This window comes from Flavobacterium chilense, assembly GCF_001602525.1.
Classification (GTDB): Bacteria; Bacteroidota; Bacteroidia; order Flavobacteriales; family Flavobacteriaceae; genus Flavobacterium; species Flavobacterium chilense.
In genome coordinates, this window is the sequence record NZ_LSYT01000006.1 from 403,701 (window position 1) to 461,371 (window position 57,671).

Genomic DNA, 57,671 nt, shown 5'->3' on the forward strand with positions numbered 1-57,671 from the left:
GCAAATATCATTTACTTACGACCAATTGGTACCTTTACTTCTTTGCAAAAGCAACAGATCAAATTAATGAATGAATATTTGGAAATTTTCTTTCAGTTAGAAACAAAAACTTTAGAACCTATTTCTAATAATATAGTCCCAAATTCTGCCAGAAGGATGGTTGATGATCACGAACAGTTATTGGCTGGTTATCTTTTAGATGATGTTTTAAAAAAGGAAGAACCATTAAACAGAATTGCTTTAATGGGAATTTCAGAACTGGATTTATATCCTAAACCAGAATGGAATTTTGTTTTTGGCTTAGCTTCTTATCGTGATAAAGTGGGTGTGAGTTCTATTTACAGATTACAGGATGGTAAATTAACTTCAGAAAACTTTAATTTGTGCCTATCGAGATTACTCAAAACAAGTTCGCACGAAATAGGGCATATGTTTGGTTTGTATCATTGTATTACAGCAGATTGTGTAATGAATGGAACCAATAGTTTGTCTGAAACTGATTCAAGTTCTATACGATTGTGTTCTGTTTGTCAAAGAAAATTGAATTCTTGTATTCAATACGACAACCAAAAGAGATTGACTGATTTAGAAAAATACTTTAAAAGAAATAACTTAACTGACGGACTTGACCTGATGAAAAAGGACATCGCCGTTATTCAATAAAAATGCAGGCACAAATAATAAAAATCTTAGCCATAACAGGAAGTACAAGAAAAAACTCCAGTAATTTTAAACTCCTAAAGTTTATTTCAGAACATATAAAAAGCGAATTTGAGGTTGAAATTTTTGAAGATTTGGATCAAATTCCACATTTTAACCCGGATTTAGATAATGAAAATCCACCGGAAAAGGTATTAGATTTCAGAAATAAAATTATAGAGGCAGATGGGGTTCTGATTTGTACACCTGAATATGTTTTTAGTTTACCCGGAAGTTTAAAAAATGCTTTAGAATGGTGTGTTTCGACAACTATTTTTTCAAATAAAAAAACGGGTTTGATAACTGCTTCGGCTTCCGGAGAAATGGCACAAGATCAGCTTTCATTAATAATGAAAACGCTCGAGGCCAGTTTTGATGAAAGTACACAACTTTTAATACAGGGAGTTCGCGGAAAAATCAATGAAGAGGGTAAAATGATAAACAAAGAAACTGCCATTGCACTTCAAAACTTTATACACCATTTTGAAAATCAATTCTTAGTCTCTTAAAATTTACTTTTGAAAATAGAAAATGATCACAAGAAGAAACTTTATCATAAACAGCACTCTGGCCACAACAGCAGTTTTGGCTTTGCCATCATTAGCATTTACTATGGATAAAAAAGAAATAGGCTTACAATTATATACCTTAAGAGAAGAACTTTCAAAAGATGTAAAATCGACTTTAAAACAAGTTGCAGCAGCCGGATTTACTACTGTCGAAACATACGGTTTCTCGATAAAAGATCAATTTTGGGGATTGACTCCCATTGAATTTAAAAAAATACTCGATGCTAACAAACTAAAAGCTATTAGCGGACATTATAATCTGGGAAGCTTTTTGTATGATGGAAATACAACAGAATTAATTGCAGCAATTGAAGCGGCAAAGATTCTAAAAAGTGAATTTTTGACCATTCCCTGGATAGACGAACCTTTTAGAAAAAGCATTCAGGATTATAAAAACATTGCTGTACGATTAAATGAAGCGGCAAAAATGTGTCAAAAAACAGGCTTAAAATTAGCCTATCACAATCATGATTTTGAATTTCAAAAACATGATGGAGTAACAGGTTATGAAATTCTGTTGAAGGAAACAGATAAAGATTTGGTTTATTTTGAATTAGATCTTTATTGGGTTGTTCGCTCAGGAAATGATCCTCTCAAATTATTTACAGCAAATCAGGACCGTTTTAAATTATGGCATGTAAAAGATATGGATAAAATAAATCCGGCTTTAAATACAGAAATTGGTTCAGGTTCTATTGATTTTAAAAACATTTTTGCCGCAGCAAAAAAAGCCGGTATGAAACATTTTTTTGTAGAGCAGGAAAATAATTATAAGCCCGATTTTTTTGAATCAGTCAAAACAAGTCATGACTTTATTTCTAAAAATCTCATCTGAAAATAAAGCCATTTAAAAATAGTATTTTTGTCAAAATCAATTTTAAAAGTTATGCAGAATATCGGAACAAGCAAAGAATTTATAAAAGGAGATGATATAGAGTGGGAAGTAGTAGGAGAAGGTATCAAACGCAAAATTCTGGCTTTTGATGATCGGGTGATGTTAGTAAACGTTTATTTTGAAAAAGGCGGAATTGGTGTTTTACATGAACACTATCACACACAGGTAACTTATGTGGCAAGCGGTAAATTTGATGTTACTATTAACGGAGTAACTGAAACCTTAAAAGAAGGCGATAGTTTTTATATTCCGCCACATGCAATTCATGGTGTTGTTTGCCTGGAAAGTGGTATGCTTACAGACGTTTTTGGCCCTGCAAGAGAAGATTTTCTTAAAAAATAAAAATTTCCAATAGCAATAATATCATTTTCAGAAATACCGGTCTAACCTAAAAAATTAAAAACTTTATAACTTTTTTAAAGTTTTGATTCAGATTAGATCGGTATTTTTGCAAAATGAATTTATCCAAAACGAATGTCTTATTTATGGCAGCTTGCACTGGACTTATAGTTGCAAATCTGTATTACTGCCAGCCTTTAATTGTTTTAATTGCCAACGAATTTAAAATTCCTGAAGCCAATGCAGGAACGATAACATATCTTACTCAGGCAGGATACGCGATCGGACTCTTTTTTATGGTTCCGTTAGGAGATAAAATAGAGCGAAAAAGGCAAATTTTAATGACCACTTTTGCATCAGTAATTGCATTAATCATTGCAGCTACAGCAAAAAGTTTCCTTATTTTACAAATAGCTTCTCTGCTTATTGGTATTACTTCGATTGTACCACAACTTATTTTACCACTCGCAGCTTCATTAAGTGCACCGGAACAACGCGGAAAAGTAGTAGGAACCATCATGAGCGGTTTGCTTGTTGGTATTTTGCTTTCGAGAACTTTAAGCGGATTTATTGGTCAGGTTTTAGGCTGGAGATCGATGTTTTATATCGCTGCCGGAATCTGTCTGTTAATCTTTTTTGTAATTCAGAATAAATTCCCGGTAAATAAACCTCAGTTTCAGGGAACTTACGGTCAGCTAATTCAGTCACTTTTTACACTTATAAAAACACAGCCGGTTTTACGTGAAGCAACCATGATCAATGTATTCAGTTTTGCACAATTTGGTGCTTTTTGGACTACTATGGTTTTATTGCTTTCAGGAGAACCATTTCATTTTAACAGTGCTACAATTGGTTTATTCGGAATTGTAGGTGCTTCAGGAGCTTTGGCAGCACCTTTAGTGGGTAAAATGGGAGACAAAGGAAATTCCAGAATAGCGGTAGGTTATGGTTGTTTATTAATCTTAATCAGCTTTTTGGTCTTTTATTTTTCAATCGAAAGTGTGATTGGAATTGCGATTGGAATCGTGTTTATCGACATAGGAATTCAGGGCGTTCATATCTCAAACCAAACAAGAGTTTATTCTTTATTGCCAGAAGCCAGAAACCGATTAAATACAGTATTTATGTCGTTTAGCTTTTTAGGAACAGCAGCCGGATCAGCATACGGATTATTGCTGTGGAAACTGGGCGGATGGCACGCTGTTACAATAGGTTGTATGGTATTATCATTACTATCATTAGCGGTTTACGGCCTTACTTATAAATCAAAGTCTAAAAAATAGAAAGCACAAATTGATATAAAATTAATTTGTAAATTTGCAATCAAATTAAAAATAACAACAATGGAAAACGGAATATACGCTAAATTTAACACTAGTAAAGGTTCGATTTTAGTAAAACTTACACATGATTTAACTCCGGGAACTGTAGGGAATTTTGTAGCTCTTGCAGAAGGAAATATGGAAAATAAAGTAAAACCTCAGGGAAATAAATTTTATGATGGATTAACATTCCATAGAGTTATTCCTGATTTTATGATCCAGGGAGGATGTCCTAAAGGAACCGGAACCGGAGATCCGGGTTATAAATTTGATGATGAATTTCACCCAAGTTTAAAACACGATCGTCCTGGAATTTTGTCTATGGCAAATTCAGGTCCCGGAAGTAATGGTTCTCAATTTTTTATTACACACGTTCCAACTCCTTGGTTAGACGGAAAACACAGTGTTTTTGGTCAGGTTGTAGAAGGTCAGGATGTTGTTGATGCTGTAGCTCAGGGTGATAATCTTGATTCTGTAGAAATTATCAGAGTTGGAGAAGAAGCTCAAAAATGGAATGCTATCGAGGCTTTCATTGGTTTAAAAGGTGCCCGTCTAAAACGTGAAGCAGCTTTAAAAGCAGAATCTGAAGCAAAAATGGAGCAATTAGCTGCTGGCTTTGATAAAACAGAAAGCGGTTTACGTTACAAAATGATCCAAAAAGGTGAAGGTAAAAGAGCTGAAGCCGGAAAAACTGTTTCTGTGCACTACGAAGGATCTTTAGAAAACGGAAAAGTTTTTGATTCATCTTACCCACGTAAAAAACCAATCGAATTTAAATTAGGAATTGGTCAGGTTATCGAAGGTTGGGACGAAGGTATCGCTTTATTACAAGTAGGTGACAAAGCTCGTTTTGTTATTCCTTCTGATTTAGGTTACGGACCATCAGGTGCAGGAGGAGTAATTCCGCCAAACGCAACTTTGATTTTTGATGTTGAATTAATGGATGTTAAATAAGACTTTTAGACTCTATTTAATATGGTTTTAAATAATAATCCTGTATGCTGCGGCATATGGGATTTTTTTATATTTACCTAAAAATAAAGGTAAAAACAATGAAATCAAAAATCTTAATTCTAACTGCTGTAACAGTACTTTTAGTTTCATGCGGAACTAAAAAAACTGCGTCGGCTACTACTCCGGCCACTCCGGCAGTTACTGAGGCTGCAAAACCTGCGGCATTAACGCCTGAACTGGCAGAAGGCAAAAACTTGTACGAAAACAGTTGTGGAAGATGTCATAAATTATATGACCCGAAGAAATATTCTCAGGAAGAGTGGAAACCAATTCTAACAAGAATGCAGAAGAAAGCGAAGTTGGATGATACACAAATGGCTTCAATATCAAATTATATAACTTCTCAATTGTAAGAGATTATAATTGCAGATTCATAAAAACTATTCAGTACATCGTATTGGATAGTTTTTTTATTTAAAACAGAACATAAAAAAACACCGTCACAAGTGAGGTGTTTAAAAAATTAAGAATTGCTTTCAGTGGTATTACTAACTGCAACTATTTTTAAAGTCTTTATTCCAGCTGGTAATTCCCAATCCACTACGTCATTTTCTTTAAAGCCAATAATAGCGACACTTAAAGGTGCGAGAATTGAAATTTTACCTTGTTTTACATCAGCAAATGAAGGTAAAACGATTTGAATTTTCATTTGTTTATTTGCTTTTACATCTTCGATCGTGACATGCGAATTGATTCTGATAACAGAACTATCCAGTTCACTTTCTTTACTGATAACCGCACGGTCTAATTCCTGAGAAAGCTGATTAGCTTCTTTGGCATTTGTTGAATTTTTACTTTTTAAGATCAGTTCTCTCAAAAACTGATAATCTGTTTTACAGAAGGTGGGTGTTGGTTTCATAACTATGTTTTATATTGTTTATAATTTACTATAATGGTATTTCTTCTTCTTAACAGGATGTAATGCAGGATTTTATCTATTGATAAAATAGCTTAAAATGGAATAAAAACGAATTAGCAAAAACAGAAATTTATCTGACAGAATATAAACTTGTCAAATAAATAAAATAAAAAAACCTGATGTAAATCCTCCGCCTGAAAGAAGAAATTGAAGTAGACGGAGGCCTAATGAATAAAGGCCTTACTATGCGAAATAAATACAGCCGTAAGCGGTTTTCTCCTTAAAGAAAACAACAACATAAAAACTGTAATTATACTTATAGTGCTCACAATGAGAATTGTTAATTTGATTGGCAAAGATAGGTAAACTTTTTTAAATGGCTAAAAAGTTTATTTCCATTTGATATTACACCCAATACTAGGCTTCTGGATTTCATTTAAACTTCGGTTGTAAATCAGTGCATCAATAGCACTTCGAAGATCACTTCCGCTTAAAGGAATTCCGTTTCCGGGTCTGGAATCATCAAGCTGACCACGGTAAAACAATTTGTTTTGGTTGTCAAATAAGTAAAAATCAGGTGTACAAGCTGCATCGTATGCTTTTGCCACTTCCTGACTTTCGTCGAATAAATACGGAAAATCTACTTTGTTTTTAAAAGCAAATTCCGTCATGAGTTCAGGAGCATCCTGAGGATATTTTTCAATATCGTTACTGGAAATAGCTATAACACCAATTCCCTGAACACGATAATCATTGGCAATCATCACAATTTCGCGAATAACATGAAGTACAAACGGACAATGGTTGCAAATAAACATAACCAATGTTCCTTTTGATCCTTTTAAATCCTCAAAAGAATACTCATTATTAGAATTCGTATCTTTTAATTTAAAATTTGGAGCAACAGTTCCAAGAGCTAACATATTTGAAGGAGTTCGTGCCATTTTTATCAGGAATTAATCCCTCAAAAATAAATTAAAATTCTGTAAAAAAAAGAGCACAAGAATAAAAATGTCCAAAAGAAATTTTCAAAAACTCTTTTGGACACTTTAGGATAGATTTACGAATTCAGAAAATTCAGTAAATCAGTATTTAATTTATCTTTATCTGTATAGAATAATCCGTGTGGTGCACCTTCGTAAACAATATATGTATTTTCGCGAATTGCTTTTGCCGCTTTTTTTGAAGTTAGTTCAATAGGAACAATTTTATCATCATCACCATGAATTATTAAGGTTGGAACTTTTATAAAATCTAATTCTTCTCTAAAATCAGTATAAGAAAAAGATTCAGCACATTTTAAAGTTGCACGGGGAGAAGCAAATGAACATAAAGTTCGGTAGTATTCTAATAACGGTGTGCTTAATGGTTTATTGATAATGTTGATTCCAAAGAACGTTTTTCCAAAATTATCCACAAAGCCAATTCTGTCCTCTTTAATCGCATTTGCTGTTGCTTCGCTTTTTTCTTTTGGATGTCCGTCAGGATTGTCATTCGTTTGTAATAAAAACGGAACTACAGACGATATTAAAGCTGCTTTTGTAACACCTTTTCCGCCATAACGACTAAAATAGCGAACCACTTCACCGCCGCCCATAGAGAAACCTACAAGTGTTGCGTCTTCTAGTTGAAGCTGATCGATAATCTCCTTTAAATCATCTGTTAGAGTGTCGTAATCATATCCGTCATAAGGCTGGGAAGATTTACCAAATCCGCGGCGATCATAAGCAATCACGCGATAATTATTCTGAACCAGAAAATCAATCTGATATTCCCACATTTCGTTAGAAAGCGGCCAGCCATGAATCAGAATTACAGGTTTCCCTTTTCCGTAATCCTTCACATAAAGTTTTACGTTTTTCGAAGTCTTGATGTATTTATCGGTATTTTGTTCGTGCAGATTAAAATCAAAATCTCTTTCAGTATAGTCGGTATTTAGAATCGTATTTTCCATTTTGTATCTTTTTTAGTGTTAGCTTAAAAACCTGATATGTAAATTTAGAATCAGAACTAAAAAAAACGGTTATAGAATTAGTAGTAATAATTACAAAATTAATAGGTTTGTAAATAAACAATTTTACAAATGGATTTAACCTGGAATGAATTTGAAAGAACCGATATGCGTGTCGGAACCATTATAGAAGTAAATGATTTTCCCGAAGCAAGAAAACCAGCATATCAGCTTACCGTAGATTTTGGTGCTGAAATTGGTATTCGAAAATCATCTGCACAAATTACAAAACGTTATCAAAAAGAAGATTTGATAAACCGACAAATTGTAGCAGTAGTAAATTTTCCCAAAAAACAAATTGGAAAATTTATGAGCGAATGTTTGGTTCTTGGAGCAGTAGGTGAGGAAGGAGATGTTATTTTATTAGCTCCGGATTTTAAAATACCTAATGGATTACGTATAGGTTAGTGTTCAGGTTTTTAGTGTTCAGTAATGATGATTAAACTTTAGTAAACTGAACACTAAAAACCTGAACACTGACTACTTTTTAATATTATCGATTAACTTCTGTAATATCAATTGTCCTTCTTCCCAGTATTTTAAATCAGAATCAGAATTGATGTGACCTTGTTGCCCTACGTTTACGAAATCACTTCCCCATTTTTCGGCAAAATATTTTTTTCGTTCAAAAGTAGCATAAGGATCATTTTCGCTTGCCACAACTATTGACGGAAAAGGCAATTGGTAAAGAGGCATTGGCGAAAAGTTTCTAATACAATCCGGCGTATGCTGAGGTGAATCTACATCAGCAGGCGCTACCAGTAAAGCGCCAACAATATTTTGATTATTATTTGTTTGTGCCCAATGTAATACTAATGAAACGGCTAAACTGTGCGCGACTAAAACCGTAGGTACATTTAGTTTAGAAACTTCTTCGTTGAGACGCTGAATCCATTCTTCGCGAACAGGTTCATCCCAGTTATCCTGAACTAAACGAATTGAATTGCTGAATTTTTTATGCCAAAAGGTTTGCCAGTGTTTATCTCCGGAATTTCCAAGTCCCGGTAAAATTAATAGTTGAGTTTCCATTTCAGGGAATTTATATTGAGGTTATTTTTTGGTTTGTATTTCTTTTGTAATTCGGTTTACCTCATTTACAAGCAGCGGAAAACCTGGTTCTGTCATGCCATGTCCGTAACCGTCGAGTTCAAAAAGTTTAGTTTGCTTGTGTCCGGCAACTTTCATCATTCTGGCGAGATAAGCGTTTTCTTCATAACGGCCTAACATTTCCAATTCGCGATCTCCGGTAATGAGTAAAAGTGGCGGAGCATCAGCACGAACATAATAAAGAGGTGCAAAAGTATCTATTACAGGTTGTGTGTCCGGAATACCGTTTTCTTTTCTAATTTGAAAATGAGTAATGCATTGTCCGCTAAACGGAATAAGTCCGGCAATGTTATTAGCATCAATACCTTCTTTTTGCAGCCATTTTTTATCAAGTCCAATCATCGAAGTTAAGTAACCTCCTGCTGAATGTCCAGAAACAAAAATTAAAGAAGTATCTCCGCCATAATTTGAAATATTATGAAATGCCCATGCAACAGCGGCTGCGGCATCTTCTATAGCTTTTGCGGCTTTTGCTTTTGGAGCTAATCTGTAATTGACCCCAATAATAGCAAAACCTTTATTTTTTAAGGCATCAGGAATTTCTTTATTTCCGCCTGTTAATCCTCCTCCATGAAACCAGACAATTGTAGCAAAATTTTTTATATTCTTTGGATAATAAATATCCAGAACACAACGTTCATTAATATAAGAATCGGATTTGTTGATCACGGAATTATAATACTGAATGTTGGATTTTGTTTCATAATCTGTTTTTTGTGAAAATGATAAATTTGCAATAAAGATGAAACTAAGTAAAACAATTAGTTTTTTCATTTTAAAAAAGTTGAGTTACTGTTGTTGAGTTTTAAAGAATTATTGTCTGAAATTTAAATCGATTGTCGACCAAAATACTAGAGTTTAAATATATAAAAAAAGTCCAAAATGCAGGACAAATTGGACTCGTACTTTTTTAAAAAGTTATAATAGGACTAAATATCGTCAAAATCAATATCTGTAAAGCTGGATCTTTGTCCTTCAGGTTTATCAGAACCGTATTCTTTTTTAAAATCTTTTTGATGTCTTTCAGAGATTACTTCTTCGCCTTTGTGGTTCAAAACGTATGAAGTCATTTCTTCTAGTATTTCTGCAAAAGCACTAAAATCTTCCTTGTACAGGTAAATTTTGTGTTTTTTAAAATGAAAAGAACCATCTTCTTCAGTAAATTTTTTACTTTCGGTAATCGTGATATAATAATCGTCAGCTTTCGTAGCTCTTACATCAAAGAAATAAGTTCTTCTTCCTGCTCGTAATACTTTAGAAAAAATCTCTTCTTTTTCTAACATGTCATTTTCTCTCATAATACGTTCTATCATTTTTGGAATTAATAGTACTCAAAAATCATAAAAAATTATCTATTACGCAACATTTAAAGTAATTCTTTTTCTGAAAGTTGTTTTAAATATAACGATGCGTAATAACCTTCCTGATTTATTAATTGATTATGAGAGCCTTGTTGGATTATTTTGCCATCTTCTAAAATGATTATTTTGTCGGCATTTTTAGCCGAAGAAACTCGATGACTGACAATGATTGTAGTTTTATCTTTACAAATTTGAAACAAATTATGTAAGATTGTTTCTTCAGTTTCTGTATCTACTGCTGACAAGCAATCATCAAAAAGTAAAATCGCCGGATTTTTAATAATAGCACGCGCAATAGATACACGCTGTTTTTGTCCGCCTGAAAGTGTAATTCCCCTTTCTCCTAAAACAGTATCGTATTGTTTGTTAAAAGCGATGATGTTATCATGAACAACGGCATTTTTTGCAGCTTCGATAACCTGTTCGTCAGTGGCATTTTGATTACCAAATTTGATATTGTTTTTTATAGTATCAGAGAATAAAAAAGCGTCCTGAGGCACAATTCCGATATTGTTTCTTAAGTCATTTAAGTTCAAAGTGCTTATTTCGTTCTGATCGATTGTGATTCTTCCTTCGGTAACATCATATAAACGTGAAATAAGAGACAAAATAGTAGATTTTCCTGAACCTGTTTTTCCTAAAATAGCCAATGTTTCTCCCTTTTTAACGGTAAAACTAATGTTTTTTAAAGCCTCGATATTTGTATCTTCATAGGTATAGCTTACGTTTTCGAAAGCAATAGAACCTTGTATGTCTGATGAATTTTCGTTTTTGTTTTTGATTTCAGGTTCGATTTTCAAAAATTCGTTTAAACGTTTCTGAGAAGCTTCTGCTTCCTGAACCATTGATGAAACCCATCCCAGCGAAGCTACCGGCCAGGTTAGCATATTTACATATAAAATAAACTCAGCAATTGTTCCGATATTCGGAATCGTTCCGTTGATATACATAACGCCTCCAAAATAGATAACCACTAAATTACTGATTCCGATTAGGGCAATCATCAAAGGACCAAACAGCGATTGAACTTTGGCTAAATCTAAGCTCTTTTTTTTGCTTTCATCGGCAAGAGCCACCATATTATTTTGATGTTGATTTTCTAACGAATAGGCTTTTATAACTCGAATTCCTGAAAATATTTCCTGCGAAAAACTGGAAACTTTTGATAAATACTGCTGAAAAGTAGTGCTTCGTTTGTTGATTTCAGAACTCAGTTTAAAAATGCAATAAGAAAGAATTGGCAATGGTAAAATAGTGTACAAAGTTAATAACGGTGAAACATTATACATATATATAATAACGATAGCAAAACGAATAAATGTATTAATCGTGTACATAACGGCAGGACCAACATACATACGAACTTTTGAAACATCCTCGCTGATACGATTCATTAAATCTCCGGTGCGATTTTGTTTGTAGAAGTTTTGAGAAAGTTTTTCGTATTGTTTAAAAACTTCATTTTTTAAATCAAATTCTATATGACGCGACATTACAATCAATGTCTGGCGCATTAAAAAAGTTAAGAACCCGGCAACAATTGTAGTAGCAATGATTAGCAATACGTTATGAATTAAATCTTTCCGATACGAATCGATAATAGTCTGAGAAGTTTGCTGAACTTGAGGAAGTTTATCAAACTTTTCGATAGCGTTTAGCGACTTACTGATAAGTTTTGGGGTAAACAGAGAGAATATTTGTGCGATTATGGTGATTAAAATACCTAGCGAAAAACTATATTTATACTTGATGAAATATTTGTTTAAATAGCTTAATTCTTTCATTTTTTTAAGAAATTCAGTATTGAAATGATTTGATTTTATGAATTATTCTTAAGTAAAAGTATAATAATATGAAATTTAATCAAAACAATTGTATTGTAAAATTGTTATTATAAAGATAAAAAATTAGCACATGTGTATTTTTTGTTTAAGTTTGAGAAGTCTTTTTGACGAATTCATAATTTTAACTCATAAAAATACTATAGCTATGGATGCAACTTTCGCAACTGGAAAGGAACTTCAAAAAATGGATCCTGTTTTTGGTCAACTATCTTTTGACGATCACGAACAAATTGTATTTTGCAATGACAAAGATACAGGTTTAAAAGCAATTATTGGTATTCATAATTCGGTTATGGGACCAGCTTTAGGAGGAACCAGAATGTGGAATTATAATACTGAATGGGAAGCATTAAATGATGTTTTGCGTCTTTCAAGAGGTATGACTTATAAATCTGCGATCACAGGATTAAATATTGGTGGAGGTAAAGCCGTAATTATTGGTGATGCTAAAACGCAAAAAACACCTGAATTGATGCGTAAGTTTGGAGAGTTTGTACACTCTTTAGGCGGAAGATATATCACAGCTGAAGATGTTGGAATGGAAACAAAAGACATGGACACTGTGAGAGATGTAACGCCTTATGTTACAGGAATCTCTGAAGAGAGAGGTGGTTCAGGAAATCCTTCTCCAATAACAGCTTACGGTGTTTATCTTGGAATGAAAGCTGCTGCAAAAAGCCAGTTTGGTACTGATGCTTTAGACGGTAAAAAAGTTTTGGTTCAGGGTATTGGTCACGTTGGTGAAGCTTTGGTTGAATATTTAACTAAAGAAGGTGCAATCGTAACCATCACTGATATTAACGAAGAAAAATTATATCAGGTAGCTACAAAATATAACGCAACAGTTTATACTGGCGAAGATTTGTATACTGCAGATGTTGATATTTATGCGCCATGTGCAATGGGAGCTATTATCAATGATGAGACTGTAAATAAAATTAAAGCTAAAGTAATTGCAGGTGCTGCAAACAACCAGTTAGCAGATGAAAATGTTCACGGAGCAAGATTACAGGAAAGAGGCATTTTATATGCACCGGATTTCCTTATCAACGCTGGTGGAATCATCAATGTTTATGCTGAATTAGAGCATTATGGTAAACCTGAAATCATGGCAAAAACTGAAAATATCTATAATACTACTTTAGAAATTATCGATTATGCTGTGAAAAACGGAATGACTACACATAAAGCTGCTCTTACAATTGCTCAAAATCGTATTGATTTGAGAAAAATTGAAAACAGTAAAAAATAATAAAAACAAAGTTTATTGTTGAGAGTCTCAGTCTCAGTCACCGTTTTAGGCATAACCTGAAACCGTGACTGAAAACTGGGACTTTTTTTAGATCTGAAAACAAATCATTTTCTTCGAAGTTTTTGCAATTAATGAAAACTACGACTGTATACTGTGACTTTTTATAGATTTAATTTTAATATCAGGATTGAAATTCCTAATTTTGCAGACTAATTTTTAAATGTTCTTACAAGGTGGTAAATAGAAGACACATACGCGTTAAAGTAATGCAATCCATTTATGCAATGCATCAAAGCGGTTCTGATAATCTGGAAAAAGAAGAGAAGTTTCTTTTTTATAGTATTGATAATATTCAGGACTTATATCTTATAATGCTTTCTTCATTAATTGAAATTTGCAAAAAAGAATCTGTTTTTTTACATCTATCAAGCAAAAAACATCTTGCAACTGCTGCAGAACGTAATCCAAACGAAAAATTTGTAAAAAACAAAATTTTTCAACTTCTTGCCGAGAGTAATTCACTTAGCATCGCTTTAGAAAATCGTAAAATCAACAACTGGAACCTGAATGATGATTATATCATTTTACTTTTAAATGATATTAAATCAAGCGAATTGTATGCAAAATACATGAGCAATTCAACCAATACTTTTGAGGAAGACAGACAATTTGTAATTGATTTGTTTGCTGATGTTATTGTTCCAAATGAAAAGTTGTATGAGTATCTGGAAGATGATAAATTAACCTGGGTTGATGATATTCCGGTTGTAAATACTCATATTATCAAACAATTAAAAGCAATTAAAACAGAAGATCCTGATGATTTCAGAGTGCCAAAATTGTATAAAGATGTAGAAGATAAAGATTTCGCAAAAGACTTGTTCAGAAGAACAGTACTAAACGAATCTGTTTTTGCAAAAGAATACGATGATAAAACACCAAATTGGGACAGCGAAAGGATTGCTGAAATTGATACCATTATTCTGAAAATGGCAATTTGCGAATTTTTGAAATTCCCATCAATTCCGGTAAAAGTAACACTAAATGAATATTTAGAAATTGCAAAAGAGTATTCTACACCAAAAAGCAGTATTTTTATCAACGGAATTTTAGATAATCTTGTAAAAGAGCTTACTGCCAACAAAAAGATGGTAAAAGTAGGAAGAGGATTAATGTAATTATAAATATCGCTCTGCGTGAAGGCAGAGAGCTAAAAACATAATATTAATAACAAAAATAAAAACTGAATACTATGCAAGATTTAATGAAATTTGCTCCTTATTTACTAATGTTTGTAGTGCTGTATTTCTTTATGATCAGACCACAACAAAAAAGAGCAAAAAACGAAAAAGAATTTGAAAGCGGCCTAAAAGTAGGTGACAAAATAATTACTAAAAGTGGTTTTCACGGTAAAATTGTAGAGCTTGCTGAAACAAGCGCTGTTATCGAAACGATGTCTGGAAAATTAAAAATTGAGCGTTCTGCAATTTCTATGGAAATGAGCGCTGCTTTGGCTAAAAAAGCATAATTTTTTAAATAGCAATATTAGAAAATCCCAAATTCCTAATGGAATTTAGGATTTTTTTTTTTTTTTGGTTATAACCTAATTCACTACAATCTTGTCATTCCGAGGAACGAGGAATCTTCGCAAGTAGCTCCGCAACGTAAATCTCCAATCTTTGTAGAGTTTCTGGTGGAGATTCCTCGTTCCTCGGAATGACAAACTTTACGGGTAAAATTTTGCTAGAACCGCAAAAAAAAACCTTTGTCAAAGTTTAAAACTTTGACAAAGGTCTCTAAGTGTATAAATTTTCTAAATTGAAATTTCTAAAATTTACCTGTATTTGTCATTCAATCCCACATTTGCTAAAATCATCGGAATTACTTTCTCTATTCTCGAAAGTTTAGTTTTTTCCTGTTTGGCAGTTTCAATATATTCCAGAAACTCATACTGCTTATAAGGGCTGAATTTTTGAAATGCTTCTGCCAAAGCCTGATTTTGATTTATTTCTTTTTGAAAAAGCTCAGAAACAATTGCTTCTTTTTTAGAAGGTTTAATTACTTTTCCTTGTTTTTCGTTTTCGATAGCTTCTGCAATGTAGGCTAAAACCTCTTTTTCATCTACTTCATCTTTTGACGTAAAGCGCCATTGGCGTAAAGATTTTGTTTTGTCTTCCTGAGCATTGATGAGTCTCTTTTTCTCATCTTTAAGAAAAACACCATTGAAAAACCAAATTGTAAAATAATCTTTAAAGCCTCCAATTCCGATAACATTTTTTTTATTGAAAACATAAACAGGACCACCCCATTTTATGGTTTCAACTAATTCGGTTTTGTCAATAATTGATTTTAGAAAGAGTAATTCTTCTTGCCAGTTATTGACTTTGTCCCAAGTATATTTTTTGTCAGAAGCCGGTTCCAATTTATCTTTTTCTTTTAGGTTTTTCAGGTACATCAAAAATACCAGGAATAGCAGTTAACTCAGCAATTTTTACAATTACATCAGTTGCTTTTTGAATACTTTCAGCAGGAACATATTCATATTTTCCGTGAAAGTTATGACCACCAGCAAATATATTCGGACAAGGTAATCCCATAAATGATAATTGCGATCCGTCAGTTCCGCCGCGAATTGGCTTTATGATAGGTTTGATATTTAATTCTTTCATTGCTTTCTCGGCAATATCAACAATATGTTTAACCGGAAGAACTTTTTCCTTCATATTGTAATATTGGTCTTTTACTTCTGCAATTACAATATCTTCACCAAATTGTTTTGCGAATTTTTTATTGATTTTTTTCGCAATTTTTACAATCAGGTCTTTACGTTTTTCGAATTTCTTTTTGTTATGATCGCGAATAATCAATTCTAAAACGGTTTCCTCGATACTTCCGTTTAAATGGTGTACATGAAAAAAGCCTTCGTAACCTTTAGTTTCCTGTGGAGTTTCGTCTTTTGGAAGTTCGTTGATAAAATCATTGGCTATTAACAAAGAATTGATCATTTTTCCCTTGGCATAACCAGGATGAACACTTTTTCCTTTAAAAGTAATTTTAGCTCCGGCAGCATTAAAATTTTCATATTCTAATTCACCAATCTGACTTCCGTCCATAGTATAAGCCCAGGCTGCACCAAATTTCTCTACATCAAAGTGATGAGCACCACGGCCAATTTCTTCATCAGGAGTAAAACCAATTCTGATTTTTCCGTGTTTAATTTCAGGATGCTGAATTAAATATTCCATAGCCGAAACAATTTCTGTAATCCCGGCCTTATCATCAGCTCCCAACAAAGTAGTTCCGTCAGTTGTGATTATGGTTTGTCCTTTATATTGTAATAAATCTTTAAAATAATTTGGAGATAAAACAATATTTTTCTCAGCGTTTAATACAATGTCTTTTCCGTCGTAATTTTCTACAATCTGAGGCTTAACATTTGCGCCGCTAAAATCAGGCGAAGTATCAAAGTGTGAAACAAAACCAATTGTAGGTACTTCGTGATCTACATTACTTGGCAGCGTTGCCATGATATATGCTTTGTCATCTATGGTAACATCTGATAAACCAATTGTTTTTAGTTCTTCCACTAATTTGTTGGCCAGATTCCATTGTTTTTCTGTACTTGGAGTTGTTTTCGAATTTGGATCTGATTCCGTATCAATTGTTACATAACTGATAAAACGATCTATGATATGTTGCATTTCTTTTAATTTTTAGCAAATATAAGTATTTTTTTTAGCAGATCTATTTTGTGGTTTTCTTATAAAAACAAATAAAAAAGACTCTGAAAACAGAGCCTTTATATTGATAATGATTTTTTAGTTTAAATACTTTTCACACATCTAAAACCAAGATGATTGGCAGCAGATCGTACTTCGCCTTTTCCGCGTGTTCCCACCATATATCGCGTACAATATTGATCTGTGCATAAAAAAGAACCGCCACGATGTACACGTTTTATTTGTGTTGGATCGTTAGGATCATTGTAAGCAGTTGGTCCTTGAGGGTTTCTGGCTGTTGTTCCGCTTTCGCTTAATGTTTTGTAATAGTCTACACTGTACCAGTCGCTTGTCCATTCCCATACATTTCCGGCCATATCGTATAATCCGTATCCATTTGGAGCATATTGAGCAGTAGGAGCGATGCCTTTAAAGCCGTCTTCTCCTGTGTCGCCATCTTTAATAGGAAAGTGTCCCTGATAGATATTTGCCTGAAATTTTCCATTAGGTTTTAGGGTATTTCCCCAGGCATATAAATTTCCTGTTTTGCCACCACGTGCCGCAAACTCCCATTCTGCTTCAGTAGGAAGTCTTTTTCCTGCCCATTTAGCATACGCAGCAGCATCTTCGTAAGTAATGTGTACTACAGGGTATTTTTCTTTGCCTTTTATAGAACTTTCAGGTCCAAGAGGATGCTTCCAGTCTGTTCCGCCAACGTAGGACCACCATTGTAAAAAATTATTCAGGTTTACTGCTGATGAAGTAGGAGTGAAAATTACAGAACCGGTGATTAAATCTTCTTCGGATGCAGTTGGAAATTCTTCTTTTGTTGGTTTTTGTTCTGCAACGGTAATATAACCGGTTGCTTTTACAAATTTCTCATATTCTTCATTGGTTACCTCGGTTTGATCCATATAATAACCATCAACATACACTCTGTGTACAGGAGCTGCATCTTTTGTAACTCCTTTTATACTGCATAAACTTTCATCCTCAACATTGCTTCCCATGGAAAATTCACCACCCGGAATCCAAACCATTCCTTTTGGTGTTTTGCCTGCAGGTTTATTTTTGTTTTCAATAGTAGGCTTAAAAACAGATTCTGCAGCGGTATCAGGAGTTTCTTTACAATCCATAGCTGCCATTGTATGTTTGGGTACAAGTAGTTTATTATAGCTGTAAGCAATAGTAATAATGAAGATTGTCAGGATGGCTAGAATCCAATATGTTTTGTTTTTCATTATGGTTAATTTTAGTCTGAATAGTGGTTGTTAATAGAATGGGGTAAAGTTAAAAAAATAACCTTATCAAACTCTATTTATTTGATAAGGTTAGTGTAGTTTATTTGTCTTCCTCAACAAGAACAACTTCGTATTTGTCTTTTCCGTCTACCTGAACAGGCTGATAGTAAGTTTCGCCGAATTTTACATATTTTACATCGCCAATAGTTACTTCTTCGCCGCCTTCAGGTAATTTATCGACTAAAGTTCCGGCTGTTGGTGCGACTACTTTATAATTACTTCCGTCTTTTTCATAATAAGTACCTCCGTAATAGTAATTGTTTACTGTTCCTGTATTTACCGTTTCAGCTCCGCTGGGGATATTGTTTATTGTTGCTCCAACCGGGGCAGGAACTGCTGTATAACCTCCGCTAGAAGACGTGTACCACACTCCCTGATCATAATGATATTTTTCATTTTCGACGCTAACTATAATTGCTGTGACGGCCAAAGTAGCTACGAAAAATCCCCACGGATGCCAAACAGGACCCCAATAATACGGTCTGTAAGGGCGAGGATAGTAAGGATGATAGCAATTGTATCTGTAACCGCCATATCTGTATGGAGGCCGGGCATAAACAATGGCTGTGTTTCGTCTTACTACAGTATTACGATTGTTGCGGACATTTATATTATTGTTGACATTGATGTTTACATTATTTCGGTTTCTGTTCACTGTATTGCCACTTATGTTAGTGTTTCGGTTACCGGAATTGTTTCTGTTTATAGTGTTAGAATTTCTGTTATTTGTACGATCACCAATATTTGAATTTGAACCGGCAGAAGGTCGGGTGGCTCTGTTAGGATTATTAACTCCTGCACCATTAGATCCGGGTCTTGTTGTGTTTGCCGGTCTCTTTATTCCTGCGCCATTCGATCCGGGTCTGGTTTGATTTGCTGGTCTTGCTTGTGCTGGTCGTGACTGGGCAGGTCTTGCTGTAGTGCCGCCTCTGTGTCCGCCATTTCCTCCACCATGACGTTGTGCAATACTATCAATTGAAATCAAAAAAAATGATCCCATTAAGCACATAAGTGCTGTTTTTCTAAGAGTTTTTTTTATGTTTTTCATTTTCAGTGTTTTAAGTCCATTAAAATTATGAAAAAAAATAAGAATATTTGTAAAAATCAAAAATCATTTTAATGCGTAACCTTCTCTTTTTCTTTAAATTAGGTTTAATGTGAAAATGAATTAAAAAGAAAATGTTTTTGCAGGAATATTTTGAAATGGTAGGAAGGATATTATGATTTAAATAGGAGTAACGCGTAAAATAAAAACAGTTTTGTATAAACTATAGTCACTTTCAAGTTTTATAATTAAATTTGCACTCGAAAAAACACACACAACACTCTTATGTATAAATTGATAATTCGTCCGATACTTTTTTGGTTTGATCCTGAAGAAGTGCATTACTTTACTTTTTCATTTGTAAAATTCATTTCAAAAATCCCAGGTGTTTCGGCAATTATAAGATCAGTTTATGAAGTAAAAGATACTCGCCTGGAGCGTGAAGTTTTCGGAATAAAATTTAAAAACCCGGTTGGACTTGCTGCAGGATTTGATAAAGATGCCAAATTGTACAAAGAGCTTTCTGATTTTGGTTTTGGTTTTATCGAAATCGGAACTGTAACTCCGGTTGGTCAGGAAGGAAACCCTAAAAAACGTTTGTTTCGTTTAAAGGAAGATCAGGCGATTATTAACCGTATGGGATTTAATAACGGAGGTGTTCTTGAAGCCGTAGAACGTTTGAAAAAGAATTCAGGAGTTTTGATTGGCGGAAATATTGGTAAAAATAAAGTTACGCCAAACGAAAATGCAGTAGACGATTATATTATTTGTTTTGATGCCTTGTTTGATCATGTAGATTATTTTGTGGTAAATGTGAGTTCTCCTAATACTCCTAATTTAAGAGCTTTACAGGATAAAGAGCCTTTAACAGCTTTGTTGCAGACACTACAAAACAGAAATATTGAAAAACAAAAAACAAGTACCCAAAAAGTAAAGCCAATTCTTTTAAAAATTGCTCCCGACCTTACAGATGAGCAATTATTAGATATTATTGATATTGTAAAAACGACACAAATTGCAGGTGTAATTGCTACTAATACTACTATTTCGAGAGAAGGTTTACAATCTGCCAATCAAACAGAAATGGGAGGTTTGTCCGGAAAACCATTAACCAAACGCTCTACAGAAGTAATTCGTTTTCTTTCGGAAAAAAGTAACAAAGCATTCCCTATTATTGGTGTAGGCGGAATACACTCTGCAGATGATGCGATCGAAAAACTAAATGCCGGAGCAAGTTTGGTACAATTGTATACTGGTTTTATTTATGAAGGTCCGGCTTTGATTAAAGCAATTAATAAAAAGGTTTTAAAGCAGTTGTAAGATCAACGCCTGAACGATTAATCCTGTAATAATTGCAGTTCCAAAACTTAATAAAGTACCAATCATCACATACTCGGTAAGCTTTCGGTCTTTGGCTTCCTTTAGATCTCCAAATCTAAAGATAGATTTTGCTGCCAATAAAAATCCAATTGCTTCAAAATGTCCTGTTAAGATAAAACAGAATACAAATAAGCGCTCTAATATACCAATATAATTTCCTGCTTTGCTTAGTGAATTATCCTGATTGCTATTTTGGCTTTCGGGATGCCAGATCGAAATGACAGTTTTGATAAAAATGGAGGTGGGTTTAGTCAATAATAAAAAACCTGTCAATAAAACCCAAAGCTGATTATCGAACCATGAAAAGTTGATCGCTTCGTCCTGATAAAGCAACACAACCAGAATTAAAACCAGAAGATGTGCTATTTGGTCGACAATAAACCAGGTACGTTTTGTTTTTTGTTTTTGGAAATGTAATTTAATTACATCAATGATACCATGTGTTACGGCAATTAAAGCAGCGTAAGGAATAAACCGAACCTCACCAACTAAAATCCCGGTAAGAATTCCATGCAAAAGAATATGAAGGTATAAATAAACACTTTTGTGCTTTTTGGTTTCTTTGTGAGCCACCCACGAATTTGGCTGCCATATAAAATCGCCTAGTAAATGTGCTAAAAGTAGTTTTATAAATAAAATCATAACGTTCTAAGTTGTTTTATTTGTGTTCTGAAATACCGATCTAAATTTAGTACCAAATCAAATTGGGCCCGTTTTTGTCTTCGGCTCACGGCAGCCTGATTGATGCCTAATTTTTGTCCCAATTCGTCTTGCGATAAAGCGGGGTTTTCTATTGCAAGCGCTACAAATTCAGCAGATTGTGCAAGCCAGTTGTCCATAAAAGTCAAAGCCAGCTGCAGCATCAAATTCATTTTTTCGTCTATATTTGTATCTCCCGTTCGCATTGCCAGTGTTAGTTTCTGTTTCTTTAAGGTCTCAAAAACTTCCCCTGAGTGCATAAATGCAGAACCATTGCTTTCTGATATTTTTTCAGCATTATGAGTTTTATCTCCAAAACCAATACTCATTCGGGCATCTAATTTTATAGCTTTTAAATGTGCCTTTATTAAAATAGCCGACAACAAAGCTTCTTCAGGATCTTTAATCTCGACCTGAAATTCATCACCTCTGTAGATCTCCCATTGTTCAGGAGTTTCTCCAAACGGAGAAAGTATTTTTTTTAAATCCTCCACCCAATGTTTTGATTTTTGCTGTCTGGAATCGATAATATCCCCTGTAATTACACTCGTCATGATATCAAATATAATTAAAAATAATAAAATTTATATTACAAATATAAGTAATAGTTTTTATTATTACGTTTTTTGGTAATACTTATGTTTATTACCTAATTTGGTAATGTTGTATGTTATTACCCTTTTTAGTAATACGACAGTTAAAAGAAAATTATAACTTTTATTTCTTTAAAAAAGGAACTAACTTAGCCATTACAAAAGAGTAAGCTTTGAATAAAGAAATCAAAATTATCGAATGTCCACGTGATGCTATGCAAGGCATCAAAACTTTTATTCCTACTAAAAACAAAGTTTCCTATATACAGGCTTTGCTTAGAGTAGGTTTTGATACGATTGATTTTGGAAGTTTTGTGTCTCCAAAAGCAATTCCGCAAATGCAGGATACAGCTGAGGTTTTGGCACAACTCGATTTATCGCAAACAACCAGTAAATTGTTAGCGATTATTGCTAATACACAAGGTGCGGCTAAGGCAGCAGAACACGAGCCAATTCAATATTTGGGATTTCCTTTTTCTATATCAGAGAACTTCCAGATGCGTAACACGCATAAAACAATTGCAGAATCATTGGTAACACTGGAAGAAATTCTGGAAATTGCTGAGAAAAAAAATAAAGAAGTAGTAACCTATCTTTCAATGGGATTCGGAAATCCATATGGAGATCCGTGGAATGTTGAAATTGTAGGGGAGTGGACAGAAAAATTAGCCGGAATGGGCGTAAAGATTTTATCGCTTTCAGATACAGTTGGTAGCTCAACACCGGAAGTGATCACGTATCTTTTTTCAAATTTAATCCCAAAATACCCTCAAATAGAATTTGGGGCACATTTACATACCACGCCAGACAGTTGGTTTGAGAAAATAGATGCAGCATCAAAAGCAGGTTGTACCCGTTTTGATGGTGCTATACAGGGATTTGGCGGATGCCCAATGGCAACAGACAAACTAACGGGAAATATGCCAACAGAAAAACTTATTTCTTATTTTACAGCCCATAAAAAAGTAACCGGTTTAAACTCTCTAAGTTTTGAAAGTGCTTATAATGAAGCATCAAAATTGTTTGGAAAATATCATTAGGAATAGTTTATCTTTACGTATCAAAGCATATAATAAGTGTTGACAAACAACGTTGTTTATTATTAAGACTAATAACTAAAGTCATGCTAGTAAAATTTATACAAAGAATTTCTAAGGTAGTGCTTTTGTCTACTTTATTTCTTTCCTGTTCAAGTGACCTTGATTTTAATCAGGTAAAAGATCTTAAATTAGAACCTGTTTTCGTAGCTAATCTGGCTTACTTTGATGTTCCGGCAACGCAATTGGCTAATAGTGGCGGAGGACAAGTTATATTCGATGAACAGGAATTTGATGCCTTCAAAGATAAATTTTTTAGAGACAACCTGAAAAAAGCCGAATTTGATTTTGAGATTAACAACACTATAATCAGGGCTTTTACTGTCGACATGGTGCTTTTGGATGCTTCGGGTAAGATTCTCGAAACCGATTCGTATCCAATTCCAGCCTATTCAGGAACTACAAATATTATCAAATATCCAACAGAAGTATTCGAAAACCAAAGATTAGATCTTCTGAAAAAAACAGTTAAAATTGCTTTTTTTGTCAGAATGGCGCCCGGTCCGGCATTAGATCAAAATAGTACTGGCAGTTTAAAATTTCGATCAGGTGGAACCGTATATATGGTAATCGAATGAGAAAAATATACGTAATTATAGCGTTGATAATTCAGTTCTCTTGTTTGGCTCAAAACAAAGAAGTCCTATATAATTTTACAGCAATCCCACAATCGTCAATGGTAAATCCAGGAGCCGATGTATCATATAAATTCTATTTTGGAGTTCCGGTTTTATCCGGAATTTCAGCCAATTTAGGTTCCAGCAGTTTTTCAGCCTATGATTTGTTTGCCAATAACGGAGTTGATTTTAATGATAAGCTTCGAAATGTTATTAATAATTCTTCAAACAAAGATAAAGCGCAGGCTAATCAGCAACTGGAAATATTTTCAGGAGGTTTTAGAGTAGGAGGAAAAGATAGTCAATCCTATATTTCGTTTGGAGCCTATCAGGAATTTGATTTTTTAATGTACGTTCCCAAAGATCCTGCGATACTAGCATTAGACGGAAATCGGGATTATATCGGAAAATCATTTAATCTTGCAGATCTGAGTCTTAGAGCCGAAGTGCTTTCAGTATTTCATGTTGGGTTTCATAAAAAACTAAATGAAAAACTGGTTCTTGGAGGTCGTGCCAAATTGTATTCCAGTGGTGCTAATGCCACCTCGACCAAAAATTCAGGATTTATTTATACAGGACAAATTGCCGGAACGCCCAATATCTATACACAAACCATATCTTCCAATTTAGAACTTCGAACTTCTGGAATTGCCACTTTTACAAAGGATGAATACGAAGGAAACATTGCAGGTGATATAGCCCATAATACTTTTTTTAACGGAAGCCTAGGTTTAGGATTCGACGCCGGACTTACCTATTATTTCAAAGAAAATCTTCAGTTTACAGCGAGTATCGTCGATTTAGGGTTTATAAGACATACCAAAGATATTGAGACTTTAACCTATAAAGGTACTTATAACTACAAAGGAGTAAATCCTAGTTTTGATCCTGTAAATGAACCAGAAAATGTCTTTGATGAATTTAACAAAGCCATTCCGCGAGACACATTATATAATAAATATACCACCTGGAGACCAACAAAATTCTACTCTTCAATTCAATATTCATTTGGAGAATCCCGTTCTGATGACGAATGTAATTGTAGAGGAAAAGTAACCCGAAAATATGTTAATGGGGTTGGCGCACAATTATTTGCTATGTCTATGCCAGTTGAACCTTTTGTGGCGTTAACGGCTTTTTACAGACGTAGTATCTTTGATAAATTAGACTTTAAAGCGACCTATACATACGATTCTTATTCTCATAAAAATATCGGTTTTGGACTTTCAGGAACACTCGGAAAATTAAATATGTACGCTCTTGTCAATAATGTCCTCGAATACAAAGACATTTCAAAAGCCAATAGTATGGCGTTTCAAATAGGGTTTAATTTTGTTTTCCAGAATTCTGAAGATTAGTTTTTTGCATATAAGTTCATTTGATTCTGTCAGTTCGAACAGAGTTGAGAATCTTTCAATATTATAATTATTTATTGAGGTAAAAGATAATTAAGAAGCTATTCCTGCTGTACATTACAAGCACTCGGGCAAAACAACTTTTTTTCTACGGCCTTAAAAGAGCTTCCGCTGGTCGCTTTTTAACCCCTGAAAAAAATGTTGTTTTGCCTTTCGTGGCTTTCCATTTCCATCAGGGCTAGGACTGTTTCATTTGCAGGAACTTTCCTGTAAACTTAAATTTATGAATAAGTTAGCATTCAAGTTTGCAATTTATTCACTATATTTGCACGCAATTCAACTAGAAATTGCACCATGATAGCACACAACTCCAAGATTATCGGCGAAGGTTTAACTTACGACGATGTATTATTAGTACCTAACTACTCGAATGTGCTTCCTCGCGAAGTGAGTATCAAATCAAAATTTTCAAGAAATATAACGCTAAACGTTCCAATAGTATCAGCTGCTATGGATACCGTTACCGAAAGCTCAATGGCAATTGCTATGGCTCAGGAAGGCGGAATTGGTGTTTTGCATAAAAACATGACAATCGAGCAACAAGCTGCGAAAGTTAGAAGAGTAAAACGTGCTGAATCAGGAATGATCATTGATCCGGTAACTTTACCAATGAATTCAACCATTGCAGATGCAAAAAATGCCATGAAAGAATTCGGAATTGGTGGTATTCCAATCGTTGACGAAAATAAAATCCTAAAAGGAATAGTTACCAATCGTGATTTGCGTTTCGAAAAAAACGGAGCAAGACCAATTGCTGAGGTAATGACAAGTACAAATTTAGTTACAGTTGCCGAAGGAACTTCATTAGAACAAGCCGAAGTAGTTTTACAAGGACACAAAATCGAAAAATTACCGGTAGTGAATGCTAACTACGAATTAGTTGGTTTAATTACCTTTAGAGATATTACAAAATTGACTCAAAAACCAATTGCCAACAAAGATGTTTTTGGTCGTTTAAGAGTTGCAGCAGCCATTGGAGTTACAGGTGATGCCGTTAAAAGAGCCGAAGCATTAGTTGCTGCTGGTGTAGATGCAATCATTATCGATACAGCTCACGGACATACTGAAGGTGTTGTAAACACATTAAAAGAAGTAAAATCAAAATTCCCTCAAATAGATGTAATTGTTGGAAACATTGCAACTCCGGAAGCTGCTAAATATTTAGTAGAAAATGGAGCTGATGGTGTAAAAGTTGGAATCGGACCTGGTTCTATCTGTACTACACGTATTGTTGCCGGTGTAGGTTTTCCTCAATTCTCAGCAGTTCTTGAAGTTGCTGCAGCTATCAAAGGAACTGGAGTTCCGGTAATTGCAGATGGTGGAATTCGTTATACAGGAGATATTCCTAAAGCAATCGCTGCAGGTGCTGATTGTGTAATGTTAGGTTCATTATTAGCCGGAACAAAAGAATCTCCGGGAGAAACTATTATTTTCGAAGGAAGAAAATTCAAATCATACCGCGGAATGGGTTCTGTTGAAGCAATGCAAACAGGTTCAAAAGACCGTTATTTCCAGGATGTTGAAGACGATGTTAAAAAACTAGTTCCGGAAGGAATTGTTGGACGTGTTCCGTACAAAGGAGAACTAAACGAAAGTATGCTTCAGTTTATTGGTGGTCTTCGTGCCGGAATGGGATACTGTGGTTCAAAAGATATTCCTACTTTACAGGAAACCGGACGTTTTGTTAGAATCACCTCAAGCGGAATTACAGAAAGTCATCCACATAATGTAACGATTACAAAAGAAGCTCCAAATTATTCCAGATAATTTTTAGTTTCAGTATATAAAATAAAAGGCATAAGAGTTTGATTCTTATGCCTTTTTTTGATTTTAATACCAGTTAATTACTCACCGCGGCTATTTAAAATTTGTTCAGTGGTAACATCAGAATGAAGTAATTTTTCCATTTTTGCTGTAGTTCGCTGTGCTTCCAAAGCATATCCAAACATTTTTTGCTCATAATCATCAATAGCATCCTGTAGTGTTTTAAAATCCCCATTAGTCAGATTCTCAGTTAAATGATAAGCATCGAGTAATCCCATATTAACACCTTCTCCGGCAAATGGAGGCATAAGATGCGCTGCATCACCAACCAGAGTAATATTTGAATGTTCTTTCCATGGCTTTTCTAGTGAAAATAACCTCAAAGGCAATCCTGAAAAATCAGTTGAGGCATTAAAGACAGATTTGTAATCTTCACCCCAATCCTTAAAGGTTTCATTAAGGAAAGCAATAATTGAAGCATCATCTTTAAAATCAAGATTGTTATTTAAAATCCAGTTTTTATCTGCAAAAAAAGACACTCCAAAATGTACCGATCCGTCACGTAAAGTATGGGTATAAAACATTTTTTGATCTCCCATTGCCATTACATTTCCATTGCCAAATTTGGGTTTAAATTCTGGATAATCCTGATCGGGATTTTCGATTTCACCCTGAATAATATAAGTGCCTGAAAGTTGAGGTTCTTCATCACTTACAAATTTTCTGGCGTTAGATCTCCCTCCATTTGCTACAATCACAAAATCTGAGGTTGCAGTTGTTCCATTTTTAAAGTCTAATCTATATTGGTCTCCATGTTTTTCGATATTAGTCAATTGACTGTCCCAAATAACCGTGTCTTCCTTAAGATTATCCAGCATTATCTTTCTTAAATCATTTCGATCGATTTCAGGTCTTGAATACGCATTTTCTTCATCAGGCATTTCATCAGAGGTAATATTTCCGTGCATATCGGCCATCTTTTCTCCGGTTGGTCTTGCATATTCATAGAACTCTTTCATTAAACCTGCTTTTTGAATCGCTTTTTGTCCGGAATCTGAATGAATGTCAAGTGTTCCTCCGGAAGTTCTGGCTTGTGCATTGATGTCTCTTTCATAAACTGTTACATCAGCACCATTTACCTGTAATATTCTTGCAGTTGTTAACCCAACTGGGCCACCGCCAATAATGGCTATTTTTTTATTTTTTATAAGTGAATTGTTCATTTGATTTCTTATTTGTTGATATTGTACTATTTGAAATTGTAGCTTAATTTTAATTTGCCTTTGATATTTAAATTTTTATCATGGCGTCAGTGCTTTTATAACCAGATTAAATGCTTCATTATTTATTTCAGGTGTAAAAGCAAAAGGCTTTCCTGACATTGATTTCCCTTCCCGATGAAGTTCTAAAAGAGAATAAAGCGAGCCGTAAGCAATGCTCCAGAATACTTCGAACGTAATTGGTACAAGTTCTTTTTTTTCGATAGCTTTTGTAATGAATTTTGTCATTTCAATCTTAAAATCGGTTGTGATTTCAGCTAAAATTGCTTCGCCGTAGGTAGAATGTTTTAAAAGTTCAAAACAAGTTGTTTCCAGAACAAAAGTGAGGGCATATTTAGATCGGTTTTCCCATTGCTTTCTTAAGCCTTCTGTGAAAGACATTTCGGATGAGAACCCAACTAACATTTCATTAAAGAAATTTTTGCCAATTTCAGTTCCAATTTTTCGAATTAGATCTTCTTTGTCCGAATAATAAATATAAAGAGTAGCAACAGAAACGCCACATTCTTTAGCCAGGCGGTTCATTCCAAAACCTTCGACACCTTGTGAAACCAGCATTTCTAATGCTTTTTGCTTTACAATTTCTTCTTTATTTACATCTCTTGTTCTCATAATTCTAATTAATCAGGGTACAAAGATATAAATAATAAATGAACGTTCGTTTATTAATGGATAAAAAAGTTTTAGAGATGCTAAGGTTCTGAAGTGCTAAGGTTTTTTTATACTTTTTGGACAAGCTTCAACTTTAGCTGGAGATGGGAAAAGAAGAAAAGAAGAAAAGAAGAAAAGAAAAAGGTCTTAGCCAAACTCAATAATTAAATTGATTAAAAGGTTTGTGTTTTAGCGTCTTTGCAGTATAAATCCATAAAAAAACTGCTGGTACAATTCGTGAAAATTGTACCAGCAGTTTCTTCTTTGGATAGCATTATTTTTTAAGGAGTCGCTGTTTGTTCAGCTTCTCTGACTTTTTGATTGTCTAATATCTTTTGTATAAAAGGTTTCGTTTGGGTGTCTATTTCTGTTTCTGAAATATCCAGGGCTTTTGGATCTTTTACCAATTCAAACCATGGTTTTGGACCGTCAAAATTATAGCTTCCAAAAACAATTACCGGAGTTCCTTTTACTTTTACGTTTTCCTTATCTTTCAAAATCCATTCATCAGCCCATTTGTAAAGATCTTTGGCATCATTTTCCTGTAGCCTTAAGCATGAATGTGAGGCTGGATATCCTGGTAATGCATATTCATGAAAACCAACGCCCAGTTTATTTTCAATATTAAAATTCCATTTTAAGTCCCATTCGTCGTTAAAAGTACTGGTAGTTTTTTCGGCTTTCCAGTTGGTAAAAAATAATCCGGTTGGTGTAGGATCTTTTTTTCTTCCCATATTGGTTGGGCCTGTATAAATTAATTCTCCATTTTCATAGGCAGCAAATGCTTGGGCAGGATAAGAGAAAATAATTACTTTAGATACTTCTTCTAAGGCTTTTACATGTGTTGGAAACGGAAGATAGTAAACAATATCACCAGTAAAATCAGCAGGAATTACAACTGAATCTAATTTAGCAAAATTCGCTTTATCAGTTCTGTTTATGGCATAAGCAATACGAAGCTTAGTGCTGTCAGATCCGTTTGTTTTAAGCCATTCTTTCGTTTTTTCAAAGTGATAGGCTACCGATTTTGGTTTGATATGCTCGATTACTTTTTTGGCTTTTACCTTCTCTTTTGTTTCTGTTGATTCATTTTTTTTGCATGAACCTAACAGAACTAAGATGAATAACAGGAGGATATTGGATGTGTAATATAACTTTTTCATAAATTGGTTTTTTTAGTATTGTAAAGTTATTTTAATTATCGCAAAAATGACTTACACAATTTTTTGAATTGTTTACTGGATTTTCATTTTAATTTGCCTCAATCAATTTTAAAGTATACTCAAATTGGGTATCTTTATTTTGCATGAAATCATCAAAAGTTTGTTTTACCTCATGATCAGGCATTACACCTCGTCCAAAAAGTTGTTTTGTTTTTTTAGGAACATCCTGTTCTAAGTTTACAATCGAAAATTGTGTTTTAATTTTTGTATTGGGCAGTTCATATTCGATAGGAGTATGACCATTGTGACCGTAATAGCCGCCCATTGTTTCTTCGCCAATAATTATAGCATTTGTTTTTCCTGCAACTAACGAGGCGAAAAGTGATCCTGCCGAAGCTACTCTTAGACTTATCAATAAGTAAACCTGACCTTTAAAATTGTTTTTATCTGGTTGTAATAAACGATTGAATTTTACATCCTGAGGATATGTTTTGCCTTTTAATATTGGATACTCTTCTTTTAACTCAGCTTCAAAATCATTTATTTCTTCGAGTTTTTTTGCAGCTTCAGTTTCTTCGAAGACAAAGTATTTAACAAACGGGATTTTTTGAAAATTAATATAAGCACTGGTATTTTCGCGATAGGTCTTTTGAGTTAAATAGGAGAAAGTTACGAGATCATTAGGGTCTGATCCGCCTCCATTATTTCTAACATCTACAATTAGATTTTTGATTTCAGGATGTACAGTAAGCATTTGAAAACAACTGTCGAGGTATTTTTTATACGCTATGTGTTCTTTGTCTTCTGCATTTCCTCCAATTGCGAAAGTATGGACAGCCAGTAAGGCTGTGTTTTGAGAAATAACCTTGAATGAATATTTGTTTTTGATCTTATTGTAGAATAAACTATCAGAAGGAAAAGAATGGCGTTTTTTGAAGTTTTCCTTTCTTTCGTCACTAGAAATACCGGTAATATTTTTAGAAAGTTTTTCAGTTTGGTAAGGAAGTGAGTATTGAACTAAAAAGGTTTCTTTAGGTCCATATTCCATTTCAAAATATCTTGAAAACGCAGCATTAATTCCAATCGATTTTCCTGATGTATTAAACCCATCTGTGGTGTAATATTTATAAAAGGAGCGTACGATTTTGTTGATGGAAATTCCGTTAATGCTATAAATTTGTGAGCCTAACGGAATTTCGTCATTTTTAAAATTGATGATTGTTTTGTTATCGATTAATTTTACCGGAAAAGGGAAAAAAACTTTTTCTGATGTATATCTGTTTTTATATGCATCAGGAATAGTGGTATTATTATGTACGCTGCCTTCGAAGTCAGTAATTTTCGTGATTATTTTATAGAAGCCTATTATGTCTTTAGGTTTCTTTAATTGTGTAAAAGCCCAGGAATATATGCTGTCGATTTGCTTTTTAGTCCGGTATTTGTAAATACCTGAATTTGCTTTTTCTCTAATTTGTCTAAAAGTGGTCAGGTCTTGTTTTAATTTTTCTGCGGTAAATTTTCCATTTTGAGAAAATAACAGAGCTGGTAAAAATAAAAAGAGTATTAGTTTTAATTTAAGCATTTGGAAGTTTTTTAAACCTAAAAATACTTAAAAATACTTTAAACCAATCCTTTTATTTTGGCGTGTTGTAATAATAAAATGGTTTTAGCATCTGTAATTTCTCCAGATTCAATCATGGCATAAGCTTCATCAAAAGTATATTCCAGAACTTCGATGTTTTCCTGTTCGGCATCTAATCCGCCACCGGCACTTACTTTCATTGTTTCATCATATTCTCCCACAAAAAGATAGAGGATTTCTGTAACAGAACCAGGAGACATATAGGTTTCTACAACTTTTTCTACTTTTTTTAATCGATAACCGGTTTCTTCTTCTGTTTCGCGAATAACAGCCTGTTCGGCATTGTCCTTATCTAAAAGTCCCGCACAAACCTCGATCATCATTCCGGTTTTATTTCCGTTCATATAAGTAGGTAAACGAAACTGACGTGTTAGGATTACTGTTTTTTTGATTGTATTATATAATAAAATACCTGCTCCGTTACCACGATCGTAAACTTCTCGAATCTGAATTTCAGGTTTGTCTTTTTGGTTTTTATAGCTAAAACTAACCTTGTTTAAAATATACCAATTGTCTGATAATAGTTTAGTTTCTTTTATTTCAATTTCTGGATTTTTCATTGGGAAAAAAGTTTTGTATAAAAAAACGCTCTGATTTTCAGAGCGTTTAAATGTATTATTTTGTTATTGTTTGTTTTCTGTCTGGTCCAACAGATACAATTTTAATTGGCACGCCAACTTCTTTTTCAATAAACTCAATATATTCTTTTAGCTCGACTGGCAATTGATCATAAGTAGTCAATCCTGTTAAGTCAGCTTGCCATCCTTTAAATTCCTGATAAACCGGAGTAACGTTTTCCGGTTCGATGTTGTAAGGAAAGTGAGAAATGTTTTGTCCTTTATAGTTATATTCTGTACAAACTTTCAAAGTTTCGAATCCTGAAAGAACGTCACCTTTCATCATCATTAACTGAGTAACTCCGTTTACCTGAACAGCATATTTTAAGGCAACAAGGTCTAACCATCCGCAACGTCTTTGTCTTCCTGTAACAGACCCAAATTCGTTTCCAACTCTTGCCATTGTAGCACCAACTTCGTCAAAAAGTTCAGTTGGAAAAGGTCCGCTACCTACACGTGTAACGTAAGCTTTAAAAATTCCGTATACTTCTTTGATTTTATTAGGAGCAATTCCTAAACCTGTACAAGCTCCTGCAGCAGTAGTATTTGATGAAGTTACAAACGGATAAGTTCCAAAATCAATATCTAATAAAGATCCCTGAGCTCCTTCGCATAAAATAGATTTACCTGCTTTTTGAGCCTGGTACATATATTCTTCACTGTCAATAAAATCTAATTTTTTTAATTCTTCGATAGCCTCAAAAAACTCTTTTTCAAGTTCAGCAAGGTTGTATTGAATCGCTACATCATAAAAAGCAATCATGGCTTCGTGTTTGTCTGCCAAAGCTCTGTAGCGTTCTTTGAAATCTTCTAATTCAATATCTCCAACGCGTAAACCATTTCTACCGGTTTTGTCCATATAAGTTGGACCAATTCCTTTAAGTGTAGAACCAATTTTTGCTTTACCTTTTGATGCTTCAGAAGCGGCATCTAACAAACGGTGAGTTGGTAAAATTAAGTGTGCTTTTCTTGAAATGATTAATTTCTTTTTGATATCCAGATTGAATTTCTCCAAACCTTCGATTTCTTTTTGAAAAACTACAGGATCGATTACAACACCATTACCGATGATATTTACTGAATCTTTATGAAAAATTCCTGAAGGGATTGTTCTAAGTACGTGTTTAATTCCGTCAAATTCTAGTGTATGTCCTGCGTTTGGTCCTCCTTGAAAACGTGCAATAATATCATAATTTGAGGTAAGAACGTCAACAATTTTTCCTTTACCTTCATCTCCCCATTGTAATCCTAGTAATAAATCTACGGTCATTCTGTTTTAATTTGCGTTGAGGCAAGCTGAGTTGCCCTACTGATTAATGTAGTTAATTTTCTTTTTTTTTATTTTTTGAATAATACCTTTCGGAACTATTGTTTTTGCTTTTTGTTTCCGTAGAAATACAAAGAATGATTCGTGATTTCGATATCAAATATTTCTTCGATTGTTTTTTTGATGGTTTGAATTCTTGGATCGCAAAATTCAATTACTTCACCAGAATCAGTCATGATAATATGATCATGCTGTTTATCAAAATATGATTTTTCGTAGTAAGCCTGATTTTGTCCAAATTGGTGTTTTCTAACCAATGCGCAGTCTAACAATAACTCAATCGTGTTGTATAATGTAGCTCTACTCACACGATAGTTTTTGTTTTTCATTTTGATATATAAATTTTCTATGTCAAAATGTTCTTCGCTATCGTAAATTTCCTGAAGTATAGCATAACGCTCAGGAGTTTTGCGATGCCCTTTTTGTTCAAGATACATTGTAAATACATTTTTTACAATTTCTTGATTCTTAGTGTTGTCAGTTGAAATGAGTGTCATATCCGGCAAAGATAATTTTTTATTTTTAATCAATAAAAGTTTCGGGTTTAAAGTTTAACGTTCTAATTTGTATTCAATCGCTAATAATCTATCAAATACGGGCATTAACAACGATAAATTTTAAAAAGTTCGAATGAACTTAATTAACATAATTATTTTTATTTATGAAAATACTAACATTTTTTATTTGGCTTTTGTCATGTACATATACCAGTTCCATTCCCAGGTTTTTCCATTGTCATCAGACATTGCCTGACTCCATACAGGATTATTTTCATCTCTGGCATCCCATCGAAATACCTGCAATACATTTTTGTCTTCAAAAATATCTTTAGAGAAAAAATGCCCAATCTTATTTTCAAAAGAACCAATCACAGGTTTATCCAGAACTCCGGTATTTGAATCTGACCAGTAAATGCTCCACAATTTTGTCGCGGGATTAAATAATCTCACGGTCATGCCTTCAAAAGGTTTTCCGTCAAAAGTGGCAAGAAAATTATCGATATTGCCAATTCCGTGCAAAATTTTATACATTTCCTGAGTAGATGGAAATTCAATCCATTCTGTACAGTTTGCAAGTCTTTGTTTTAATTTTTTATTTCGAATGTTAGATTTTCCCTGAAAAAAATCAAAATCATCTTTTGAAGAAGATTCAGAAGCGTTAATGATTAGTTCACCATTTTCATCAAAATTGATTTCAGGAATTTCTAAGTTTTCATTTTCCATAAATAATTATTTTAAACACATAGAAACATAGGTTTTATTTCTAAAAAAGAGGGCAAAAAGAAACTAGTTTCTAACACATAGCCTATGTTTGTTAATATAAGTGAAACGCCTTTATCGACAAAACAATCTATGTTTCTATGTGTTAAAATGTTTTTTTTAAACGCTTTGTTAGTAAATATTAAGTTCTATACTCTCTTGTAACTTTATCTACGCCATCTATTTTCTTGATTGCATTGATCATTTTTTTCAAAATGGTATTATTTTGTACAATTACGGCAACCTGACCATGAAAAATCCCGGCATCAGTACTTAACGAAATACTCTGGATATTTACGCTCATATTGTTCGAAATTACTCTCGTAAGTTGGTTGGTAAGTCCTAAAACATCCATTCCGGTAATGTTGATAATAGCTTTGAACTCTTCTTGCGACGAGTCAATCCATTTGGCACTCATAATACGATATGCATAATTTGATTGCATACCAATTGCGTTAGGACAGTCTTTTTTGTGAACTTTGATTCCTTCGTTTATCGTAACAAATCCAAAAACATCGTCTCCCGGAATTGGGTTGCAACATTGTGAAAGTTTATAATCGAGTTTGTCATGTTCAGTTCCAAAAACGAGCATGTCGTAATTGCTGCTGATAACAGGTTTATGAATGTCTTCGGCAGCTGTAGTATCTTTATTTCGTTTAATTTTATTTTTAAAGAAATTGATAAAGGTGTTGCTTTTTTGTGCCGCATAATCTTTTAATTGCTGATTTTCGATGGCACCGATTCCAACTCTGTAAAATAAATCTAAACTGGTTTTAAGTTTGAAGAAGTTAACCAACTCGTTGATAACTTGCTCGTTGATGGTTATTTTTAGGTGTTTAAGTTTTCGTGTCAGTAATTCTTTTCCTTCTTCGGCAATTTTTTTGGTGTTCTCGTTAAGAACGTTTTTGATTTTATTTTTTGCTCTCGAAGTGGTTACATATTCTAACCAGTTTACTGTTGGTTTTTGATTTGCCGAGGTAATAACTTCGACCTGATCACCACTTTTTAATTCGTGATTTAGCGGAACCAAACGTCCGTTTACACGGGTTCCTCTGGTTTTGATTCCAATTTCGGAGTGAATGCTAAAAGCAAAATCAAGAGAAGTAGCGCCTTTTGGCAACGATTTGATTTCTCCTTTTGGTGTAAAGACAAAGATCTCTTTTGAATATAAATTCATTTTAAAATCTTCTACAAAATCAACGGCATTGGTTTCTTGATTTTCCAGGGCTTCACGTAGTAAATTCAACCAAACGTCTAAACCGCTTTCTTCTGTCGCTCCGTTTTTGTATTTGTAATGTGCCGCATACCCTTTCTCTGCAATTTCATCCATACGTTCGCTTCGAACCTGAACTTCAACCCAACGGCCTTTAGGTCCCATAACGGTGATGTGTAAAGCTTCGTAACCGGTTGATTTTGGAGATGAAATCCAGTCACGCAAACGACTCGGACTCGGTCTGTAATGATCTGTTACGATGGAATAGATTTTCCAGGCAACAAATTTTTCATCATGCGGATCTGATTTATAAACTATCCTTAAAGCGAACTTGTCATAAACTTCGTCAAAGCTTACATTTTGAGCACGCATTTTTCGACGAATCGAATAAATAGATTTCGGACGTCCTTTTATGATATAATCGATGCCTTCATTATCCAAAGATTTTTTCAAAACATCTGAAATGTCTTTGATGTAAGCATCCTGTTCTTCTTTGGTTTCTCTTATTTTGCTTACAATATCATTATAAACAGCAGGCTCTGTATATTTTAATCCTAAATCTTCAAGTTTGGTTTTAATGTTATAAAGTCCCAGGCGATGGGCGAGTGGGGCATAAATATAAAGCGTTTCTGAGGCAATTTTGGTTTGTTTGTATTCTGCCATCGAATCCATGGTTTGCATATTGTGCAAACGATCCGCCAGTTTAATCAAAATTACACGAACATCATCGTTCAGTGTCAGGATCATTTTTCTGAAATTTTCTGCCTGCATCGAAGCATTCAGATCTTTTTGAACTAATGAAATTTTAGTTAAACCTTCGACTAATTGCGCCACTTTTGGATTGAACAAGCGTTCAATATCTTCAACTGTTATTGGAGTATCTTCGACAACATCGTGCAATAATGCCGCAGCAATTGAGGTCGCTCCCAAACCAATTTCTGAGGCTACAATTTTTGCAACTGCAATAGGATGAAAGATATACGCTTCACCAGATTTACGTCTTTGTTCTTTATGAGCATCGACGGCAACATCAAATGCTTTTCGAATTAATTTTTTGTCGGCTGGGCTTAAAGTCTGATAACTGATTCGAAGTAATTCTTTATACTCTTGTGCAATTGCTTTGTTTTCTTTTTCAATATCTATTTCTATCATAACGGCATAGTTCAAGTACTAAAAATAGCAATTAGTTTGAACATACGCAAGGGAATGGAGTGTTGATTTTAGATTTTAGATTTCTGATTTTAGACGATAGATTTTGGCATGTCAAATGTAGTAGCATCGAGATTCTTTTGTGTTAAAAAGGACTTCGACTCCGCTCAGTCTGACACTGAGTAAAGATTTTGTTTCAGGTCCTTAAGCACTGTTTTTACATACAGTTTTAAACCTGAAACCTGAAACAAAATTATTCCTTAGAAAAATCCAAATCCTGAAAATCGTAACTAAAATCAGTTAATTGAGAAATTGGAAGCATTTTTAAGTGGAGTACTTTTCCGCTTTCATCATATTTGAAAAGTAAATGTGCATCAGCATGGAAAAAAGCATTATTCCATTTTACTACATAATTTCCATCTTTATAGAAAAAAACTTCACCAGCAAGTTGCGGAGAGCGTTTTGAGGCAAAATACAGTTTTCCTTTTTTATCGGTTATAGTAATTTCTCCAAACCAATTGTCTTTGTAAGTTCCTGTGATTTTAGAAAAATCAGTTTTTAACTTGTCTTTTTTGTTTTTTGCAACAGTTGCCCAAACTTCGTCTGTAACCTTATCTGCAGATTCTTCACTGGCTTTCATTCGGTTGCTGTAAACCGTTACATAATCTTCTGATTTAATGCCTAAGTAGCTGTCTTTTATGGTGTTGGTAATGGCGCTAAAAGCTGCCCCGGATTGTTGATTGGTTAAAACAATAATTCCTAAACCTAATTCAGGGATTAAAGTAGTTTGGGTTACATTTCCTTCTAAACCTCCTGTATGTGAAACTTGTTTGTATTCTTTTATATCAGCTAAAAACCAGCCTAAACCATATCCTGAAAAATGGGTATTATACGGAGCTCTGGTTTTTACCGGAATTATGGTTTGTAATTGCCACATTTCATCATGTTCTTTTTCTGAAAACAATTGTTTATTATCTCCGTATTTTCCGTTATTGATTTGTAGAATTGCCCATTTACTCAAATCATTTACACTTGAATAAATTCCGGCTGCACCGTCAAAAAGCTGGTTCTCGTAGCGTTTTATGGTTTTTAGTTTTCCATCAATTGGTACATGTGGCGTAATTACGTTTGTAGTATCTTTTAAACGTTTTACAGAAGCAACGCTATTGTTCATCTCCAAAGGTTTCATGATGCGTTCTTCTACAAAATCCGCCCAGGTTTTTCCGCTTACCACATGAACGATTTCACCGGCAATGATGTACATCAAATTGTCATAATCGTATTTGGTTCTAAAACTGGAAACGGGTTTTAGATATCTTAAATTATGAATAATATCCTGTGCTTTAAAATCACTTCCGTCAGGCCAGATCATCAAATCTCCGGCACCAAGTCCAAGTCCGCTTCTGTGGGTTAATAAGTCGCGAATGGTAAATTCACGGGTTACATAATCATCATACATTTTAAAATCCGGAAGATACTGAATCACTTTGTCATCCCATTTTATCTTTCCTTCATCAACCAGCATGGCAAGTGCGGCAGAGGTAAAAGCTTTACTGTTTGAAGCAATTCCAAAAAGGGTATTGGCATCAACTTTTTGCTGTGTCAATATTGATTTTACACCATAACCTTTTGCCAGAACTACTTTTCCGTCTTTTACGATTGCAACGGCAATTCCGGGAACATCAAAAGTTTTTATGGTGCGATTTATCAATTCATCTACTTCCTGATTGGTTATTTGTGCCGAAATGGTAAAACTAAATAATAATGCTAAAAGAGATAATTTGTAATTCATAATGTAACGTTTTTAGTTAAATCCTCTTTGACGCTTGGCTTCAAAAATTAAGATTGCCGCAGCAACAGAAACATTCATGCTGTCGATTTCGCCCTGCATCGGAATTATGATATTCTGAGTTGCAGCATCACGCCAGTCCTGTGTTAAACCTGTTGCTTCTGTACCTACAACAAGGGCTGTTGGAGTGGTAAAATCCTGTGTATGATAAGAAGTGGAATTTTGTAATGTAGCGCAGTAAAAATCAATCTTTTTTTCTTTTAAAAAAGCAATGATTTCTGCTGTTGTCCCTGTAGCAATTTGATTGGTAAACAAACAGCCCACACTAGAGCGTACTATGTTTGGATTGTATAAATCGCTTTTGGGATTTGCAATTAAAAAAGCGTCAACATTTGCAGCATCGGCAGTACGTAAAAGTGCTCCGATGTTTCCCGGTTTTTCCGGAGCTTCTGCGACAATAATTAACGGATTATCAGATAATTTTAAATCTGATAATGACATCGATTTGGTTTTGGCTACAGCCAAAATACCTTCGGTGGTATCGCGATAAGCTAGTTTCTGGTAAACTTCTTTGTTGATTTCAATTAACTGAACCGATGAATTTACCAATTTATGAATTTCGTTTTCAGTAACTAATTCCGGTAAAAATAAAACAGTTTCTATTTGATAACCGCCTTTTATGGCAAGTGAAATTTCGCGTAATCCTTCAATTAAAAATGTTCCGGTTTGTTTTCTTGCTTTTGCTTTTTCCTGTAGTAAAACAAGCGATTTTATAAACGGATTTTGTATTGAAGTAATTTGTTTCATTTTTCTTTGAAGGTACTGAGTTTCTAAGGTGCTAAGATACTGAGTTTTTTTGAAAAGGGGCAAAGATTCAAAGTGACAAATGTTTATAGCAAAAAAGATTGTCACGAATTTCACGAATTTTTTATCGCATTGACCTAGGACTAATTCGTGAAATTCGTGGCAAAAAACTATTTCTTAACTACTTCTGAGATTTCTTCTGCAACAGGATGATTTGTTGTAAAGGTATAACCCATAATTTTGGCTATGGTTTGGGCGATTTGTTTTTGATACAATTGCGAATCTGTTTTAATTTCGCCTTTTGCTGTAATTTCAGGTCCCATGGCAGCAAACCAAATTTGTGATGCTCCGGGAACATCTGCACCATGATCTGTCCATTGTGCTTTTGTTTTGTCACCGCGACCGTGGTCAACTGTAATAATAAGTGTCGTTTTATTTTTGTATTGCGGATCGTTTTGTACAAAGTCCCAGATTTCCTTAATCCATTTGTCTACCTGATTGGCAGCGTCAAGATACGATCTGTAATGTCCGGAATGTGCCCACTCATCTGTTTCTCCGTAAGCGACATAAAGTACTTTTGGTTTTTTGGTTTTTAATTCATCCAAAGCCTGATAATGTGTAAAGACATCCAGACATTCATCTTCATGAAAAGGCTTAAATGAATTATTTCGCATTTCGTTTAGTAATTTTTGAGTAGCGGTTGGTTTATTTCCTCCCACATTATCAAAGGCCGAAATTACCGGAAATCCACTTCTTTCCTCGTTTAAAATTCGATCAAAAGCATCCCAGGCTCCAAAAGCGGCCACTTTTCCTTTAAGTTTGGATTGTTGGTTTAAAAACTCCAAAACATTTACATTTGGATTTGCTTTATAACTATTAGAATTGACGGCAACATCAACATTTCCGGTCATAATTTCGCTATATCCGGGATAACTGAACCAATATGGATTTGCTACATCAACCTTGTTTCCAAGGTCGCGATTGCCATAGATTTGTCCTTTTGTAACAATTTCAGACCATAAAAAAGGCATGATTTTTTTACGGGATTCCTTGAAATCTGAACTGGAGTATTTTTTATAAATGTAAGTACTGTCGCCCTGATTGAATTTTTTGTCATTGGCAATTGCAGGATCCATTCCTTTAAAGATTTCCTGCCATCTAAAACCATCTGTGGTTACAATGATGATGTTTTCTGTCTTTTGTGCCTGAGACAAAAAGCTTATCAAAAAGAGTACAATTAAGAATAGTTTTTTCATTTTTTAGTTTTTTAAAATTAGAAACTTTAAAGGTATTTATAAAAATAACTGTAATTAAGTATTCAGTTTTAAGAAATAAATATTTTTTATTCTTCTTTCGCTTACTTAAAAGCGATATTCTGTAATTATTTTTTATTGATTTTTAAATATTTAATGGCTTCCTCTAATGCTTTGTCTGTATTTTTTAAGAAATCATCTAAAGTTGGGACAACTTCTATATCAGGTTTTATTCCGTAGCCCACAAATTCCCTTCCGTCCGGATAAGTATCTTTTTTGGTGCAGACTCTGGCATATCCGCCTCCGGGCAAATCAAATAAATAAGGCTGTCCTGTACTTCCATATGACTTTTCGCCTATTTTGATCATGTGTTTTTGATTATCGGCAAAAATTAAGAAATCTTCTGCAGCCGAAGCTGTATTATGACCGAGTAAAATTACTGTTGGAACTACAATTCTTTTAGCATTTAATTGAATTTTAGTCGGATTGTATTCAAAATCAAAATACAATTGGTCATGGTAAGATAAATATGCTTTTTTATTCCACGGAATGTTTATAGTATCCTTAGCATCAATAAATTTGCCCCATGCTTTATAAGCCGGGAGATGATCTCTAGTTCTTTGTCTTGATCCATAAAGAATTGTGTCGTTTGTAAGATATTGCAATATCTCGGTTCCAACATTTGTACTGCCACCTCCGTTACTGCGTAAATCAATTATTAGCGATTTTGCTTTGTATAATTCCGGAAGTTTTGTAACAAACAAACTATCAATTTTTTCATCACTAAATGAGTTTAATGAAAGATAAGCTGTCTCTTTATTTATCCATTTAAAATCTAAAAGCTGTTTTTTAATTTCGGGAGGGAAAACTTCTTTTTCTTCTGTTTTTTTATGCGTTAATGTCAGTTCAATAATCTTTTTATTGGGCTTTTTTATTTTAATTATAAAAGTTTCGCCTTCAAGACCTTTTAATAAATTTGAAGTGCTCCAGTCTTGCAACACATAATCGGTTGATGAGGAGATGTAAGGAGAAACGTTATCATCAATAAACTTTTGAGTTGGTTTTCCATTAACTTCAATGATTTCACTTCCAATCGGAATTTCGTCTTTTTTGCTAAGATTTGTTCGGACAATTACGGCTTTGCCTTCAATGTTTTTGGTGAAAAGTTTGTAGTCACCAAACATCACAGTCATTGGTTCGATACTTTTTGGAAAATAAACATTTGTATGACCGTCTTTTAATAAAGCACAAAATTTTTGAAGTTCCCGATAATATTCATAATCGTTATTTGTGTTCTGAACTGTAGTAATAAGTTCCTTGTATCGATTATCCCACATTGTTCTGTCGACTTTGTCAAGATAAATAAAATTGTAATTTACTTCCTGCCAGAATTTTGAAAGTCCGTAGACTTTATCGCTTGGGGTTAAAGTATTTGGAATTTGTCCAAAAAAAGTTACTGTAAAAAATAATAATGCGGCAATAAAGGTTTGTTTCATTTTTTTTGATTGATGATTAATGATTGATGATGATGGATGAAATAAAAGGTTTACAAAATTCCTCTTGCTTTGATCTCTAAATATTTATTGATGGCATCCAAAGTCAGATTTTCAGGTTGTGTTAAAACTGAATGAATTCCGTATTTTTTGAGTTCATTTGCGATTAAACGTTTTTCGAACATGAATTTTTCGGCAATGACTTTATCGTAAATTTCCTGAATGGTATCCGTTTTTTTGTTGATGATCGCGTTTAATTCTGTATTACTAAAAAATACAACGACTAATAAATGGCTTTTTGCAATTCCTTTTAAATAAGGCAACTGACGGTTTAAACCATCCATGGTCTCAAAATTAGTATATAATATAATCAAACTTCTCTGATTGATGTTTTTCTTGATATCGACATATAAACGACTGTAATCGCTTTCGAAAAAATCTGTTTTGATGTTGTATAATGTTTCAAGGATTTTTTGCATTTGTGAGGATCTTTTCTCTGCAAAAACACGGTTTTCAACCTTTTTAGAGAAAGAAAAAATTCCCGCTTTGTCTTGTTTTTTTAGAATTACATTGGATAAAACCAAAGTAGAATTGATTGCATAATCCAGTAAACTCAATCCTTCAAAGGGCATTTGCATGACACGGCCTTTATCAATTGCCATGTAAACAGATTGTGATTTTTCGTCCTGAAATTGATTGACCATCAATGCATTTCTCTTAGCAGTAGCTTTCCAGTTTAAAGTTCTGAGATCATCACCCTGAACATATTCTTTAATTTGCTCAAACTCCATGGTATGACCAATTCGGCGTATTTTTTTAATTCCGTATTGATATAAATTATTCGAAAAAGCCAATAAATCGTATTTTCTTAATTGAATGTACGACGGATAAGTTGGAACCATTTGATCTTTTGCAAAAACGAATCTTCTGGAAATTAGCTTTAAAGGCGAAGAAACATAAATATTCAGAGCACCAAAAAAGTATTCACCGCGTTCTGTTGGTCGTAAATCATAGCCAATTTCTTTTTGCTCAGATGCTTTAATAGTTTTTATAATCTTGAAATCACGCACCTGAAACTGAAACGGAATTTCGTCAATGATTTTCACCGAAATTTTAAAAGTATACTGGTTTTTTATGCTTATGGTTACTGGATTTAAATCTCCGTTTGAAAGCTTTTCGGGCGTATGTCGTTCAGCTTCAATTCCGGTTTTAGTGAGGTATAAAAGTAAAATATCAAGACCCAGAAAAGTGATTAATATTAAAACCAGAAACCAGACAGCGTTATATAAATTCGGAAAAATAAAAGCGCAAACAAATAATCCTATAATGCCCAGAAGCATATAGAAAAAGAAGTTATTGAGGTACAGACTTTTTATAAATTTCACGTTTTTATAATTTCAGATTTAAATTTATTTTCAGTTTTAAAATTGGGTATAGGATTTAAAATCAAAACCTTCTAAATAGGCTATTTTCCAGATTCCATTTTCCTTGACAGCTTTTACTTTGTATTTAAAATTGTCTTTTAAAGACCAGCTCCAGTTAAAAATTGCTTCGTTTTTGTCAATTTTAAGATTATTAATGGTCAATGTTTTCCAATAATCATCTGGATAATCCTGACAGTTGCACCAGGGATTTGAATCGTTTCCAAATGGGGGCAGGTCTCCAACAAGCCATTCCATTTTTTTATTTTTTAGATTGGTATCAATCGCCAAGGCAATTTTGTTGTAATTGTCCAGAAATTGCTGCGAAAAAAAGTTAGAATTTTTTAACTCGCTCAATTTTTTATTATGCGCTTTTAAATTTACGCCCACATATTGAGTTCCTTTTTTATTTTCTAAAGGATCAAAATCACTGACTAAATTTTTGGTTTCAATCCATTCATAGGTTTTCCTGATTAAGGTTTCCAGCTGTTGTTTATCGCTTGCAAAGTAAATTGACTTTGCAGACGCAAAACTTGTGTTTACCGGTTTAAAACCAGCAAGTAGAATCCAGATGAAGGACAGGAAAAATAATTTATAAAATTTCATGTAACAGAAGTTAATGTTTTGGTTTTGAAAGCAGAGACTGAATACTATCTTGGAATCTCTACAGTTTCAATAATTTGTTTGATGATTTCAGGACTTGCAATACCTTCCATTTCACGTTCAGGAGCAACAATTACACGATGCTGAAGTACCGGAATTGCGGCTTCCTTAATATCTTCAGGAGTAACAAAATCACGTCCGCGAATGGCTGCAAAACCTTTGGCAGCATTCAAAATGGCAATTGAGGCACGAGGCGAAGCTCCCAGATATAAAAAGGCGTTTTCGCGGGTATTGACTACAATTCTGGCAATGTATTCGAGTAAGTTTTGCTCGACTCTGATTTGTTTTACTAAAGCCTGATATTGTTTTATCTCTTCTGCTGAAAGAATGGTTTTTATAGCTTCTAATTTTCCATGGTCCTGCAATAAATGCTCTCTTTGGATAATTAAGATTTCTTCGTCCAGTTTTGGATAATCAATAGTGATTTTGAATAAAAAACGGTCTAATTGTGCTTCAGGCAAACGATAGGTTCCTTCTTGTTCGATTGGATTCTGGGTTGCAATTACCAAAAACGGTGTTTCAAGCTGATAGGCTGATCCGTCTATTGTAATTTGACGCTCTTCCATTACTTCAAAAAGTGCGGCTTGTGTTTTGGCTGGAGCACGGTTGATCTCGTCAATTAAAATTAAATTGGAAAAAATCGGGCCTTTTTTAAACTCAAACTCTGAGCTTTTCAGATTAAAAATAGAAGTTCCTAAAATGTCTGAAGGCATTAAATCCGGTGTGAACTGAATTCGGCTAAAGCCAATATTTAAGGTTTTAGACAACAATTTGGCCGTGATAGTTTTAGCAACTCCGGGAACTCCTTCAAGCAAAACATGGCCATTTGATAAAATAGCAACCAAAAGCTGATCGACCATTTTATGTTGTCCCACAATCACGGTTTCAAGCTCTTTTTTTATGGCAGTAACGTGATCTAAAAGCGGTGTTAAATTTATTCTGGTTTGAAAATTTACATTTTCATTTGTGATTTCGGTTTCTGTTGTATTGATATCGTCCATGTTTTGGTATGTTTTCTTTTGAATAATTTTGGTTTTCCTGTCATAGATTAAAATGATTTTAATCTATGCTTATATTTTTATCTAATGCAAAATCTTTTCTATGGCATTATTAATTCGGATTAGATCTTCTTCAAGACTGCCGTGATAGCTTTTTCGATGTTCGTTAATCAAAAATACAAGTTCCTGAATGTCGGTAATCTCTTTTCCTGTTTTATGATGTAATTTTTGAATGAAATGATCATCAAGTTTTGTGGTATCGATTAAATATTCTGTTCTTACTTTTTCTAAGAAGTAAATGATTTTTTTATCAATTATATTGCTGTGATCTCCTTCCTGATAATACAGGTTTCCAATGGTTTTGGTAAAATCGACCGTCAAATTGGATAATGGTTTTAATATCGGGACAATTCGTTGTTTTCGTTTGGCATTAAAAATAATAAAAATCAGCATTCCAATTAAAAAGAAATACCATGCCCATTTTAATCCGGGCTGACTTAAAATATAACGTAATGGTGACTCAGAAATAGTTTCGTTGTTTTGTCCTTTGGTATACCAAAAAACATCTTCTTTAGGTAAGTAAGACAAGAGACTTTCGGCATACTGGTAATTATTTCCTTTTAACAAATGGAAATTGGTAAAAGCCAGAGGATCTGTATGCAGATAAAAATAACCTTGTCTGTAAGGTACTTTTATAAAGTTGACATTTTTTTTGTTTGATTTTGTATTCTGATATCCTAAAACAGTGGTGTTTGCTGTATCAATTTTTGTGAAATAATCGCCAATGGTTTGCGGTAAATTATATTTTTTGTTTTTGAATTTCTTGTTTGCCAGCCATACCAATGTGCTGCCATTGCTTACAAAATCTGAATTAAGTTCAATTTTTAAGCTGTCTAATAAATATTTAGGAAAGGTTTTCATGCTTAAAAAAGCATTGTTTCCGTGCGATACAAAATAAAAAATCTCTTTAATGGACTGATCATCAATCGTATTTTTTTCAGAGATGTTTATGAAGTTACCTTTGATAGTATAATTTTCAACCAGTGTATCTTCATTATATTTTGAATCTAAATACTCATAAGGTGTAATGGTTGAAATTCGCTCTACTTTATGATGTTTAAAGAAACCATTAATTTCTTTGTCAAAAACATATAATCCATACGGAATCTTGTCGTTGACAGAAAATGTAGGACGCCAGTCAATAGGTTTTTGCTGATCGTTATCGGCTAATAAGATTATGGCCAGAATAAAAACCAGAACAGCAATATAAATTTTAAGTGTTTTACTCATTGCTAAAGGTTTTTATGGCATTCTTAAATCTGTTTTCGGCCTTTTTGAAAGTGGTTTCATCGATCTCAAATTCGCCATACCAAATGTAGTTGTACAAATAAGATAAATAAGTAAACTCTTCTTTATGTACAGGTCTTTGAAGTTCGTATAAATAATCTGAATTTGTTTTTTCGATATCCCATTCGATATAATGATTTTGTGCCATAACTTTCAACAGCCACAAATAATAATAACGAATAGCAACTCTTTTTTCTCCGGACTGGATGCTTTCTTTTATTAGTTTTTCAAAATCAAGAAGGTGAATGTTTTTCTCGATATCAGAATAATAGATGTTTTTTTTGCCTGAGTTTTTTCCAAAAATCCATTGTCCTTCTTTGTTGATTAATGCTTTTACAATGAGGTAAATAACAAAAATGATAATGAGTACGGCTAATGTTTTTAGCAGGATTGAAACAAAATTAATAGAACTTTCTGTGCTTTCGAAACTAAACCAATCTTTAAAAATACTGCCCAGCCATTCTAAAAAACGCTGCCATAAACCTTTTTCAGGAGCTTTGTACTCGTAAACAAAATCCGGATTGGTATATTTTTTTTTGAAATTTTTAGAGAAGGCTTTTACTCCTACGGTGGCTGAATCAACTTTTATGTCTTTCTCCGTATATTTTACAGTGGACATTTTAGGTGGTTCGGCTACAGCCAAAGAATCCTGAGCATGGGTAATACCAGAAAAGAAAATAAAAGATAAAATGATAACAATTCTATTCATTATCACTTCCAATTAATTCAATTTCACGATTCGAAGTTTTATCATCAGCTCCTAAACTATAATAGATAATGCCCTGGTTTACCATTAATGCATTATTAAAAATATAGCTCAATGCAAATATTAAAACAAAAATCAATGAAATAAAAGCGAGTAATACAGGAGAACCTTCAAATGGTTTTGTTGCAAAATCTGAAGTACTTACTGCGGATACAAAAAATATAAATATTCCGGCAAAATAAAAAACCATGGTTATGGATGCCTGTATCATTTGCATCATCATCATAACGATAAAAGTGGTAGCAATTGTATTCCAGAAATTTTGTCTTAACAATACATAAGCATGATTTATAGATTCGAAAAAGCCTTTATCTTCTGTTAAATAAGTATAAAAACTAAGGTTCATCCAGGTGAAAAAAGCTGGAATAGAAATTAGAATTAAGGGAATTCCAACAATAATAAAGCAAAGTAAAAACATTATGATAATCGCAATAAATAAAACCGGAACAACAATAAAGATCATCCCGATACAGAACTTTATGATCTTCCAGAGATTTTGTTTAAAACTGGTCATAATGTCTTCCAGCGTAAAATCGTTGGTGTTGTTTCTCTCTATCAGTTTTAAATATAAAATTGGATAGGCAGAATTAAATAAGGATAAAACCAATGCAACAAGTACAAAAATAACGATGCAGCCAATAACGATTGGATACTGGTTATCAAAATAAGACAAAACCTGATTTGGATCTGCAGTATTATTTTGGGATAGAAACTGGAAATTAACTCTTAAAAACCAATATACAAGAGCACCTGTAATAAGTAAGAAAGCTCCGTTTATGACAAAAAAAATCTTGAAAAAGTGTTTTCCAAAGGATTTGAAAAAGCCAAAAGTGTCTGATATATAGTCACCTAATTCTCGTTTTTTGTAAAGTTCGAACATTATAATGAAGTTGTTTTTTTGTGAACAATAAAAGGATAAACTAAATAATAAAATGAAATTATTCCTAAAGTAAATAAAATAATAAAACTGCTTAACCAATTAGGCATATCAATCGAATATCGTGTGATAAAGCCTTCAAGAAATCCTGCACTAATAGTAAAAGGAAATGTACTCAGAAAAATTTTAAAACTATTTTTAAAACCAATTTTAAAAGAATTCATTCTTGAAAATGTCTTAGGAAAAAGTATCGAAGCTCCTAAAATAAATCCGGCAGTAGTTTCAATTACAATAGCAAAAATCTCCATGGAACCGTGAATCCAGATTCCGCGAACACTTTTCCAGAAAACGCCCTGCTCATAAAAAAAGTATTGAAACGATCCCAGCATGATACAGTTTTGAAGAAAAATGTAAAAAGTACCAAGTCCGCCAAAAACGCCATAAATGTAACATCTTGCGCCTACATACAGATTGTTCATCGTAATACCAATAAAACTTCCCCAGTTACTTCCGGATCCGTAAACGGCCATTGGATTGCCTTTTTTAATATTTTCTAAGGTTTCGTTGACATAACCATCGCCCAAAATCAAGCGTACAAAACTCGAATCGTAACGCGCCGAAATTACCCCAATACCCACAGTGATAAAGAATAAAACAAAAGCATACATGAGATAACGTTTGTACTCGTACATCAGTAATGGAACTTCTGTTATAAAAAATTCTAAGAACTTATTTTTTTCGGTTCTTTTAGTTTTGTAAATCTTTTGATAAATCTGCGAAGCGAGATGATTTAAGTAAATTACTGTTTTACTTTTTGGATAATATGTTTGCGCATATGATAAGTCATTCATCATTTGAATGTACAAATTAGCTAACTCATCAGGATTTTTTTTAGCTTTACCAAAAATAGCTAGCTCAAATTCCAGCCATTTTTCTTTATTTTGTTTTATGAAGGCAACTTCTCTCATTGTAGGCTAAAGTATAAAATATGTCAGAATTATCTATTAATACAACACAAAATGTTAAAATAAATTTTATCACCGCTTCTGTAGGGGAGAGAATAGGTTCTTATTTTATTGATTTTGCTATAAAAATAGCCTATGTAATCGTGATTTGGCTTATCTTTTTTTATTGGCTGCATTTTGATAAATTATTCGCTAACATGGATGCATGGTCTTCCGGAGCAATTTTTTTGATGTTGTATTTTCCTTTTTTTATTTACACTCTTACTTTAGAAAGTATTTTTGAAGGTCAGACAATTGGCAAAAAATTACTCAAGATAAAAGTCGTTAAAATAGATGGATATCAGGCCGGTTTTGGAGATTATTTAATGCGCTGGTTTTTTAGACTGGTTGATGTTTCCATTCTTGGCGGAATTGTAGCTTTGGTAACGGTAATTTCGAGTCAGAAAGGACAGCGATTAGGAGATATGGTAGCAGGAACTGCTGTCATTACCTTAAGAAATAAAATAAATATTAGTCATACCATTCTCGAGGAAATTGGAGATTCATACGTGCCTACTTATCCCTTGGTAATTAAATTATCTGATAATGATATGCGAATCATCAAAGAAACATTTCAAAATGCACTTGCTAAAAATGATCATGAAATGATTCATAAACTGGTTGCGAAAATTGAAAGTGTTACGGGTATCAAAAATCAATCAGGAAATAATAATGATTTTTTAAGAGTAGTTTTAAAAGACTATAATTTTTATACGCAAAACATGTAAATAAAGTATCTTTATCTTTAATAAGTTAAATGTTAGCAATTTGTCTTTTTTATTTAAAAGATATACCTGAGAGTTAAGTTAAAAACGAATTACAAAAACAATTGGCATGAAGAAATTTATTACTGTATTACTACTATTGTTTATTTCTGCTTTTTCTTTCGCTCAAGGCGGAAAAAAACTGGATAAAATCATTAAAAGAGATTATCAGATTATTGAATGTACTATTGCTAAAATATCGGATAAAACGGTAGAATATTCTTTACCGGGCGAAACAGTTCAAATTTCACTTGATGTGTCCCAAATTGCTAAAATTGATTTTGCCAGCGGTCGTACACAAACTTTTGATGTTTCGATACCTAATTCTGCTCAAAACAATTCTGATCAGGAAATTACTTCTGGAGAAATGAAGCTTAATACCATTGCTGTTTTGCCGGTTTCTTATGTTAATTCTGAGAATCAGGACAGCTCTGAAGAAATGGCAAAGTTAGCTCAAAATGATCTTTATAATAAATTATTAGATAAATCTGAAAATATTTCTCCGTTAACAGTTCAGGATTTAAGAGTAACAAATAGTTTACTGCATAAGGCAGGAATTGATTATAAAAATATTGATGATACTCCAATTGAAGATCTTGAAAAAATACTGGGAGTTGATAATATTGTAGCAGTAAAAGTTTCTTATACAGTAGGTTCAGGTACAACTGCAACTACTTACAACAGCGGAAATGCAAAAGTAAGTGACAATAATAAAAAGGTTAAAACCAATGAGGTTTCGACAACCACTGCTAATACTCAAACTTATTATTACTATACTATTTATTTTGATATGTATAAAAATGGATCCAAAATATATTCTCATACACGTAAGCCTTTTTTAGCTGTAAAGGATAGTTGGTTAGATTCTGTTACTTATTTATTGAAAAGAAGCCCAATCTACGTTAAAAAATAATATTAAGATAAAGTCCGATTTTTATCTTTTAACCTTAGCATCTCTGTACCTTTGTACCTGTTAAAAATAAAAAAATGTTTCATTTATTAGATCTTATTGGTACAATGGCTTTCGCAATGTCCGGAGCCTTAACAGCCATGCATAAAAAGCTGGATCCGTTTGGAGTTTTTATTATTGCTTTTGTAACAGCAGTAGGTGGCGGAACGCTTCGTGATGTTTTGATTGGCAGAACGCCCGTAGGCTGGATGTTGGATTTGCAATATGTTTATGTGATTATTCTGGGTTTTGTATTGGCTATTCTTTTTAGAAAAAAGTTCGACAAGCTGAGAACTTCTTTATTCTTATTTGATACAATCGGGCTAGGCGTTTTTACTTTAATTGGCCTTGAAAAAGGCATTATGATTGGTTTACATCCTGTAATTTGTATTGCTTTAGGAACCATGACGGCTTGTTTTGGCGGAGTTACCCGAGACATTTTATGTACCGAAATCCCAACTATATTCAGAAGAGAAATTTATGCTACCATTTGTATTTTTGGCGGAATAGTATTTTTTGTACTTAAAAAACTCAATTTAGAAAATGATATTTTGTATTTAGTAACTTCAATTGTCATTATTACAGTTCGTCTCATGGCAGTAAAATTCAAATGGTATTTACCGGCATTTGAGCACAAAGTAAAATAAAGATGACCCAATATACTGTAAAAAGATACCACACAAAAGATCGTAAAATTTGGAATGATTTTATAAGACAGGCAAAAAATGCTACGTTTTTATTCCATCGTGATTTTATGGAATATCATGCAGATCGTTTTACAGATTTCTCGCTTTTAGTTTTCGAAGATCAAAAGCTTATAAGTGTTATACCTGCCAATAAGGTTGGAGAAATAATCTATTCGCATCAAGGGTTAACTTATGGAGGTTTAGTTTATAAAGAGCAAACAAAACAGGCAGCGGTTATAGAAATTTTTCAGGCAATATTATTTTTTTTGAAAGAAAATGATATTCAAAAATTACATTTAAAAACACTTCCTTCTATTTATCAACTAAAGCCTGCAGAAGAAATTTTGTATGCTTTATTTTTAACCGATGCAAAATTGGTACGTCGAGATTCACTTTCTGTAATCGATTTATCACAGGAAAATGTGATGTCAAAAATTAGAAAAAGAGGCTTTCAAAAAGGAGCTTCTAATCACTTAATTATAAAAGAAGAGACACATTTTGAGTCGTTTTGGAATGAAGTTTTAATCCCGAATCTGAATAAAAAACATCAGGCAAATCCGGTACACTCGGTAAAAGAGATACATTATTTAAAGACGCATTTTCCTCAAAACATTCATCAGTTTAACGTTTATTCAGAAGATAAAATTGTGGCAGGAACTACTGTTTTCGAAACGGATACAACAGCTCATTGTCAGTATATCTCAAAAAATGAAAATCAGGAAAATCTGGGAAGTTTAGATTATTTGTATCATTATCTGATCCAGGAACGATTTGCACAGAAAAGATTTTTTGATTTTGGAATCTCAAATGAAAATCAAGGGAGAAATCTTAATGAAGGATTATCGTATTGGAAAGAGAGTTTTGGGGCAAGTACCATAATTCATGATTTCTATGAATTAGAAACGGCTAATTATACCAAGTTAAATGATATTTTTGTGTAATAATTAAAAAAAGAAAATGATATCATTTCTGGATCTTAAAAAAATGAACATGTCCTATGAAACCGCTTTTCAGGAAAAATTGAAAGCTGTTTTAGAGAATGGCTGGTACATTTTAGGAAAAGAAGTGGAAACTTTTGAAAAAGCTTTTGCCGAATATTGTAAAACTGATTACTGTATTGGAGTAGGTAATGGTCTTGATGCATTGACCCTGATTTTTAAAGGATATATAGCATTAGGGAAGTTACAGAAAGGTGATGAAGTCATTGTTCCTGCAAATACTTATATTGCCAGTATTTTGGCTATTTTACAGGCAGATTTAATTCCGGTTTTGGTAGAACCAAGATTAGAAACCTACAATATCAATCCGGATTTAATTGAGGAGAAAATAACTCCAAAAACAAAAGCGATCTTAGCGGTTCATCTATACGGGCAATTGGCTGAAATGGACAAAATCACCCAAATTGCTAATCGTAATAGTCTATTAATAGTTGAAGATGCTGCACAATCGCATGGATCAGAAAGTAATCTGAAATCTAAAATCAACAATCTAAAATCAAGTGTTGCTTACAGCTTTTATCCCGGAAAAAACCTTGGAGCTTTAGGAGATGGCGGAGCAATTACTACAAATGATCCAGAGTTAGCAAAAGTGCTGGTTTCGCTCCGTAATTATGGTTCCGAAAAAAAATATCACAATGAACATATTGGAGTCAATTCGAGATTAGATGAAATTCAGGCCGCTTTTTTAAATATAAAATTACCTAATTTAGATGCTGATAATGATAAACGTCGCGCCATTGCAAAGCGTTATTTATCAGAAATAAAAAATGATAAAATAGCCCTTCCGTTTTGGGATTTTTCTAATAATCATGTTTTTCATCTGTTTGTTGTCCGAACTCAAAATCGGGATGATCTACAATCTTATTTATCGGATAATGGTATTCAGACAATGATTCATTATCCAGTTCCGCCACACAAACAAAAAGCACTTTCAAAATGGAATACTTTATCATTTCCTGTAACGGAAAAGATTCATAATGAAGTTTTGAGTTTACCTATAAGTCCTGTTTTGACTGAGGAAGAAGTTGGTTTTGTTGTTGAAGTTGTTAATAAGTATTAGTTTAAATTTTGTTGAAATATATTGAGAGCTATATATAAAGAATTGTTGTTACACAAGTTTTTGATAGCAGTCTATATTTTTGGCTCTATATTTGTTTCAGAAGTAATTTTAGTTAAAAAAAACTTAAAATTAATTTTATTTAATAGGGTTTAATTTTATATTTTCGCAAGAATTAATCTACAAAAAAAAACTATAATAAAATGAAACCATCTTTTACTCCTTTATTTTTGTCAATATTTATATTCATTTTTATCACTACAAATGCACAAATTAGTACTGGTGTAGGGGGAAATATATTTCCAAATACACCATCTTCAAATACAAATGTTGGTATTGGTATTACTAATCCAACATCAACATTAGAAGTTAATGGGGACATTAAAGGAAAGCAAGGCTTTTTTTTTAATTCTTTACCAGATGGGTCAATTTTTTCTTCTTGGCAAGACAGAAATGATAAGTGTTTAGTCTTTTCAGCTGGAGCTTTAGTTGGAAGTGGACCTGCATATTTGAATACAAGAATGATGCAATTTTTCGATTTTCCTCAATCAAATATTAATGCTAAACAAATGTTATATTTTACATTAGCGGATAGAAATGATAATAATCGACTAATATTTTATGCTACAACTGGAGGAAATTCCGTTTTCCAATTAACAGATAAATCACAATCAGAAGTTATGAAAATTGATGAAGATGGAAATGGTAATGTGTTTATGCATTTTCCTAAGCCTAATTCTAGGGTGGTTATTGGGAATTGGGGAAATTATCTGCCAGAACACAAATTTGTAGTTTCGGGTAGTGCAAAAATAGAAGGAAATATTTTAACCGATTCTAATATTGGCATAGGAACTTCAAATTTTATTGACGGCTCTACAACTTATAAATTATCAGTAAAAGGTAAAATAAGAGCTGAGGAAATAAAAGTTTATAATACTTGGGCAGATTATGTTTTTAGCAAAGATCACAAGTTGCCTACGCTGAAAGAAGTTGAAACATATATAGTTAAAAATGGTCATTTACCAAATGTACCTTCTGCTAAAGAAATTAAAGAAAATGGGTTAGAGCTTGGAGAAATGGTTAAAATTCAACAGGAAAAAATAGAAGAACTAACTCTTTATTTAATTCAACAAAATAAAGAAATGGATGAGTTAAAAGCTCAGATTAAAACTCTTTTAACTAAAAAATAATTCACTGAATATTTTTAAAAAAGATTTGTCCTAATAGTAAACTAAAAAAAATAAATAAGAAAAAATGATAAAAATTACGACAAAAGTATATTCAATATTTTGCTTTTTAATTGTATTAGTGGCTAACGCGCAAATTAGTACTGGTACAGGGGGAGGAGGAAATGTACTTTCTAATACGCCATCTTCAAATATCAATGTTGGTATAGGAACAACTAATCCCACAGCTAAATTGGAAGTAAATGGGGATGTTAAAGTGAAAAATATCATTTTTTCAGGAGAAAGTTTTCCCGATGGACAAACTTTTATTGATTTGAATGATCGAAATCTAAAATGTGGCGTTTTTCAAGCAGGTAGCTTTGTTAATGCTAATAGTAGAATGATGAAATTTCTTGATTTTCCAGCCTCAAATATTAATGCAAAATCTATGTTTTGGTTTGCTATCGATGACAGATCAGATAATCAGCGATTTAGATCTTATGCTCAGACAAGTGGTTATGGAGGTTTTGAGATAAATGATAGTAAGCAACGAAATGTGTTTAAAGTTTTAGAAGATACAACACCAGATGGTTGTAATTTCAGTCATGCCTCCCTTCCGAATGCTAACACAAAATTGATAATTGGTGCGAGTTATGAAAGCTTAACATCTGATGAAAATATAAAATACAAATTAATAATTAAGGCTGGAACTTGCGGTTCAACATTTCTAGATGGCTCCGGTAGTGCATTTATTGAAGGAAATACAGTATCAATGGGGAATATTGGCGTTGGTACTACAAATTTTATTGATGGTTCTACTACTTATAGACTATCAGTAAAAGGTAAAATAAGAGCTGAGGAAATAAAAGTTTATAATACTTGGGCTGATTATGTTTTCAGTAAAAATTATAAATTGCCTACGTTGAAAGAAGTTGAAACATATATAGCTAAAAATGGTCATTTACCCAATGTACCTTCTGCTAAAGAAATTACAGAAAAAGGTTTAGAGCTTGGAGAAATGACCAAAATTCAACAAGAAAAAATTGAAGAATTAACTCTTTATGTAATTCAGCAAAATAAAGAGAATGAGCAATTGCATAAAGATATTGAAGAACTAAAAGCACAGGTTAAAATCTTATTAGAGAAGAGATAAGAAGTTATTTTGTTAAAGATTTTTTGAGTTCGAAGTATGTTTTTCAATAAGATTTTAGTTTTGTTATTAAACTATCTATTAAAATTGTGGTATTTTTGAAAAAACTATAAAATGACTTTTTTAGATTTTGATCTTAATAATTATTTATTTGATGTTTTAGTTTTTATTATAGCTTTTACAGACGACTCCATTTTTTTAAGATTATTAAAAGTAGAACATCTTTTTGATAAGGATAAAAAATATTTTGATGATAATTATCCTGCTTTCTCATACAAACAAAAGATTTTCCTGAAATGGAATAATCTATTTTTTCTTATTTCGGATAAAACTCGTAATGAAGTTTTGAGGTTACCTATAAGTCCTGTTTTGACTGAGGAAGAAGTTAGTTTTATTGTTGAAATTCTAAATAGATATTAATTTTAATGGGACACAAAATGACAGAATTAAAATTAACTATTAAGAAATTTGTTCCTGAGAAAATATGGATTACACTTATTAAGTTTTATAATTTTACAAATTTGCGAGGAATGCATGATTTGTATCAAATCAAAAAAGCACCAAAAAAGCACCAAAAAGCACTTCAGATTGTCAGACAAAAAGAAAAAGTAAAAGTTGCCTTTTTTTTGATTCATGAATCTGTTTGGAAATACGATGTACTATTCGATTTAATGTTGCAACATCCCCGATTTGAACCTGTGATATTTGTTTGCCCGGCTGTAAATTTTGGTAAAGAAAATATGCTCTTTGAAATGAATAAATCCTATCATGCTTTTAAAAAGAAAGGATATGATGTTATAAAAACCTATAACAAAGAAACGGAAGAGTATTTTGATGTAAAAAAGGATTTTTCACCTGATATTGTTTTTTTTACAAATCCGTATGAAGGTTTACAGGATTATAGATATTATATAAAAAATTTTTCAAGTACTTTGACCTGTTATGTTCCTTATGCTGTTATGACAACAAATTATAATGCTTTTTATAACTTAAAATTTCATAATCTTGTCTGGCGAATTTTTTCAGAAACTCCTATTCATAAAAAGATAGCATTTGAAAAACAAAGAAATAAAGGGAATAATAACATTGTAACCGGATATCCGGGATTTGATCAGTTTTTAACTAATAGCGTACCAAATTATGAGGTTTGGAAAAATAAGAATTCAATCTTAAAAAAAGTAATATGGGCACCACATCATTCAATGCATGAACTAAATAAAGTATCTAATTTTTTAGAGTATTATGATATATTTCTGGAATTAGCTATAACTTATAAAGATCAC

The 57,671-nt window shown here is 33.2% G+C and carries 58 protein-coding genes (2 of these 58 cut by a window edge); 25 read left to right on the forward strand and 33 right to left on the reverse strand.

Going from position 1 to position 57,671, the window contains the following annotated elements; all coding sequences use genetic code 11:
* The 7 genes from A4F88_RS15690 to A4F88_RS15720 all read left to right on the forward strand — a co-directional run.
* On the forward strand, positions 1-663 hold the 3' portion of the coding sequence (locus A4F88_RS15690; protein ID WP_068843585.1) for an archaemetzincin. 243 nt of this gene lie to the left of the window's left edge; only the last 663 of its 906 coding nucleotides appear in the window; the start codon falls outside the window, past its left edge; it ends in the stop codon at positions 661-663.
* Positions 664-665: 2 nt separating this feature from the next.
* Positions 666-1,208 (forward strand): NADPH-dependent FMN reductase, encoded by a 543-nt coding sequence (locus A4F88_RS15695; protein ID WP_068843586.1) that lies wholly within the window; start codon positions 666-668, stop codon positions 1,206-1,208.
* Positions 1,209-1,230: 22 nt separating this feature from the next.
* The gene (locus tag A4F88_RS15700) at positions 1,231-2,103 is read left to right on the forward strand and encodes a sugar phosphate isomerase/epimerase family protein (RefSeq protein ID WP_068843587.1); all 873 of its coding nucleotides are present in this window, start codon (positions 1,231-1,233) and stop codon (positions 2,101-2,103) included.
* Between the two features lie 51 nt (positions 2,104-2,154).
* A complete protein-coding gene (locus A4F88_RS15705; RefSeq protein WP_068843588.1) occupies positions 2,155-2,505 on the forward strand; it encodes a cupin domain-containing protein in 351 nt (116 codons plus the stop codon).
* 143 nt (positions 2,506-2,648) lie between these two features.
* On the forward strand, positions 2,649-3,785 hold the full coding sequence (locus A4F88_RS15710; protein WP_245179137.1) for an MFS transporter: 1,137 nt from the start codon (positions 2,649-2,651) through the stop codon (positions 3,783-3,785).
* A gap of 60 nt (positions 3,786-3,845) precedes the next feature.
* Positions 3,846-4,778: a peptidylprolyl isomerase gene (locus A4F88_RS15715; RefSeq protein WP_068843590.1), complete on the forward strand. Its 933-nt coding sequence runs from the start codon at positions 3,846-3,848 to the stop codon at positions 4,776-4,778.
* 98 nt (positions 4,779-4,876) lie between these two features.
* Positions 4,877-5,191, forward strand: a complete 315-nt coding sequence (locus A4F88_RS15720) for a cytochrome C (protein WP_068843701.1) — start codon at positions 4,877-4,879, stop codon at positions 5,189-5,191.
* Between the two features lie 110 nt (positions 5,192-5,301).
* On the opposite strand, the gene A4F88_RS15725 is transcribed toward A4F88_RS15720, so the two are convergent.
* The 3 genes from A4F88_RS15725 to A4F88_RS15735 all read right to left on the reverse strand — a co-directional run bounded on the left by A4F88_RS15725 (position 5,302) and on the right by A4F88_RS15735 (position 7,651).
* A complete protein-coding gene (locus A4F88_RS15725) occupies positions 5,302-5,697 on the reverse strand; it encodes a GreA/GreB family elongation factor (RefSeq protein ID WP_068843591.1) in 396 nt (131 codons plus the stop codon).
* Positions 5,698-6,086: 389 nt separating this feature from the next.
* On the reverse strand, positions 6,087-6,641 hold the full coding sequence (locus tag A4F88_RS15730; RefSeq protein ID WP_068843592.1) for a thioredoxin family protein: 555 nt from the start codon (positions 6,639-6,641) through the stop codon (positions 6,087-6,089).
* Positions 6,642-6,757: 116 nt separating this feature from the next.
* Positions 6,758-7,651, reverse strand: coding sequence for an alpha/beta fold hydrolase (locus tag A4F88_RS15735; RefSeq protein ID WP_082815785.1), 894 nt, complete (start codon positions 7,649-7,651; stop codon positions 6,758-6,760).
* 129 nt (positions 7,652-7,780) lie between these two features.
* Here A4F88_RS15735 and A4F88_RS15740 point away from each other — a divergent pair, with 129 nt between their 5' ends.
* Positions 7,781-8,116: a tRNA-binding protein gene (locus A4F88_RS15740; RefSeq protein WP_068843593.1), complete on the forward strand. Its 336-nt coding sequence runs from the start codon at positions 7,781-7,783 to the stop codon at positions 8,114-8,116.
* 72 nt (positions 8,117-8,188) lie between these two features.
* Here A4F88_RS15740 and A4F88_RS15745 read toward each other — a convergent pair whose 3' ends face one another.
* The 4 genes from A4F88_RS15745 to A4F88_RS15760 all read right to left on the reverse strand — a co-directional run bounded on the left by A4F88_RS15745 (position 8,189) and on the right by A4F88_RS15760 (position 11,960).
* A complete protein-coding gene (locus tag A4F88_RS15745) occupies positions 8,189-8,737 on the reverse strand; it encodes an RBBP9/YdeN family alpha/beta hydrolase (RefSeq protein WP_068843594.1) in 549 nt (182 codons plus the stop codon).
* A gap of 21 nt (positions 8,738-8,758) precedes the next feature.
* Positions 8,759-9,589 carry an alpha/beta hydrolase gene (locus A4F88_RS15750; protein ID WP_068843595.1) on the reverse strand — a complete coding sequence of 277 codons (831 nt, stop codon included), beginning with the start codon at positions 9,587-9,589 and terminating at the stop codon, positions 8,759-8,761.
* A gap of 155 nt (positions 9,590-9,744) precedes the next feature.
* Positions 9,745-10,113: a PUR family DNA/RNA-binding protein gene (locus A4F88_RS15755; protein WP_029268690.1), complete on the reverse strand. Its 369-nt coding sequence runs from the start codon at positions 10,111-10,113 to the stop codon at positions 9,745-9,747.
* A 68-nt stretch (positions 10,114-10,181) separates the two neighbouring features.
* On the reverse strand, positions 10,182-11,960 hold the full coding sequence (locus tag A4F88_RS15760) for an ABC transporter ATP-binding protein (RefSeq protein ID WP_068843596.1): 1,779 nt from the start codon (positions 11,958-11,960) through the stop codon (positions 10,182-10,184).
* Between the two features lie 205 nt (positions 11,961-12,165).
* Here A4F88_RS15760 and A4F88_RS15765 point away from each other — a divergent pair, with 205 nt between their 5' ends.
* From A4F88_RS15765 to yajC, 3 genes are all read left to right on the forward strand, one after another.
* Positions 12,166-13,272, forward strand: coding sequence for a Glu/Leu/Phe/Val family dehydrogenase (locus A4F88_RS15765; RefSeq protein WP_068843597.1), 1,107 nt, complete (start codon positions 12,166-12,168; stop codon positions 13,270-13,272).
* Between the two features lie 266 nt (positions 13,273-13,538).
* On the forward strand, positions 13,539-14,450 hold the full coding sequence (gene nusB, locus A4F88_RS15770; RefSeq protein WP_068843703.1) for a transcription antitermination factor NusB: 912 nt from the start codon (positions 13,539-13,541) through the stop codon (positions 14,448-14,450).
* 74 nt (positions 14,451-14,524) lie between these two features.
* Positions 14,525-14,800: a preprotein translocase subunit YajC gene (yajC, locus tag A4F88_RS15775; protein WP_056247152.1), complete on the forward strand. Its 276-nt coding sequence runs from the start codon at positions 14,525-14,527 to the stop codon at positions 14,798-14,800.
* 306 nt (positions 14,801-15,106) lie between these two features.
* Here yajC and A4F88_RS15780 read toward each other — a convergent pair whose 3' ends face one another.
* From A4F88_RS15780 to A4F88_RS15795, 4 genes are all read right to left on the reverse strand, one after another.
* On the reverse strand, positions 15,107-15,694 hold the full coding sequence (locus A4F88_RS15780) for a YdeI/OmpD-associated family protein (protein ID WP_068843704.1): 588 nt from the start codon (positions 15,692-15,694) through the stop codon (positions 15,107-15,109).
* Between the two features lies 1 nt (position 15,695).
* Positions 15,696-16,973, reverse strand: coding sequence for a peptidase T (pepT, locus tag A4F88_RS15785; protein WP_068843598.1), 1,278 nt, complete (start codon positions 16,971-16,973; stop codon positions 15,696-15,698).
* 122 nt (positions 16,974-17,095) lie between these two features.
* Positions 17,096-18,232: a formylglycine-generating enzyme family protein gene (locus A4F88_RS15790; RefSeq protein WP_068843599.1), complete on the reverse strand. Its 1,137-nt coding sequence runs from the start codon at positions 18,230-18,232 to the stop codon at positions 17,096-17,098.
* Between the two features lie 100 nt (positions 18,233-18,332).
* A complete protein-coding gene (locus tag A4F88_RS15795; RefSeq protein WP_068843705.1) occupies positions 18,333-19,340 on the reverse strand; it encodes a DUF6515 family protein in 1,008 nt (335 codons plus the stop codon).
* A 282-nt stretch (positions 19,341-19,622) separates the two neighbouring features.
* On the opposite strand from A4F88_RS15795, the gene A4F88_RS15800 reads away from it, so the two are divergent.
* Positions 19,623-20,657, forward strand: a complete 1,035-nt coding sequence (locus tag A4F88_RS15800) for a quinone-dependent dihydroorotate dehydrogenase (RefSeq protein ID WP_068843600.1) — start codon at positions 19,623-19,625, stop codon at positions 20,655-20,657.
* Here the strand turns inward: A4F88_RS15800 and A4F88_RS15805 are convergent.
* Together A4F88_RS15805 and A4F88_RS15810 are read right to left on the reverse strand one after the other, a co-directional pair.
* Positions 20,643-21,359, reverse strand: coding sequence for a DUF3307 domain-containing protein (locus A4F88_RS15805; protein WP_068843601.1), 717 nt, complete (start codon positions 21,357-21,359; stop codon positions 20,643-20,645). The two genes, A4F88_RS15800 and A4F88_RS15805, sit on opposite strands and share 15 nt — an antisense overlap.
* Positions 21,356-21,970: a SatD family protein gene (locus tag A4F88_RS15810; protein ID WP_068843602.1), complete on the reverse strand. Its 615-nt coding sequence runs from the start codon at positions 21,968-21,970 to the stop codon at positions 21,356-21,358. Before A4F88_RS15810 ends, A4F88_RS15805 begins: the two co-directional genes overlap by 4 nt.
* A gap of 212 nt (positions 21,971-22,182) precedes the next feature.
* Between A4F88_RS15810 and A4F88_RS15815 the strand changes: the two genes are divergently transcribed.
* From A4F88_RS15815 to guaB, 4 genes are all read left to right on the forward strand, one after another.
* On the forward strand, positions 22,183-23,049 hold the full coding sequence (locus A4F88_RS15815) for a hydroxymethylglutaryl-CoA lyase (protein ID WP_068843603.1): 867 nt from the start codon (positions 22,183-22,185) through the stop codon (positions 23,047-23,049).
* Between the two features lie 83 nt (positions 23,050-23,132).
* The gene (locus A4F88_RS15820; protein WP_068843604.1) at positions 23,133-23,684 is read left to right on the forward strand and encodes a hypothetical protein; all 552 of its coding nucleotides are present in this window, start codon (positions 23,133-23,135) and stop codon (positions 23,682-23,684) included.
* Positions 23,681-25,081 (forward strand): DUF5723 family protein, encoded by a 1,401-nt coding sequence (locus tag A4F88_RS15825; RefSeq protein WP_068843605.1) that lies wholly within the window; start codon positions 23,681-23,683, stop codon positions 25,079-25,081. The genes A4F88_RS15820 and A4F88_RS15825 overlap by 4 nt, the downstream gene beginning before the upstream one ends.
* A gap of 351 nt (positions 25,082-25,432) precedes the next feature.
* On the forward strand, positions 25,433-26,905 hold the full coding sequence (gene guaB / locus A4F88_RS15830) for an IMP dehydrogenase (protein ID WP_068843606.1): 1,473 nt from the start codon (positions 25,433-25,435) through the stop codon (positions 26,903-26,905).
* Between the two features lie 77 nt (positions 26,906-26,982).
* On the opposite strand, the gene A4F88_RS15835 is transcribed toward guaB, so the two are convergent.
* The 20 genes from A4F88_RS15835 to A4F88_RS15930 all read right to left on the reverse strand — a co-directional run bounded on the left by A4F88_RS15835 (position 26,983) and on the right by A4F88_RS15930 (position 49,582).
* Complete coding sequence (locus A4F88_RS15835) at positions 26,983-28,125, reverse strand: FAD-dependent oxidoreductase (RefSeq protein WP_068843607.1); 1,143 nt, start codon at positions 28,123-28,125, stop codon at positions 26,983-26,985.
* A 78-nt stretch (positions 28,126-28,203) separates the two neighbouring features.
* On the reverse strand, positions 28,204-28,794 hold the full coding sequence (locus A4F88_RS15840) for a TetR/AcrR family transcriptional regulator (protein ID WP_068843608.1): 591 nt from the start codon (positions 28,792-28,794) through the stop codon (positions 28,204-28,206).
* A gap of 320 nt (positions 28,795-29,114) precedes the next feature.
* Entirely contained in the window at positions 29,115-29,996 is an 882-nt protein-coding gene (locus A4F88_RS15845; protein WP_068843609.1) for a L,D-transpeptidase, read from the reverse strand.
* An 88-nt stretch (positions 29,997-30,084) separates the two neighbouring features.
* Positions 30,085-31,578: a S41 family peptidase gene (locus tag A4F88_RS15850; protein WP_068843610.1), complete on the reverse strand. Its 1,494-nt coding sequence runs from the start codon at positions 31,576-31,578 to the stop codon at positions 30,085-30,087.
* A gap of 38 nt (positions 31,579-31,616) precedes the next feature.
* Positions 31,617-32,198 (reverse strand): NUDIX domain-containing protein, encoded by a 582-nt coding sequence (locus A4F88_RS15855; RefSeq protein ID WP_068843611.1) that lies wholly within the window; start codon positions 32,196-32,198, stop codon positions 31,617-31,619.
* Between the two features lie 55 nt (positions 32,199-32,253).
* Positions 32,254-33,525: an adenylosuccinate synthase gene (locus A4F88_RS15860; RefSeq protein ID WP_068843612.1), complete on the reverse strand. Its 1,272-nt coding sequence runs from the start codon at positions 33,523-33,525 to the stop codon at positions 32,254-32,256.
* A gap of 95 nt (positions 33,526-33,620) precedes the next feature.
* Positions 33,621-34,079, reverse strand: coding sequence for a Fur family transcriptional regulator (locus tag A4F88_RS15865; protein WP_026981862.1), 459 nt, complete (start codon positions 34,077-34,079; stop codon positions 33,621-33,623).
* A 183-nt stretch (positions 34,080-34,262) separates the two neighbouring features.
* Positions 34,263-34,805, reverse strand: coding sequence for a hypothetical protein (locus A4F88_RS25195; RefSeq protein ID WP_082815786.1), 543 nt, complete (start codon positions 34,803-34,805; stop codon positions 34,263-34,265).
* Positions 34,806-34,983: 178 nt separating this feature from the next.
* On the reverse strand, positions 34,984-37,206 hold the full coding sequence (locus A4F88_RS15875; RefSeq protein ID WP_068843613.1) for a RelA/SpoT family protein: 2,223 nt from the start codon (positions 37,204-37,206) through the stop codon (positions 34,984-34,986).
* Between the two features lie 250 nt (positions 37,207-37,456).
* A complete protein-coding gene (locus A4F88_RS15880; protein WP_068843614.1) occupies positions 37,457-38,995 on the reverse strand; it encodes a serine hydrolase in 1,539 nt (512 codons plus the stop codon).
* Between the two features lie 12 nt (positions 38,996-39,007).
* Positions 39,008-39,799 (reverse strand): TrmH family RNA methyltransferase, encoded by a 792-nt coding sequence (locus A4F88_RS15885; protein ID WP_068843615.1) that lies wholly within the window; start codon positions 39,797-39,799, stop codon positions 39,008-39,010.
* 167 nt (positions 39,800-39,966) lie between these two features.
* Positions 39,967-41,052, reverse strand: a complete 1,086-nt coding sequence (locus A4F88_RS15890) for a phosphoglyceromutase (RefSeq protein ID WP_068843616.1) — start codon at positions 41,050-41,052, stop codon at positions 39,967-39,969.
* A gap of 125 nt (positions 41,053-41,177) precedes the next feature.
* Positions 41,178-42,545 carry a S41 family peptidase gene (locus tag A4F88_RS15895; RefSeq protein ID WP_068843617.1) on the reverse strand — a complete coding sequence of 456 codons (1,368 nt, stop codon included), beginning with the start codon at positions 42,543-42,545 and terminating at the stop codon, positions 41,178-41,180.
* A gap of 50 nt (positions 42,546-42,595) precedes the next feature.
* A complete protein-coding gene (locus tag A4F88_RS15900) occupies positions 42,596-43,882 on the reverse strand; it encodes a DUF58 domain-containing protein (RefSeq protein WP_068843618.1) in 1,287 nt (428 codons plus the stop codon).
* Positions 43,883-43,963: 81 nt separating this feature from the next.
* On the reverse strand, positions 43,964-44,569 hold the full coding sequence (locus tag A4F88_RS15905) for a DUF3828 domain-containing protein (protein WP_068843619.1): 606 nt from the start codon (positions 44,567-44,569) through the stop codon (positions 43,964-43,966).
* Positions 44,570-44,613: 44 nt separating this feature from the next.
* Positions 44,614-45,627 (reverse strand): AAA family ATPase, encoded by a 1,014-nt coding sequence (locus A4F88_RS15910; protein WP_068843620.1) that lies wholly within the window; start codon positions 45,625-45,627, stop codon positions 44,614-44,616.
* Between the two features lie 81 nt (positions 45,628-45,708).
* Entirely contained in the window at positions 45,709-46,914 is a 1,206-nt protein-coding gene (locus tag A4F88_RS15915; protein WP_068843621.1) for a DUF4350 domain-containing protein, read from the reverse strand.
* Positions 46,907-47,680, reverse strand: coding sequence for a DUF4129 domain-containing protein (locus A4F88_RS15920; RefSeq protein WP_068843622.1), 774 nt, complete (start codon positions 47,678-47,680; stop codon positions 46,907-46,909). Before A4F88_RS15920 ends, A4F88_RS15915 begins: the two co-directional genes overlap by 8 nt.
* Positions 47,673-48,617 (reverse strand): hypothetical protein, encoded by a 945-nt coding sequence (locus A4F88_RS15925; RefSeq protein ID WP_068843623.1) that lies wholly within the window; start codon positions 48,615-48,617, stop codon positions 47,673-47,675. The genes A4F88_RS15920 and A4F88_RS15925 overlap by 8 nt, the downstream gene beginning before the upstream one ends.
* Complete coding sequence (locus A4F88_RS15930) at positions 48,617-49,582, reverse strand: stage II sporulation protein M (protein WP_068843624.1); 966 nt, start codon at positions 49,580-49,582, stop codon at positions 48,617-48,619. Before A4F88_RS15930 ends, A4F88_RS15925 begins: the two co-directional genes overlap by 1 nt.
* Positions 49,583-49,602: 20 nt before the next feature.
* Between A4F88_RS15930 and A4F88_RS15935 the strand changes: the two genes are divergently transcribed.
* The 9 genes from A4F88_RS15935 to A4F88_RS15975 form a co-directional block, all read left to right on the forward strand.
* The gene (locus A4F88_RS15935; RefSeq protein WP_068843625.1) at positions 49,603-50,346 is read left to right on the forward strand and encodes an RDD family protein; all 744 of its coding nucleotides are present in this window, start codon (positions 49,603-49,605) and stop codon (positions 50,344-50,346) included.
* Positions 50,347-50,452: 106 nt separating this feature from the next.
* A complete protein-coding gene (locus tag A4F88_RS15940) occupies positions 50,453-51,295 on the forward strand; it encodes a hypothetical protein (RefSeq protein WP_068843626.1) in 843 nt (280 codons plus the stop codon).
* Positions 51,296-51,369: 74 nt separating this feature from the next.
* Complete coding sequence (locus A4F88_RS15945; protein ID WP_068843627.1) at positions 51,370-51,978, forward strand: trimeric intracellular cation channel family protein; 609 nt, start codon at positions 51,370-51,372, stop codon at positions 51,976-51,978.
* A gap of 2 nt (positions 51,979-51,980) precedes the next feature.
* Positions 51,981-52,958 (forward strand): GNAT family N-acetyltransferase, encoded by a 978-nt coding sequence (locus A4F88_RS15950; protein ID WP_068843628.1) that lies wholly within the window; start codon positions 51,981-51,983, stop codon positions 52,956-52,958.
* 16 nt (positions 52,959-52,974) lie between these two features.
* Positions 52,975-54,075 carry a DegT/DnrJ/EryC1/StrS family aminotransferase gene (locus A4F88_RS15955; protein WP_068843629.1) on the forward strand — a complete coding sequence of 367 codons (1,101 nt, stop codon included), beginning with the start codon at positions 52,975-52,977 and terminating at the stop codon, positions 54,073-54,075.
* 200 nt (positions 54,076-54,275) lie between these two features.
* On the forward strand, positions 54,276-55,262 hold the full coding sequence (locus A4F88_RS15960) for a hypothetical protein (RefSeq protein ID WP_068843630.1): 987 nt from the start codon (positions 54,276-54,278) through the stop codon (positions 55,260-55,262).
* A gap of 64 nt (positions 55,263-55,326) precedes the next feature.
* Complete coding sequence (locus A4F88_RS15965) at positions 55,327-56,391, forward strand: hypothetical protein (RefSeq protein WP_068843631.1); 1,065 nt, start codon at positions 55,327-55,329, stop codon at positions 56,389-56,391.
* A gap of 111 nt (positions 56,392-56,502) precedes the next feature.
* Entirely contained in the window at positions 56,503-56,808 is a 306-nt protein-coding gene (locus A4F88_RS15970; protein WP_068843632.1) for a hypothetical protein, read from the forward strand.
* 17 nt (positions 56,809-56,825) lie between these two features.
* Positions 56,826-57,671: the 5' portion of a CDP-glycerol glycerophosphotransferase family protein gene (locus A4F88_RS15975; protein WP_068843707.1), read on the forward strand. Its footprint extends 471 nt past the window's final position; 846 of the gene's 1,317 nt are visible here — the first part of the coding sequence; its start codon is at positions 56,826-56,828; the stop codon falls past the right edge of the window.

Bases quoted from the DNA above. Each gene is read 5' to 3' on its own strand.
- A4F88_RS15735 (WP_082815785.1), bottom strand. From the start codon at position 7,651: ATGGAAAATACGATTCTAAATACCGACTATACTGAAAGAGATTTTGAT.
- A4F88_RS15725 (WP_068843591.1), bottom strand. From the start codon at position 5,697: ATGAAACCAACACCCACCTTCTGTAAAACAGATTATCAGTTTTTGAGA.
- A4F88_RS15765 (WP_068843597.1), top strand. From the start codon at position 12,166: ATGGATGCAACTTTCGCAACTGGAAAGGAACTTCAAAAAATGGATCCT.
- A4F88_RS15755 (WP_029268690.1), bottom strand. From the start codon at position 10,113: ATGAGAGAAAATGACATGTTAGAAAAAGAAGAGATTTTTTCTAAAGTA.
- A4F88_RS15730 (WP_068843592.1), bottom strand. From the start codon at position 6,641: ATGGCACGAACTCCTTCAAATATGTTAGCTCTTGGAACTGTTGCTCCA.
- A4F88_RS15760 (WP_068843596.1), bottom strand. From the start codon at position 11,960: ATGAAAGAATTAAGCTATTTAAACAAATATTTCATCAAGTATAAATAT.
- A4F88_RS15740 (WP_068843593.1), top strand. From the start codon at position 7,781: ATGGATTTAACCTGGAATGAATTTGAAAGAACCGATATGCGTGTCGGA.
- A4F88_RS15940 (WP_068843626.1), top strand. From the start codon at position 50,453: ATGAAGAAATTTATTACTGTATTACTACTATTGTTTATTTCTGCTTTT.
- A4F88_RS15895 (WP_068843617.1), bottom strand. From the start codon at position 42,545: ATGAAACAAACCTTTATTGCCGCATTATTATTTTTTACAGTAACTTTT.
- A4F88_RS15800 (WP_068843600.1), top strand. From the start codon at position 19,623: ATGTATAAATTGATAATTCGTCCGATACTTTTTTGGTTTGATCCTGAA.
- A4F88_RS15915 (WP_068843621.1), bottom strand. From the start codon at position 46,914: ATGAGTAAAACACTTAAAATTTATATTGCTGTTCTGGTTTTTATTCTG.
- A4F88_RS15955 (WP_068843629.1), top strand. From the start codon at position 52,975: ATGATATCATTTCTGGATCTTAAAAAAATGAACATGTCCTATGAAACC.
- A4F88_RS15925 (WP_068843623.1), bottom strand. From the start codon at position 48,617: ATGTTCGAACTTTACAAAAAACGAGAATTAGGTGACTATATATCAGAC.
- A4F88_RS15945 (WP_068843627.1), top strand. From the start codon at position 51,370: ATGTTTCATTTATTAGATCTTATTGGTACAATGGCTTTCGCAATGTCC.
- pepT (WP_068843598.1), bottom strand. From the start codon at position 16,973: ATGCAACATATCATAGATCGTTTTATCAGTTATGTAACAATTGATACG.
- A4F88_RS15710 (WP_245179137.1), top strand. From the start codon at position 2,649: ATGGCAGCTTGCACTGGACTTATAGTTGCAAATCTGTATTACTGCCAG.
- A4F88_RS25195 (WP_082815786.1), bottom strand. From the start codon at position 34,805: ATGGAAAATGAAAACTTAGAAATTCCTGAAATCAATTTTGATGAAAAT.
- A4F88_RS15970 (WP_068843632.1), top strand. From the start codon at position 56,503: ATGACTTTTTTAGATTTTGATCTTAATAATTATTTATTTGATGTTTTA.
- A4F88_RS15705 (WP_068843588.1), top strand. From the start codon at position 2,155: ATGCAGAATATCGGAACAAGCAAAGAATTTATAAAAGGAGATGATATA.
- A4F88_RS15835 (WP_068843607.1), bottom strand. From the start codon at position 28,125: ATGAACAATTCACTTATAAAAAATAAAAAAATAGCCATTATTGGCGGT.
- yajC (WP_056247152.1), top strand. From the start codon at position 14,525: ATGCAAGATTTAATGAAATTTGCTCCTTATTTACTAATGTTTGTAGTG.
- A4F88_RS15960 (WP_068843630.1), top strand. From the start codon at position 54,276: ATGAAACCATCTTTTACTCCTTTATTTTTGTCAATATTTATATTCATT.
- A4F88_RS15920 (WP_068843622.1), bottom strand. From the start codon at position 47,680: ATGAATAGAATTGTTATCATTTTATCTTTTATTTTCTTTTCTGGTATT.
- A4F88_RS15745 (WP_068843594.1), bottom strand. From the start codon at position 8,737: ATGGAAACTCAACTATTAATTTTACCGGGACTTGGAAATTCCGGAGAT.
- A4F88_RS15965 (WP_068843631.1), top strand. From the start codon at position 55,327: ATGATAAAAATTACGACAAAAGTATATTCAATATTTTGCTTTTTAATT.
- A4F88_RS15825 (WP_068843605.1), top strand. From the start codon at position 23,681: ATGAGAAAAATATACGTAATTATAGCGTTGATAATTCAGTTCTCTTGT.
- A4F88_RS15805 (WP_068843601.1), bottom strand. From the start codon at position 21,359: ATGATTTTATTTATAAAACTACTTTTAGCACATTTACTAGGCGATTTT.
- A4F88_RS15905 (WP_068843619.1), bottom strand. From the start codon at position 44,569: ATGAAATTTTATAAATTATTTTTCCTGTCCTTCATCTGGATTCTACTT.
- nusB (WP_068843703.1), top strand. From the start codon at position 13,539: ATGCAATCCATTTATGCAATGCATCAAAGCGGTTCTGATAATCTGGAA.
- A4F88_RS15795 (WP_068843705.1), bottom strand. From the start codon at position 19,340: ATGAAAAACATAAAAAAAACTCTTAGAAAAACAGCACTTATGTGCTTA.
- A4F88_RS15950 (WP_068843628.1), top strand. From the start codon at position 51,981: ATGACCCAATATACTGTAAAAAGATACCACACAAAAGATCGTAAAATT.
- A4F88_RS15935 (WP_068843625.1), top strand. From the start codon at position 49,603: ATGTCAGAATTATCTATTAATACAACACAAAATGTTAAAATAAATTTT.
- A4F88_RS15880 (WP_068843614.1), bottom strand. From the start codon at position 38,995: ATGAATTACAAATTATCTCTTTTAGCATTATTATTTAGTTTTACCATT.
- A4F88_RS15855 (WP_068843611.1), bottom strand. From the start codon at position 32,198: ATGAAAAATCCAGAAATTGAAATAAAAGAAACTAAACTATTATCAGAC.
- A4F88_RS15700 (WP_068843587.1), top strand. From the start codon at position 1,231: ATGATCACAAGAAGAAACTTTATCATAAACAGCACTCTGGCCACAACA.
- A4F88_RS15790 (WP_068843599.1), bottom strand. From the start codon at position 18,232: ATGAAAAACAAAACATATTGGATTCTAGCCATCCTGACAATCTTCATT.
- A4F88_RS15850 (WP_068843610.1), bottom strand. From the start codon at position 31,578: ATGCTTAAATTAAAACTAATACTCTTTTTATTTTTACCAGCTCTGTTA.
- A4F88_RS15715 (WP_068843590.1), top strand. From the start codon at position 3,846: ATGGAAAACGGAATATACGCTAAATTTAACACTAGTAAAGGTTCGATT.
- A4F88_RS15695 (WP_068843586.1), top strand. From the start codon at position 666: ATGCAGGCACAAATAATAAAAATCTTAGCCATAACAGGAAGTACAAGA.
- A4F88_RS15750 (WP_068843595.1), bottom strand. From the start codon at position 9,589: ATGAAAAAACTAATTGTTTTACTTAGTTTCATCTTTATTGCAAATTTA.
- A4F88_RS15720 (WP_068843701.1), top strand. From the start codon at position 4,877: ATGAAATCAAAAATCTTAATTCTAACTGCTGTAACAGTACTTTTAGTT.
- guaB (WP_068843606.1), top strand. From the start codon at position 25,433: ATGATAGCACACAACTCCAAGATTATCGGCGAAGGTTTAACTTACGAC.
- A4F88_RS15820 (WP_068843604.1), top strand. From the start codon at position 23,133: ATGCTAGTAAAATTTATACAAAGAATTTCTAAGGTAGTGCTTTTGTCT.
- A4F88_RS15910 (WP_068843620.1), bottom strand. From the start codon at position 45,627: ATGGACGATATCAATACAACAGAAACCGAAATCACAAATGAAAATGTA.
- A4F88_RS15890 (WP_068843616.1), bottom strand. From the start codon at position 41,052: ATGAAAAAACTATTCTTAATTGTACTCTTTTTGATAAGCTTTTTGTCT.
- A4F88_RS15900 (WP_068843618.1), bottom strand. From the start codon at position 43,882: ATGCTTCTGGGCATTATAGGATTATTTGTTTGCGCTTTTATTTTTCCG.
- A4F88_RS15860 (WP_068843612.1), bottom strand. From the start codon at position 33,525: ATGACCGTAGATTTATTACTAGGATTACAATGGGGAGATGAAGGTAAA.
- A4F88_RS15810 (WP_068843602.1), bottom strand. From the start codon at position 21,970: ATGACGAGTGTAATTACAGGGGATATTATCGATTCCAGACAGCAAAAA.
- A4F88_RS15845 (WP_068843609.1), bottom strand. From the start codon at position 29,996: ATGAAAAAGTTATATTACACATCCAATATCCTCCTGTTATTCATCTTA.
- A4F88_RS15885 (WP_068843615.1), bottom strand. From the start codon at position 39,799: ATGAAACAAATTACTTCAATACAAAATCCGTTTATAAAATCGCTTGTT.
- A4F88_RS15865 (WP_026981862.1), bottom strand. From the start codon at position 34,079: ATGACACTCATTTCAACTGACAACACTAAGAATCAAGAAATTGTAAAA.
- A4F88_RS15875 (WP_068843613.1), bottom strand. From the start codon at position 37,206: ATGATAGAAATAGATATTGAAAAAGAAAACAAAGCAATTGCACAAGAG.
- A4F88_RS15930 (WP_068843624.1), bottom strand. From the start codon at position 49,582: ATGAGAGAAGTTGCCTTCATAAAACAAAATAAAGAAAAATGGCTGGAA.
- A4F88_RS15840 (WP_068843608.1), bottom strand. From the start codon at position 28,794: ATGAGAACAAGAGATGTAAATAAAGAAGAAATTGTAAAGCAAAAAGCA.